Origin of the sequence: Psychrobacter sp. Rd 27.2, assembly GCF_001921755.1 — a bacterium.
GTDB lineage: Bacteria > Pseudomonadota > Gammaproteobacteria > Pseudomonadales > Moraxellaceae > Psychrobacter > Psychrobacter celer.
Window position 1 is genome coordinate 54,881 of record NZ_MRYB01000012.1, and the last position, 41,356, is coordinate 96,236.

General features: G+C 46.5%; 36 protein-coding genes (1 of these 36 only partly in view). 25 read left to right on the forward strand and 11 right to left on the reverse strand.

Annotated features, from left to right (window positions below; translation table 11 throughout):
* Positions 1–856, forward strand: partial view of an NAD(P)H-hydrate dehydratase gene (locus BTV99_RS10415; RefSeq protein ID WP_075102294.1) — the end only. 962 nt of this gene lie to the left of the window's left edge; the window shows 856 of its 1,818 coding nt (coding positions 963–1,818); the start codon falls outside the window, past its left edge; its stop codon occupies positions 854–856.
* A 137-nt stretch (positions 857–993) separates the two neighbouring features.
* Here BTV99_RS10415 and BTV99_RS10420 read toward each other — a convergent pair whose 3' ends face one another.
* Positions 994–1,500: a DUF4124 domain-containing protein gene (locus BTV99_RS10420; protein WP_075102295.1), complete on the reverse strand. Its 507-nt coding sequence runs from the start codon at positions 1,498–1,500 to the stop codon at positions 994–996.
* Between the two features lie 1,021 nt (positions 1,501–2,521).
* Here BTV99_RS10420 and BTV99_RS10425 point away from each other — a divergent pair.
* The 9 genes from BTV99_RS10425 (at position 2,522) to BTV99_RS10470 (ending at position 11,824) form a co-directional block, all read left to right on the forward strand.
* Entirely contained in the window at positions 2,522–4,234 is a 1,713-nt protein-coding gene (locus BTV99_RS10425) for an acetolactate synthase 3 large subunit (RefSeq protein WP_075102332.1), read from the forward strand.
* Positions 4,234–4,731: an acetolactate synthase small subunit gene (ilvN, locus tag BTV99_RS10430; RefSeq protein ID WP_075102296.1), complete on the forward strand. Its 498-nt coding sequence runs from the start codon at positions 4,234–4,236 to the stop codon at positions 4,729–4,731. The genes BTV99_RS10425 and ilvN overlap by 1 nt, the downstream gene beginning before the upstream one ends.
* Before the next feature lie 141 nt (positions 4,732–4,872).
* Positions 4,873–5,889: a ketol-acid reductoisomerase gene (ilvC, locus tag BTV99_RS10435; protein WP_075102297.1), complete on the forward strand. Its 1,017-nt coding sequence runs from the start codon at positions 4,873–4,875 to the stop codon at positions 5,887–5,889.
* A 337-nt stretch (positions 5,890–6,226) separates the two neighbouring features.
* Positions 6,227–6,655, forward strand: coding sequence for a hypothetical protein (locus BTV99_RS10445; protein ID WP_075102299.1), 429 nt, complete (start codon positions 6,227–6,229; stop codon positions 6,653–6,655).
* Between the two features lie 386 nt (positions 6,656–7,041).
* Complete coding sequence (locus BTV99_RS10450; protein ID WP_071003179.1) at positions 7,042–7,254, forward strand: cold-shock protein; 213 nt, start codon at positions 7,042–7,044, stop codon at positions 7,252–7,254.
* Positions 7,255–7,464: 210 nt separating this feature from the next.
* Positions 7,465–8,028, forward strand: a complete 564-nt coding sequence (locus tag BTV99_RS10455) for a DUF421 domain-containing protein (protein WP_075102300.1) — start codon at positions 7,465–7,467, stop codon at positions 8,026–8,028.
* Positions 8,029–8,501: 473 nt separating this feature from the next.
* A complete protein-coding gene (locus BTV99_RS10460; protein ID WP_075102301.1) occupies positions 8,502–9,251 on the forward strand; it encodes an electron transfer flavoprotein subunit beta/FixA family protein in 750 nt (249 codons plus the stop codon).
* 155 nt (positions 9,252–9,406) lie between these two features.
* On the forward strand, positions 9,407–10,339 hold the full coding sequence (locus BTV99_RS10465; protein ID WP_075102302.1) for an electron transfer flavoprotein subunit alpha/FixB family protein: 933 nt from the start codon (positions 9,407–9,409) through the stop codon (positions 10,337–10,339).
* Between the two features lie 276 nt (positions 10,340–10,615).
* The gene (locus tag BTV99_RS10470) at positions 10,616–11,824 is read left to right on the forward strand and encodes a cupin-like domain-containing protein (protein WP_075102303.1); all 1,209 of its coding nucleotides are present in this window, start codon (positions 10,616–10,618) and stop codon (positions 11,822–11,824) included.
* A 128-nt stretch (positions 11,825–11,952) separates the two neighbouring features.
* On the opposite strand, the gene BTV99_RS10475 is transcribed toward BTV99_RS10470, so the two are convergent.
* Both BTV99_RS10475 and BTV99_RS10480 read right to left on the reverse strand, forming a co-directional pair.
* Positions 11,953–12,753: an RNA methyltransferase gene (locus tag BTV99_RS10475; protein WP_075102304.1), complete on the reverse strand. Its 801-nt coding sequence runs from the start codon at positions 12,751–12,753 to the stop codon at positions 11,953–11,955.
* Positions 12,754–12,853: 100 nt separating this feature from the next.
* Positions 12,854–13,837 carry a class 1 fructose-bisphosphatase gene (locus BTV99_RS10480; RefSeq protein ID WP_075102305.1) on the reverse strand — a complete coding sequence of 328 codons (984 nt, stop codon included), beginning with the start codon at positions 13,835–13,837 and terminating at the stop codon, positions 12,854–12,856.
* Between the two features lie 394 nt (positions 13,838–14,231).
* Between BTV99_RS10480 and BTV99_RS10485 the strand changes: the two genes are divergently transcribed.
* The 3 genes from BTV99_RS10485 to BTV99_RS10495 are packed head-to-tail and all read left to right on the forward strand — an operon-like array spanning position 14,232 to position 17,118.
* Positions 14,232–15,305: an aspartate carbamoyltransferase catalytic subunit gene (locus BTV99_RS10485; RefSeq protein ID WP_075102306.1), complete on the forward strand. Its 1,074-nt coding sequence runs from the start codon at positions 14,232–14,234 to the stop codon at positions 15,303–15,305.
* A 60-nt stretch (positions 15,306–15,365) separates the two neighbouring features.
* Positions 15,366–16,577, forward strand: a complete 1,212-nt coding sequence (locus BTV99_RS10490; RefSeq protein WP_372046633.1) for a dihydroorotase — start codon at positions 15,366–15,368, stop codon at positions 16,575–16,577.
* Complete coding sequence (locus BTV99_RS10495; RefSeq protein ID WP_075102307.1) at positions 16,570–17,118, forward strand: DUF2127 domain-containing protein; 549 nt, start codon at positions 16,570–16,572, stop codon at positions 17,116–17,118. The genes BTV99_RS10490 and BTV99_RS10495 overlap by 8 nt, the downstream gene beginning before the upstream one ends.
* Positions 17,119–17,385: 267 nt before the next feature.
* On the opposite strand, the gene BTV99_RS10500 is transcribed toward BTV99_RS10495, so the two are convergent.
* From BTV99_RS10500 to BTV99_RS10520, 4 genes are all read right to left on the reverse strand, one after another.
* On the reverse strand, positions 17,386–18,660 hold the full coding sequence (locus tag BTV99_RS10500; protein ID WP_075102308.1) for a sodium:proton antiporter: 1,275 nt from the start codon (positions 18,658–18,660) through the stop codon (positions 17,386–17,388).
* A 48-nt stretch (positions 18,661–18,708) separates the two neighbouring features.
* Positions 18,709–20,298 (reverse strand): DUF2254 domain-containing protein, encoded by a 1,590-nt coding sequence (locus BTV99_RS10505; RefSeq protein WP_083608620.1) that lies wholly within the window; start codon positions 20,296–20,298, stop codon positions 18,709–18,711.
* Between the two features lie 309 nt (positions 20,299–20,607).
* Positions 20,608–23,649 (reverse strand): M66 family metalloprotease, encoded by a 3,042-nt coding sequence (locus BTV99_RS10510; RefSeq protein ID WP_083608621.1) that lies wholly within the window; start codon positions 23,647–23,649, stop codon positions 20,608–20,610.
* 166 nt (positions 23,650–23,815) lie between these two features.
* Positions 23,816–25,387 (reverse strand): YihY/virulence factor BrkB family protein, encoded by a 1,572-nt coding sequence (locus BTV99_RS10520; RefSeq protein WP_075102312.1) that lies wholly within the window; start codon positions 25,385–25,387, stop codon positions 23,816–23,818.
* Positions 25,388–25,690: 303 nt separating this feature from the next.
* Here BTV99_RS10520 and wrbA point away from each other — a divergent pair, with 303 nt between their 5' ends.
* Positions 25,691–26,308 (forward strand): NAD(P)H:quinone oxidoreductase, encoded by a 618-nt coding sequence (wrbA, locus tag BTV99_RS10525; RefSeq protein WP_075102313.1) that lies wholly within the window; start codon positions 25,691–25,693, stop codon positions 26,306–26,308.
* Positions 26,309–26,400: 92 nt separating this feature from the next.
* Positions 26,401–26,889, forward strand: coding sequence for a hypothetical protein (locus BTV99_RS10530; protein ID WP_075102314.1), 489 nt, complete (start codon positions 26,401–26,403; stop codon positions 26,887–26,889).
* Positions 26,890–27,026: 137 nt separating this feature from the next.
* On the opposite strand, the gene BTV99_RS10535 is transcribed toward BTV99_RS10530, so the two are convergent.
* A complete protein-coding gene (locus BTV99_RS10535; RefSeq protein WP_075102315.1) occupies positions 27,027–27,779 on the reverse strand; it encodes a DUF3108 domain-containing protein in 753 nt (250 codons plus the stop codon).
* 479 nt (positions 27,780–28,258) lie between these two features.
* Between BTV99_RS10535 and BTV99_RS10540 the strand changes: the two genes are divergently transcribed.
* Positions 28,259–28,549, forward strand: a complete 291-nt coding sequence (locus BTV99_RS10540) for a co-chaperone GroES (protein WP_075102316.1) — start codon at positions 28,259–28,261, stop codon at positions 28,547–28,549.
* A gap of 156 nt (positions 28,550–28,705) precedes the next feature.
* Positions 28,706–30,358 carry a chaperonin GroEL gene (gene groL, locus BTV99_RS10545; RefSeq protein ID WP_075102317.1) on the forward strand — a complete coding sequence of 551 codons (1,653 nt, stop codon included), beginning with the start codon at positions 28,706–28,708 and terminating at the stop codon, positions 30,356–30,358.
* A gap of 210 nt (positions 30,359–30,568) precedes the next feature.
* Here groL and yaaA read toward each other — a convergent pair whose 3' ends face one another.
* Complete coding sequence (yaaA, locus tag BTV99_RS10550) at positions 30,569–31,369, reverse strand: peroxide stress protein YaaA (RefSeq protein WP_075102318.1); 801 nt, start codon at positions 31,367–31,369, stop codon at positions 30,569–30,571.
* A gap of 497 nt (positions 31,370–31,866) precedes the next feature.
* Here yaaA and BTV99_RS10555 point away from each other — a divergent pair, with 497 nt between their 5' ends.
* The 6 genes from BTV99_RS10555 (at position 31,867) to BTV99_RS10580 (ending at position 36,458) form a co-directional block, all read left to right on the forward strand.
* Positions 31,867–33,024, forward strand: coding sequence for a Re/Si-specific NAD(P)(+) transhydrogenase subunit alpha (locus BTV99_RS10555; protein WP_075102319.1), 1,158 nt, complete (start codon positions 31,867–31,869; stop codon positions 33,022–33,024).
* 97 nt (positions 33,025–33,121) lie between these two features.
* Complete coding sequence (locus tag BTV99_RS10560) at positions 33,122–33,460, forward strand: proton-translocating transhydrogenase family protein (protein WP_198411588.1); 339 nt, start codon at positions 33,122–33,124, stop codon at positions 33,458–33,460.
* Positions 33,457–34,857, forward strand: a complete 1,401-nt coding sequence (locus tag BTV99_RS10565; RefSeq protein WP_075102321.1) for an NAD(P)(+) transhydrogenase (Re/Si-specific) subunit beta — start codon at positions 33,457–33,459, stop codon at positions 34,855–34,857. The genes BTV99_RS10560 and BTV99_RS10565 overlap by 4 nt, the downstream gene beginning before the upstream one ends.
* A 142-nt stretch (positions 34,858–34,999) precedes the next feature.
* Entirely contained in the window at positions 35,000–35,539 is a 540-nt protein-coding gene (locus BTV99_RS10570; protein WP_075102322.1) for an acyl-CoA thioesterase, read from the forward strand.
* A gap of 149 nt (positions 35,540–35,688) precedes the next feature.
* The gene (iscX, locus tag BTV99_RS10575; RefSeq protein ID WP_071003236.1) at positions 35,689–35,898 is read left to right on the forward strand and encodes a Fe-S cluster assembly protein IscX; all 210 of its coding nucleotides are present in this window, start codon (positions 35,689–35,691) and stop codon (positions 35,896–35,898) included.
* A 65-nt stretch (positions 35,899–35,963) separates the two neighbouring features.
* Entirely contained in the window at positions 35,964–36,458 is a 495-nt protein-coding gene (locus tag BTV99_RS10580; RefSeq protein ID WP_075102323.1) for a GyrI-like domain-containing protein, read from the forward strand.
* Between the two features lie 281 nt (positions 36,459–36,739).
* Here the strand turns inward: BTV99_RS10580 and dapE are convergent, their stop codons facing one another.
* On the reverse strand, positions 36,740–37,942 hold the full coding sequence (dapE, locus tag BTV99_RS10585; protein WP_075102324.1) for a succinyl-diaminopimelate desuccinylase: 1,203 nt from the start codon (positions 37,940–37,942) through the stop codon (positions 36,740–36,742).
* A 114-nt stretch (positions 37,943–38,056) separates the two neighbouring features.
* The gene (locus BTV99_RS10590) at positions 38,057–38,821 is read right to left on the reverse strand and encodes a 2OG-Fe(II) oxygenase (protein WP_075102325.1); all 765 of its coding nucleotides are present in this window, start codon (positions 38,819–38,821) and stop codon (positions 38,057–38,059) included.
* Between the two features lie 131 nt (positions 38,822–38,952).
* Between BTV99_RS10590 and BTV99_RS10595 the strand changes: the two genes are divergently transcribed.
* Together BTV99_RS10595 and pssA are read left to right on the forward strand one after the other, a co-directional pair.
* Positions 38,953–39,837, forward strand: a complete 885-nt coding sequence (locus BTV99_RS10595) for a 23S rRNA (adenine(2030)-N(6))-methyltransferase RlmJ (protein ID WP_075102326.1) — start codon at positions 38,953–38,955, stop codon at positions 39,835–39,837.
* Between the two features lie 100 nt (positions 39,838–39,937).
* Entirely contained in the window at positions 39,938–40,720 is a 783-nt protein-coding gene (gene pssA / locus BTV99_RS10600; protein WP_075102334.1) for a CDP-diacylglycerol--serine O-phosphatidyltransferase, read from the forward strand.
* Positions 40,721–41,356: the final 636 nt, after the last annotated feature.

Consider the following 41,356-nt stretch of genomic DNA (forward strand, 5'->3'; position numbering starts at 1 on the left):
CGGTGGCAACCGTGTGGATGGCTCGCAAGGGATGGGCGGTGCGGCGATACTATCAGCTTCTAGTGCCATGGCGACGGGAGCAGGTAAGATCACTGTGGCATGTCATGAGGCTTTTCATGCAGCCTTGCTGACCTCATTGCCCGATGCTATGACGATAAATCTACATGATGTCGATGGAGTAAGGCAATTGCTGAAGGAGGCTAACGTCATCGCTATCGGTATGGGCTTGGGGCGTGATGATAAAGCCAAAAAATTATTTGTCTGCTATCTAAAAGCTGCCATTACAGAAGAAAAACCAATCGTCATCGACGCTGATGGCTTGTATCATCTGGCGGCTTTGCATAAGGAGCATCACCCGCTTATCGCGGCTTTGCAGCAGCATAGCTTCCATCACTCAGTCTGCCTGACACCGCACAGTGGTGAAGCCGCAAAGCTATTAGGTATGGAGGTCAGTCAAGTAGAGAGCGACAGATTGGCTGCTATTAAACAGTGTGCGACAGATTATGGCGGTGATTGGGTATTAAAGGGGGCAGGATCGTTGGTGCTAGAGCAAAGAGATCAGCAGGCGCAGATCTATGTCTGTGCGACAGGCAATGCGGGTATGGCGACAGCAGGCATGGGCGATGTCTTATCTGGTCTGATCGCTGGACTGTTGGCGCAAAAGGATTTGATAAGAGAATCGCGTAGTCTACAGCAAGCAGTGCTTCTACACGGTATGGCAGGCGATATGTTGATCAACCAAACCGATAAAAAGTCATTATTGATTGGTCAACGAGGGCTACAGGCGCAAGATATGCCGGCGGCCATTCGTCATGTCATGCAGGAAATTACCGTCAGTGATGACAGCTGGTCGTAAGACCAACAGTAACACCGATAACGCTATAAGTAGGGCGTGTCCTCAATTAAGTCGATAGTCATCTAAATGGACGAGAGTTGAAGACACGTCCCAATCAGCTGGTATAAGCGGCAAACCGCCATGCCCAGAGCGGCAGTTTACAAGGCTGTAGAGTTGCCACAATATTGATCGATGGCTTGCTGTACCCGTTCACGCTTTAGCTCAATCTCTCGGCCATCTAAATATTGACGTTTGCCATTAGCATCCATTTCATAGATACGGCCACCGACATTGAGGTTGGTCAAGTTATTTCGTAGTGACTGACAACGCTGTGCATTGGCTTGAGCCTCTTGCTCTTTGATACGAGCCTCTAGCTGTGCCACGCGTTGCTGCTCGGCGGTCTGAGCGTTGCTACTTTGACTGGCATCTGTTTTCCCCGCCATTTCTCCTGCGTTGTTTTGCCGTCCATCGCTGCGAAACTCAATCAACTCGACATTTTTGCCGTTTTGCGGCACATGTTGGCTATATTTCACCTCGCCATGCGCGCCGATAGACTTATACACTTGAATAGCATGACTGGCGCTCATCGACAGCATTAGCATACCTGCCATACTCGCACTGACAAGGAGTTTGGCAGCAGTATATTGTGAAAACGCATATGCCATAGCAGAGTTCCTCTTAAGCGGCAAAATAAAAATATCGATATAAATATAACACTTTAGTATTGGGATGGTACTAAAAATGTACCGAGGTTTGATTCTATCAAATAATTCTTATCAATGTATATTATTTAATAACCAATAGTTAGGGATAGGGGATATAAGTTTTTCTTGACAATAGCTGATAAACCATCGAATATAAGGACAGTTGATTGGTCAGTGAGCGGCTTTTATGATATTGCCGTGGCACTTGAGGACAAGGACCACAGGTTACTTATCGGTAGCTTGCAAGGTTTTGTTTTCTTTGTGATGATGTGTGTTGTGAGGGTGGTCAGGAAGACCACTACAAATCACAATATACATTGTCTCCGGACTTATCTGTCTACAATGACTAAGATAAACTTGTTATTTGAACCCTACTAAGTGTCATGCTTACGTTTGTCTCAAAAACGGCTCGATATGTAATGATAATACGAAATCAATAGTCGGTTATAGGACTTAACGACCTTGTTATACGCCACTAACCATGAGTGCTATCTGATTTGTTTATGATGATTTATGTATCTTGTGTCAACGCCTTTGCATCCGTTAGTCTGACAGATGCTAAGTTTTGAAAACAACGGTTTTGAGAACAGCTGCTTGGTAATCCCCTTCAATAATAAGCTTCTTTTATAGATGCGCTCGCATCTTGTCATCGTAAATCGATAACTTCCTGTCACAAACTGACCTCAATACCTTGCTGTATTTGAGTCTGATGCTGTGTCCAAACAGTATGACTTACGTATGGTGGGCACACATTCTTAATATGGATAAGAGTTGGCGCTTGTTTTATGGTGCTAAAAATCACACCAGCCGGTAATGGTTTTTTATTATAAAACGCCGCGAATTCTCGCCGCAAAAAAAGGTGATGACAGTGACGCAAACCACGCAAAGTCCGAATATGACCGGACATACCCAGACGGGTAATGCCGCAAAAAACTTCGAAGAAAAACAGCAACGTCTTGCAGAGGATAGTGCGCAGCCAGTGATGCTATCTGGTGCTGAGATGTTGGTGCAATCGCTGACCGATGAAGGGGTTGACTATATTTTTGGTTACCCAGGTGGCGCGGTACTTCATATTTATGATGCTTTGTTTCAACAAGACGCCATTGAGCATATTTTGGTACGTCATGAGCAGGCAGCAGGTCATATGGCAGATGCCTATTCACGCGTGACAGGCAAGACAGGGGTAGTACTCGCCACCTCAGGCCCTGGTGCGACCAACACGGTAACGGCCATCGCAACCGCCTTTATGGATTCAGTCCCGATGGTGGTGATTTCAGGTCAGGTGCCAAGCAGCTTGATCGGTGAAGACGCTTTCCAAGAAACAGATATGGTTGGGGTATCACGCCCTATCGTCAAGCACAGCTTTCAGGTGCGCCATGCCAGCGAAATCCCGATGATCGTCAAAAAAGCCTTTTATATCGCCCAGTCTGGACGCCCAGGTCCTGTGGTTATCGATGTGCCAAAAGACATGACGGCTCCTAGTGAAAAGTACGCTTACGAGTATCCTGCTGAGGTATTCTTGCGCTCGTATCAGCCATCACAAAAAGGCCATAGCGGTCAAATCAAAAAAGCGGTTGAGACCCTATTATCAGCACAGCGCCCTGTCGTCTATGCTGGCGGCGGCGTGATTTGGAGTAAAGCCCACGAAGAGCTGACCGATCTTGCTCATCGTTTAAACTTACCTGTGACCAACACCTTGATGGGACTTGGCACCTTCCCAGGTTCTGATCGTCAGTTTTTGGGTATGTTAGGTATGCATGGCACTTATGAGGCTAACATGACTATGCACCACGCGGATGTCATCTTGGCAATTGGCGCACGCTTCGATGACCGCGTGACCAATAACGTCAAAAAATTCTGTCCAAATGCGACGATTATCCATATCGATATCGATCCGGCTTCTATTTCTAAGACGATTAATGCCCATATTCCAATCGTCGGAGATGTCAAAGCGGTCTTGACAGATATGCTAGGTATCATTGGTGATGACAAAGAGCTTGAACAGCACGCCTTGCAAGATTGGTGGTCGCAAATCAACGAGTGGCGTACGCGTCATGGCTTGCGCTACGACACCAGTACCGATGAAGGTATCAAGCCGCAAAGCGTCGTCCAAGCCCTGTGCAAAGTGACAGATGGCAAAGCCATTATCACCAGTGACGTCGGTCAGCATCAGATGTTTGCCGCTTTGTATTATACCTATGATGAGCCGCGTCAATGGCTAAACTCAGGTGGCCTTGGCACCATGGGTGTGGGACTGCCTTATGCAATGGCGGCCAAGCTTGTCAGACCTGAGCGCGATGTGGTGTGCATCACTGGTGAAGGCTCTATTCAGATGAATATCCAAGAGCTATCGACTTGTTTGCAATACAATCTACCTGTCAAAATATTAAACCTAAACAATGCTCAGCTGGGTATGGTTAAGCAGTGGCAAGACATGCTGTATGAAGGCCGTCACGCACAGTCTTATATGAATTCACTACCAGATTTTGTGAAGTTGGCAGAGAGCTACGGTCACGTCGGTATCAAAATCACCGATCCTGCGACAATGGAGGCTCAGCTAGCCGAAGCCATGGCAATCAAAGACAGACTGGTATTTATCGATGTTTATGTCGATCGTCATGAGCATGTATATCCAATGCAAATCGCGGGTCAATCCATGCGTGATATGTGGTTAACAAAAGGGGAGCGCACCTAATGCAACAACAACATCTGATTTCGGTATTGATGGAAAACGAAGCGGGTTCGTTGTCGCGATTGGTCGGCTTGTTTTCCCAGCGTGGCTATAACATCGAGACGCTAAACGTTGCGCCCACTGATGACCCAAGTATCTCGCGTCTGACCGTGACGACCATTACCTCACCTGAGCGAATCGAGCAAATCACGAAACAATTGCATAAATTAATCGAAGTGGTTAAGGTACTGAATCTGACGGATAACGTCCATGTAGAGCGTGAACTGATGCTGATCAAAGTGCGCGCGACTGGCAGCGTACGCGAGGAGATTAAGCGTAGTGCTGATATCTTCCGCGCACAAATCGTGGATGTGACATCCAATTTATATACCATCCAAATCGTCGGTGATAAAGCCAAGCTAGACGGCTTTATCGATGTGATTGGCCGCGAGCGTATTATGGAAGTGGTTCGCTCAGGCGTCATCGGTATCGCACGTGGAGAAAAAACCCTAAGTCTTTAGTCGGCAGTAGTGACTAATACTGTAAACAATGTAGTTTATTATCAACAGCGCGCTCATCTTAGCCCATACTTTATGAGAATGGTTAGAGTAGGAGCGCCTACTATCCATGGCACGCCATGATTGAGGAAAAGGACTCTATTTATGAACGTTTATTATGATAAAGATTGTGATCTATCGATTATCCAAGGCAAAAAAGTAGCCATCATTGGCTACGGCTCACAAGGTCACGCCCACGCGCTGAACCTACAAGACTCAGACGTCGATGTCACCGTGGGCCTACGTGCCAACTCGGGCTCATGGAAAAAAGCTGAAAACGCTGGTCTAAAAGTCGCTGAAGTCGAAGAAGCGGTAAAAGCGGCCGACGTTGTCATGATTTTGACGCCTGATGAGTTTCAAAAGCAGCTGTATAATGACGTGATCGAACCCAACATCAAAGAAGGCGCTACCTTAGCTTTCGCTCACGGTTTTGCCATTCATTACAACCAAGTAGTGCCGCGCGGTGATCTTGATGTCATCATGGTCGCACCAAAAGCGCCAGGTCATACTGTTCGCTCAGAGTTTACCAAAGGCGGCGGTATCCCTGATCTTATCGCGGTTTACCAAGACGCATCCGGTCAAGCCAAGCAGTTGGCGCTATCTTATGCAGCAGGCGTGGGTGGTGGCCGCTCGGGTATTATCGAGACGACGTTTAAAGATGAGACAGAAACCGATCTGTTCGGTGAGCAAGCAGTACTTTGTGGCGGCGCAGTAGAGCTGGTCAAAATGGGCTTTGAGACGCTAACTGAAGCAGGTTACGCGCCAGAAATGGCCTATTTTGAGTGCTTGCATGAGCTAAAGCTTATCGTCGACCTCATGTACGAAGGCGGTATCGCTGACATGAACTACTCGATCAGTAACAACGCTGAATACGGCGAATACGTCACTGGTACAGAGGTCATCAACGAGCAATCACGTGAAGCGATGCGCAATGCCCTAAAACGCATCCAGTCTGGTGAGTACGCGAAGATGTTTATCTCTGAAGGCGCGACCAACTACCCATCAATGACTGCCCGTCGCCGTAACAACGCTGAGCATCAGATCGAAATCACTGGTGCCAAACTGCGCGCTATGATGCCATGGATCGGTGGCAACAAGATCATCGATAAAGACAAAAACTAAACCAAAGCACTAAGCCTACGCTTATAAGTAGCCATATGCGCTATCTTTAGACTGGCTGCGTTAAACAAACCCATGTTATCAATAGATAGCATGGGTTTTTTGTAGGTGGGTATGGGCCAAGAATACATGATATGGGTTGAAAATCAAAAAACGCTGCCCAATATAGGCAGGCATTACGATCTTAATTATGGTAGCTAATAGTGATGATAGTTGGTGCGTATAGCAGTTAGCTGCCACGTATTTTTTGTTGATGGTTGCCGCCATCAGTATTTTGTTTTTTTATCTTTGTCTTATTGTCGCAAAGTGCTTCTTTTTTCTAGAATACAGGTTGTCTGTTGTGCAAATATCTTATCCTGACTGGCTAACGCCGCAATTCGTTTACATTACTCTGAGCGCTGTGGTAGCAGTTTTGATTTGGATAGAAGGGGAGATGCTCAAAAAAACAGACGGCAAACTGCCCAAATCAAAGTTTTTTCAGATCAGCTCATTATTGGATACATCGTGGTTTTTTGTCTCTGTCGTCATGCTTTATGCCATAGACCTAACGCCACTGGCCATTACCGTCCCAGCGGCCTATGGTATCTATACCACCTTTGGCTGGGTCTATGGCACACGCCTGCTCAAACGTAAGGGTATTCCAGACTCACCGCAGGATCTGGTGGTTCCGGCCAAATACATCGCTTATAGCCAGTCGTTTTCATTGATATTTTTTGCGCTTTGTCTATTGGTACTAAGTGCGCCATGGCTCCCGATATCGCAGGGGTAGGGGGCTATTTAGTTATCTCGTTAGAAAGATGATTAGAAGAATAAAAAGATGGCCAAGTAAAAGTAACGTCAATCGTAACGAAAGCAGTTGATGTTATTATTGATAATTCCTTTGTTATCAAATGATTATGTTGCATCAGTACTGCCGGTGATCATTGGTTTTTATTCCTCATAACTCTTTACAAAAATCATCAATTTAAGCTGTTGCCGTTAGGAAAAGCTGTTATAATCGGCTTGTACCCAGAGGATTTAAAGCAATAACTTTGCTTTATTTAACAGGGGCTTGGTGGTTTTTGCCAGTCCGCTGCAACAAAAGTCATTTGGGTATATATCAATTAATCGGTGACGACACCAGTCTCGCCAACAGTTAAAGAGTTAGGAAAATTTATGTCAGATAAAGTTGAAGGCACTGTAAAGTGGTTTAATGAAGCTAAAGGTTTTGGTTTTATCGCTCAAGACAACGGCGGACAAGACGTATTCGCTCACTACAGCGCCATCCAAGGTAGCGGTTTCAAAACTCTAGCCGAAGGCCAAAAAGTGTCGTTCATCTTAGGTGAGGGCAAAAAAGGTCCACAAGCTGAGCAAATCGAAGCACTATAATCTCTTTACTGTTTGGGCACACTGATGTTCAGTACGCTCGATGACAGTTAGAGTGACGATATGCATAAAACTTTTGTTTATAAAAACAATAAAAATACTGTTTAGACTTTAAAAAAAAGCAACCTCTTATCAGGTTGCTTTTTTTGTGGGGTTTGTTTTTATTTTATTTGCGATATAGGATTATTGATAATAGCGATATAAGGTTGATTTATGAAATGGCAGACATGGTTTTCGATCGATTGGCAACAGCTGGTGGGTATATCTTTATCTGCTGTGGGGTTTTATGTGGGCTTGATGCTCTTTACTCGCTTGATGGGGCTGCGCAGTTTTTCAAAGATATCTAGCCACGACTTTGCTATGACGGTTGCTATCGGTAGTATTTTAGCTTCTACAGTGTTGTCTGATTCGCCGTCATTGCTGCAGGGTCTATTTGCTGTGGCGGTGTTATTTGTCATGCAAGGGCTGATTTCTATGATCAGACGTAAGGTTAAACCACTCAAATCGTTGATTGACAATAAAGCCATTATATTGATGGCCCACGGCGAGTATTTTGCAGACAATTTGGCCGAGGCAAATTTGAGTACCAGTGATGTGCAAGAAGTACTACGCAAAAATGGCCTAAAGTCCAAGACAGAAGTGTTTGCGGTGATTATGGAGACGACAGGAGACATGAGCGTTATCAAAAACAATGATGTCACGCCTGATTGGGCGTTGTTTGATGACATACGTGATAGCGAGTTGTTGATGAGACCGAGCCATCATGAGTCAAGCTAAGCTCAGGATGCTTTGAGGTGCAATGACGCACCAAACGCTGGTAAGGTAAGAAGTCATAACAAAGCCTTAAGTAAGCTGTATGCTGGCAATGCTATAACGAAGTGAAGAATAAAGCTTGGGGTCAAAAAAAGAAGAGGACATCAGGGGGAAATTGTGCGTTTATAAACTATTTATTATAGAGTGGTGACAAATTTATGACGCATTATTCACGGCGTTGTCTTGACCTTAGGCCTGTGCTCACGCAAGATACGTAGGTCTAATAATAGCGGCGGGCTTAGCCTTAGTGGATTTTATTAATAAGAAATATGCGACAAATATGCGTTTTGGTATTGTTTCATCTCTCTTAATTAACTACTATCTATTGACGCAGTATAAACCTTGAGTAGTATTTTGAACGACAGTTTGAATAACCATGAACCTTTGGTTCTGAACTGGCAATTTTTTAATTCATAACATTAATAAACGAGGAACGTATGAAAGCATTAGTAGCGGTCAAGCGTGTCATTGATTACAACGTAAAAGTTCGTGTAAAAGCTGATAACTCTGGCGTTGATTTATCAAACACCAAGATGTCAATCAACCCTTTTGATGAGATTGCAGTAGAAGAAGCAGTTCGTCTAAAAGAAGCTGGCGTCATTGACGAGATTATTGTTGCCTCTATTGGTCCTAAAGAGTCACAAGAGCAGATTCGTGCAGCCTTGGCACTGGGCGCAGATCGTGGTGTTTTAGTATTGACTGACGACAAGCCATACCCTCTACAAGTCGCTAAAATCCTAAAAAATATCGCCGAAAGCGAAAGCACCGATATCATTCTTTTGGGTAAACAAGCGATCGATGATGACAACAACCAAACAGGTCAGATGCTCGCAGCATTGATGGGTATCGGTCAGGGCACCTTTGCATCAGAAGTAAAAGTAGAAGGCGATAAAGTAAACGTCACTCGTGAAATTGATGGCGGCTTACAGACAGTTGCGCTTGATTTGCCAGCAGTCATTACCACTGACTTGCGCTTGAATGAGCCACGTTATGCCAAATTGCCAAACATCATGAAAGCGAAGAAAAAACCGCTTGATGAAAAAACGCCAGCTGATTTTGGTGTAGATATGGCATCTAAGCAAGAGATTATCAAAGTCGTACCACCTGCTGAACGCAAAGCTGGTATCACAGTGGGTTCTGTTGATGAGTTGGTCGATAAGCTAAAAAATGAAGCAAAAGTAATCTAATATCTCAATGATTGGATACTTCGCGGCGGCACATTGTGTACAAGGCTACGCCTATAAAGCTGCGTCTATAAAGATAAGTCATAGGGCTATATAGACCACGTTGTACACAAACCACTTCATGAATCGATGATACGAACAAATAAAGGATTAAAACAATGGCAATTTTGGTATATGCAGAACATGACAATGCCAGTCTAAAAAAGGCAACTTTGAACACCATCGCAGCAGCAAAACAAATGGGTGATGACGTTCATGTATTGGTCGCAGGTAGCGGCGCGCAAGCAGTCGCTGATGAAGCAGCAAAAGCTGAAGGCGTGACCAAAGTATTATTGGCAGACAACGCAGCATATGAACACCAACTAGCGGGTAATGTGGCACTATTGGTTGCTGATGTGGCTGGCGATTATAGCCATATCGTCGCTGCAGCGACCACCACTGGCAAAAACTTTATGCCACGTGTTGCCGCATTGCTAGATGTGAGCATGCTCTCTGAAGTCTCAGCAGTCGTAGATGCGCAAACCTTTGAGCGTCCTATCTATGCTGGTAACGCAACCGCTACCGTGAAGACATCAGAAGATAAAGTGGTCGTTACGGTTCGTACCACAGCGTTCGATCCAGTGGCTGCTGAAGGCGGCTCGGCGGCGGTTGAGACTATTGACAGTGTGCAAGAGACAGGCAAAGCAAGCTTTGTCAATGAAGAGATGGCGCAGTCTGACCGTCCTGAGCTGACGTCAGCGAGTATCGTTGTCTCTGGTGGCCGTGCATTGGCAAACGGTGAGAACTTCACCAAATATATCGAGCCATTAGCTGACAAGCTAGGCGCTGCGGTTGGTGCATCACGTGCTGCTGTGGATGCAGGCTATGTACCAAACGATATGCAGGTCGGTCAAACCGGTAAAATCGTTGCGCCGCAGCTATATATCGCAGCTGGTATCTCAGGTGCGATTCAGCATTTGGCCGGTATGAAAGACTCTAAAGTCATCGTGGCGATCAACAATGACCCAGAAGCCCCAATCGCTAGCGTTGCTGATTACTTCTTAGAAGCAGATTTGTTTGAAGCGCTTCCTGAGCTAACCAGCAAAATCTAAGCTTACATGACTAAGCGCTTATCTGTGTTTATACATAGTTAATGGTAAGTTAAAGGCCTTCGGTTTATTGGACCGGAGGCTTTTTTATGAGCGTCTTATCACAGATGCCAGAGACGATAATGTCGTGATGATTGGCTGATAACGTGCTATGTTATACGGCTGAGAGGCAACGACGGCAGTGATGACGCTGTCTATTAATGGCTTTATAAAGCAAAGGATTTATAAAACCCAAGCATCAATCAAGGAATGAGCAATCTAAAGGATTAGGAGATACCAATGAGTACAGCACTAAATACAGCAACAGCTTTGCCCCAAGAGTGGCAAGAGTGGGTGATGACCAATATCATGCGCGGCGTACAAACAGACGCCATCATCGACACCCTAAAAAACCATCGCTTTTCTGATGCTCAGATCAAAGCTGCGTTAAGCGACGAGCCAGAGCGGGCAGCAAATGAGAGCAAGCAGACCATACGCAAGCTGCCAAATAATTGGAAAGAGTGGGTCGCTAGCAACTTGCTTGCAGGAACGAGCAAGACGGGTATAGCTAAGACGCTGGCGCAACAAGGGTTTAGCAGCGCTGAGATTGCGCTAGAAATACAAACCGCGAGCAAAAGCCCTTATCTACGAGCAGCGGCAAAAACCGCTCAGACCCTCAAAAAACGTGAATGGCTACTTGCGACTTGTGACCACCTCGCGCGGTTAGATCCTGGTTATAATCAGCAGCTTGAGGTCATCGATACGCCAGCTTTCGAGGTGTTTGTTAAAAATTACTACAGTAAGCACAAACCCGTCGTGCTCCAAAACGGCATCGAGCATTGGCCAGCGCTCAAAAAATGGAGCCCGCGATACTTTGCTGAGGTCTTGGGCGCGGCTGAGATTCAAGTACAGTTTGACCGCGAAAGTGATGCGTTGTTTGAACGTCATTCTGATAAATACCGCAAATCGATGCGCATGTCTGAATTTGTCGATATGATAGAAAATGATGGTGAAAGCAACAATTATTATATGACTGCCAACAATACACAGCAAAATGTCGATGCCATTAGGCCTGCATTTGCCGATATTGGAGACTTTGGGGACGGCTATCGTCAGCTTTTGGCTGATGATCCAGCCTTTAGCACGTATTTTTGGATGGGACCAAAAGGCACTTTTACGCCGTTACATCATGATTTGACCAATAACATGCTGGTGCAAATCTATGGCCGCAAAAAAGTCACCTTGATTCCAGCGTGGCAGGTGCCGTGGATGTACAACGATTTGCATGTCTATAGTGAAGTGGACTTTCCCAATGTGGATCTAAAAACTCACCCGCTAATGCAGCATGTCACGCCTGTTGAGGTGACGATTGCGGCAGGCGATGCGTTGTTTATTCCGATTGGATGGTGGCACTGCGTGGAAGGATTGGATAAGTCCATTAGTATCAGCTTTACCAATTTCAATGCACCAAACAGCTATGCAGAAGGCTTTAAAAAAGCACAGGGCTGAGCGGCATCATAAAGGTTTTTCGGTTTTGTACCTTTAACGAAAAAGGCCTGATAACTTACTGCGTTATCAGGCCTTTTTATGCGTATCTCGAAAGCTGAGGCACGCGTTTTAGCACAAAGACAGATGCGCTAAAGGGTAGCGTATTTTCGTTGGCGCAATGTCTCATATAGACATAGTGAGCCTGCGATGGCGACGTTGAGGCTTTCTTGACCATTGGGCTGTGGTAGGGCAATGGGCGTGGCGCATTGCATCAGCTCGGCAGACACCCCTTGGCCCTCATGACCCATAATCCAAGCAATAGGCTGGGTCAAATCGTGCTGATAGATAAGCGTATCAGTGTGGGAACTGGTGGCAAATAACGGCGCTTGTACATGATCTAAAATGTCTTGAATACTTAAGCCTTCATAGATATTTAGGGCAAACTGAGCACCCATACCTGCTCGTAAGGTCTTAGGCGACCAAGCCTGCGCCGTCGCGCTGGTGCATAAAATATGAGGGATACCAACGGCCGCCGCTGTGCGTAGCAAGGTGCCCACATTGCCGCTGTCTTGTACGTCATTGAGGATCAAACAATCCTCTGCAAGCATCGGTAAGCTGGGCGTGGGTATGGTAATCAGTGCCATGATATCGATACCCGTACCGAGACTACGAATACTCTCGTACAGCGAGTCTGATAGCGTTGTGATCGGCGTATGACTTGGTAGGCGCGTCAATAGTTGTCCAACCTCAGGATGCGTATGTGCTGATTCAGACAGCAAGATTTGGGCAAATGGATAATCACTACGCAAGGCGGCATCAATTAAATGTACGCCTTCGAGCACGGTCTGGCTGTGTTTTTTGCGCTGGCGGGCTTGCGTCAACAAACCTTTGACCAGCTTGACGGTATTATTCTTATCTGAGGTAATCAGCTCGGTGGGGTTTGCTACCATAATAGATCGCTTAGAGAAAAATATAAGTGGGGCAATCAGGATAAGGCGCGATTAAACAACATAAGCGTTATCCTGATTGCGATAAACCGATGGGTCAATCTTATGAGTGAGCGTGCTGTACGTGCAAGTCTTTGACATAGTTGACTTCGTTTTTACTGCCTAATACCACGGGCACACGCTGGTGAATATCAGTTGGCTCGATGTCTAAAATACGGTTGATGGCATCTGTCGCCGCGCCGCCCGCCCGCTCAATCAGCAAGCTCATCGGATTGGCCTCATACATCAAACGCAGCTTACCTGCTTTGTTAGGGTATTTGGTGTCGAACGGATAAGTAAAGAGACCACCGCGGCATAAAATGCGATGAACATCGCCGACCATTGCAGCGACCCAGCGCGTATTAAAATCACGGCCGCGAACGCCCGTCTTGCCCGCGATAAGCTCATCGATATATTGCTGCATCGGCGCCAGCCAGTAGCGATAGTTGGAAGCATTAATAGCATATTCGCTGGTATCGGCGGCGATTTGCACATGGTCATTGATAAGGATATAGTCGCCACTGTCTGGGTCTAGGCTAAACATAACCACATTATCGTCGATGGTCAGTGCCAGTACCGTAGAGGTACCATATAGCAAGTAACCTGCTGCTAGCTGCTGATTGCCCGCTTGCAAAAAGTCACTGTTTTCGCTGTTTTGACCTTGGCGCTCATACGGTAAGATAGAAAAAATGGTGCCGACCGCCATGTTGATGTCGATGTTTGATGAGCCGTCGAGCGGGTCAAACAACACCAATAAGCTACCATCTGCATTGGCAGGGGTGGCATCATCTAACTCTTCTGAGGCGACGCCTGCGCAGTGAGTGTTTTTTGCTAAGGCGTCCAGCAGTAAGTCATTGGCCAGCACGTCTAGCTTTTTTTGCTCTTCGCCTTGGACGTTCTGATTGCCCGCTTCGCCCAAGATATCGGCGAGCGCGCCTTTTTTGAGCAGCCCAGAGATGGTCTTGCCCACCTCCGTCACGGTGGTGATTACGTTGCTAAGCGCAGGGTCTTTAGCATGCGCGTCTAGATAATTTGCTAAGGTGCTCATAAGGCTTCCTGATAAGTTATATAAAGAGATAAAATAAAAAACGGATCATGATAAAAAGATGTCGTGGCCATCGCTCAACGGCTAAGCAAATTTTGAAATAGCTGATAGCGCGTCTTTGTCCTGACCACAAAATCAGCTACACTATGTGTATTGTTAATGATTTATGGTTTGACTCGGCGGCGTCCTGAAGGCGACAAGATATCTCACCGATAAGACGCTTGTGTCATTAGGGTAAATTGTAGCAAATAAGCGCTAAAAAGTCCCCGTGTCTGCCCATGCCAGCACCAAATGATCAAATAAAAGCCAATAAAGACTGACGGGCTGTGTATTATGGTCGTATCTTATACAGTCCCTCATATAGCCTCATATCAACTCACAATAAAGACGTGCCCTTATGCCAAACTCTATCGATAATCCCTTAACGCAGTCGGTCTCACCCACTGATTATGCCAAGTTTGATCCCAATACCATTCATCAAAGGCTCAATAGCTCATTGAGCCGTCCGCAGCTCAATGCAGACAGTAGTATTCGTCACTTTTTGGGCGTAGAGGGACTCAATAAGGCTCAGCTGCAAGCAATCATCGCCAAAGCAGAGACTTTTTTTGACGAAAATGGGCAACTGATTAACCGTCCTGAGCTTGAAGGCTATACGGTGATGAACTTGTTTTTTGAACCATCGACGCGTACCCGTACAACCTTTGAGGTGGCTGAAAAACGTCTTGGTGCCAATGTGCTCAATATCGATATCGAACGCTCCAGTACCAAAAAGGGCGAGAGCCTACGCGATACGTTGTGGAATCTGCAAGCCATGACCGCAGATATCTTTGTGGTGCGTCATTCGGCCTCGGGTGCAGCGCACTTTATGGCGACAGAGGTGACGCCTGATATCGCTATCATCAATGGTGGGGATGGCTGGCATGCGCATCCGACTCAAGGTATGCTCGATATGTTGACGATTCACCGCGAAGCACCGCGGCCGTTTGAGGCGCTATCAGTAGCCATTATTGGTGATATCAAACACTCTCGGGTAGCTCGCTCGGACATCAGTGCGCTGCAGACCTTAGGCGTAAAAGACATTCGTGTCTGCGCGCCGCGTACCCTGCTGCCCAAAGGTATTGAGCGGTATGGTGTCAAGGTCTATGAAGACATGAATGCGTGCGTCAGTGATTGTGATGTCATCATGGGCTTGAGAATCCAAAATGAGCGTATTGGCTCGCCGCTACTGGCATCATCTAGCGAGTACTACAAACATTATGGCATCACTCCAGAGCGGGTGGCATTGGCCAAGCCTGATGCCCTCGTCATGCACCCAGGGCCGATGAACCGCGGAGTAGAGATTGCCTCAAGCGTGGCTGATGGCGCTCAGTCGGTCATCTTAAAACAGGTGAATAATGGTATTGCGATTCGTATGGCGGTGTTGGCATTGGCCATGGAAGGTCAGCGCGCCCATCAGACGTCTCGCCTATAAAGCCCAAACGACTATTTTACTTTTTTTTATTTTTATTTTATCGATACGGTAATAACGCTCATGTCTACTACACTCAATACAGATGCGCCGATATTTGACCACCTGCCGGCTGCCATCAAACAATCATTACCAAGCACCGTCTATGACAGGCTCGCAAGCTTAGAGGCGGGGCGCGAGATGTGGCTGCTCCCACCATTGGTCGACCTGTGCGCGCGTTTGCGCGAGCCAGGTCAGCAGCAGCATGGCACCTTACAGTCAGAAGGGTCAGCGGCGCGTGGCAATGGGTTTTTGCATGTGGTCATTCCGCCCGACACGACCCCCATTTTAGAAAACGGCTCATTATTAAAAGGCCTACGTGAGCGTGCGCTGAGCGATGGCGGCATTCATTTGCATATTTTAGGCGCATTGACAGCAGGTCTAGAAGGTGAGCGCCCCTCTAACATCGCTGGCCTAAAAAAAGGCGGCTGCATCGCGGTTTCTAATGCGCGCAGACCTTTTAGCAACGATCTGGTGCTGCTACGCACGCTTGAGTACGCGGCCACGTTTGGTATGAAGGTGTTCTTTTATCCCAATGAGCCAAGTCTGGCGGGAGAAGGGGTGGCGCATGAGGGCTATATCGCATCTTATCATGGCTTACAAGGTATCCCGTGGATCGCTGAGACAGTGGCTTTGTCTACGCAGCTGCTGATGGTGGAAGAAACAGGCATTGCCGCCCACTTTAGCCAGCTGTCTTGCAAGTCTTCGATTGAGCTGATGCGCTGGGCAAAAGATAAGGGCTTGCCTGTCACGTGTGATGTGGCCATGCATCAGCTGTATTTGACCGATGATAATTTGGAAGGTTTTAACGCCCAAGCGTATGTGCTGCCACCGCTGCGTAGTAATACCGATCAGCAAGCCATCCGCCGTGGCCTAAAAGACGGGACCATCGATGCCATCTGTAGCCATCATGAGCCACTCAATAGCACCGCCAAAAAAGCCCCGTTTGCTGAGAGCACCCCTGGTATCTCAAACTTTGATACTTTTATGGCGCTGGCTTGTCAGTTGGTACACGATGAGGTCTTAACGCTCGAGCAACTGGTAGATAAAGTCTGTCTCAATCCGGCCAAAATCGCCGGCATCAGTGAGAAATATGAGCACATCGGTGGCGCGGTATTGGTCGATCCTACACTAAAATGGCAAGTCACCAAGGAGTCTATGCTCTCAAACGGCAAAAACACGCCATTCTTTAACCAGCAGTTGCAAGGCCGCGTCGTGGAGACTTTCTTTGGCTAATCTGCCTCGATCAGATGATCGTTTGCCGCCATCTGTCGAGGATAGCTCTTCTCATGCGCCCCACCGATTACACAAGCCGGCGAGCACCGCCAGTGAATCTATCAAAGCGGTGGCCATCTATGAGGTGGTCAAAGGGACGGGGGCTATTCTTGGCGCTGGGGCGTTATGGTCATGGAATGCAAGCCTTGAGTACTGGCTAAGCCATGCAAATGACGCTTGGCAGCAAAGCTTCGGTCAGCTGCTAGCGCCGCAGATCGAAAGTGCGGTGCGCATTGCCCAGCAGGCCAGTAAAAACTGGCCCGTGTTTTTGCTACTGATCGTTGCGTACGCCAGCTTGCGTTTTTTGGAGGCGTATGGCTTGTGGCAAGATAAGACATGGGCGTATTGGTTTGGTGTGCTGGGCTATGGCATATTTATACCTATCGAGATTTACTATTTGCTAGCTCACCCGTTTGATTGGTTTAAGCTTGCGATACTGCTCTCAAATATCGTTATCGTGTTTGTGGTTTATCGCAATATGAAACGAAAGGGGTTGATATAACGATTTTATTTGGCCCATCAACTCAGTAGTACCGTCAAACATAGTCGAGTCCAAATAAATCAGATACATGGCTATCAAGTCGCTCAATGAAACGTTGTTTTTCTTGCGTGCTGTGCCTACGCCGACAGAGATTAGGAAAAACAACGTTTCCTCTCAAGGTATCGTTTTTATATCGGATTGACTGGGCAGCAGGCCGGCATAGCAATAAATGCTTATGCTGGTCTTTTTTTATGGTGATAATAGAGGGCCAAACGACTTTTAAACGAATTATAGCGTGGCGGCCTGTTTATCAGGTGCAATGCTTTTTGCGACCTTACCAACGCTCAAGCCTTGTACCAAGATAGAGAAGATAACCACCGCATACGTGAGCGCCAGTAAAATATCACGCTCTGCGCCCGTTGGTAGCTGCAGCACCAGCGCCACCGAGATGCCGCCGCGCAGTCCGCCCCATGTCAGTACTTTCCACGCCCCAGTTGGCAAGTCAAGCTGCCGCTGAAGGGTCTTGGTGGTCATACCGACAACGATAAAACGGGCAAGCAAGGCAATAACAATCGTCAAACCTGCAGCGATAAACAGATTGCCAGAATATGCAATCATCACCACCTCAAGCCCAATTAAGACAAATAAAATCGCATTGAGAATCTCATCGATCAGCTCCCAAAATAGGTCGATATAGTGTCTTGTTTTGTCACTCATCGCCAGTGCTCGTCCGCGATTACCGACCATCAGCCCCATCATGACCATGGCCAGTGGCCCTGAGAGATGCCAATGACTGGCCAGCGCATAGCCGCCGATCACCCCCGCCAGCGTCAATAGCACCTCTTCTTGATAACTATCAATGCTCTTTAGCATATAGTACAAAATCGCCCCGAGCACCAGACCAAACACAATGCCGCCGCCTGCCTCAACGGCCAAGGTATGGGCCACATAGTTGGCTGTTGGGATATCGCCGCTGGACAAAATACCAAGTAGCAGGACAAAAATAACGACGCCGATACCATCATTAAACAATGACTCGCCTGCGATGACGGTCTCTAAGCTTTTTGGGGCGCCAGCGGATGATAAGATGCCCATCACCGCGATAGGGTCGGTCGGCGAGATTAAAGCGCCAAACAACAAACACCAAAGAAACGGCAAGCCAAATCCAAAGAAGGGCAACATAAGGTAGAGCGCAGTGGCGATTAGCAGGGCCGAAACTAGGGTACCCACGCAGGCGAGAATACCAATGGGCAGTCGATAGCGTTTTAAGTCACCGATATTGACATGCAGCGCCCCTGCAAATAAAAGCATCGAGAGCATACCGTCCAATAGCACCTCGGTAAAATCTAGCTGCTCTAGTAAGCTCACTTCATAATCAATGAGCTGGTCGAACCCCAAAAAACCCAAAAAAATCGCACCGATAGATAGGACAATCGAGATGACCATGACTCCAATGGTCGTGGGCAGACCGATAAAGCGATGATTGACATAGGTCAGCAGGGCAGTAATCGATAAAAAGATAGCGCTGATTTCAAGTATGGTCAGGCTGGTTGCAGATGCCATAAAACAGGTCTCTTAGGAGTGATAAGTAGTAAAAGTAATCAGTACAAATTATTTAGCGTGCGCCTGCAGACTTTGGCGAATGCTGGCGGCAAAGTCGCTGACATAGTGAAAGTGTTGGTGCTGCGAGTTTTTATCAATAATAAAGGCTTTGGCTTGCTGGCACATCGCGCTTACGTCATCGATAAGCTCTTGGTAGCTTAGGTTTTCTTCTCCTGCGCGCTCAATCAGCTGTAGCTCATGCAGCAAGGTCTGCTGCTGTGCTTGATTGATACAGGCATAGTTGAGATTGACCATCGCTTGACACAGCGCCTTTAGAACCATGGCATCAGCTGCGGCATAGCGCCGAATCTCTCCAAGTGAGGTATTGATGAATTCTGATATTTTGGGCGTATAAGTCACCACGGCCAAGATAGCCACGCGCTGCTGCGCCACCACTTGTTTTGGTATGGCAGTATGCGGCGGTTTGTCACGGTGCTCGGCAGGTATATAAAAATGATAGGGGCTGGGCGGCTGACGACGTATCATAATGCTCAGGCAACTGGTGAGCGATTGTACGCAGTTGACGGCTGTTTTTGGGTCATTGATACCAGGTGAGAGGGCGCGCACCGCAATCTCGGTCATCTGCCCCAGACTATAGGCAATATCATTGGAGTGTGCCAGTCGCTGCTCGATACGAATACAACCGGCAAAGCGCTGCCAAAACATACCATCAGGGGCACGTGGTACCACGGCTAACTGCGGCGTTGCGGTTTTTTGCCTATTATTGGGATGGTCTGTCGGACGTTGATAAAAATGCCCAATGACGTTTTTGTCAGTGACATAATCACCGAGGTTACTTTGTAGATGCACCACGCCGCCATACTCTTGAGTCAGGGTGATTAATGACTCCAGATAAATGTGCTGCAGGTAGCCGGATTGCGGCGGATAAATCGGCGTTGCCTGCCACTGGCGAAACTGCTCGACATCGTGCTGCTCGACATCGCACTGATGCTGAATATCACAATAATCGCCATACCAGTAGTGAATATTATTAATGGCATCGTTGCTGGCGTTTTGAATGACGTGCGAGGCCTGAATAGCGTGGACCATATGCTGGACAAAATAGACCAATAAAAGCGCACAGATGATCGCCATGATAATGCCAAAGGTCACCGCCAATTGCGGTACGCCAAAGGCCACATCATACTTATGAATCGACTTGAGTACCAACAAGCTATAGCTAAAGGTGCCAATAAACGCCCCTAAGACAAACTGATTTGGTGTGTCTGTCAAAAAGTTGCGTAATAGCCGTGGGCCAAACTGGGAGGAGGCCATCGAAAGGACAGCGATGGTAATTGAGAACGTCGTACCAGCAACGCCCAATACAGCGCCAGCAATCGAGGTCATGATGGCCCGCGCCGCATCGTCATCACCCGTAAAAGCAAAAGTAATCTCTCGAACGGTCTCGCGGTCAAAATGCTGATCTATCGTCACCAATACTGGCGCCAGTAAGATGCCAGCGATGACGCAAGCAGTTGGAATAAACCAATAAGAGCCGATCAACTCCTGCCACAAGTTTCTTAAACGGTCGGGCAGGTCAGTCAATGTCTGTAACGACCAAAGCTGCGAAAATGCCTTCATCCTCTGCAGTGAAAACATGAGTAGTCGTTTAAAAAAGCCATTTTCAGGGTGTTTGTCCAATGTTCGCGCTCCAAAAATGACTGACGAGATCGTATACAATGAATCTATTTTAAAACAGGTACCGTCCTACAGGGATTCATTGTTCTTGCGTGCTGCGTCTACGCCCTATAGCCGGTTCAAAATAAAATGGTGATAAGTTTAAGCGTGCCGCTAGGGTAATCTTTTGACTATTCATTACCTTATCATATAAATAATAACGATGAAAAACTTAGTCAAAATAAGCCCCTATCATAGGAGCTTATTTTTATCATTATTGTGTATTATCAATTAGCTGATTAGACTATAAAACCAAGTACTTATCGCGTTGCTTACTTTTGCTAGCGTAGAAGGTTGCTGATGATTACTATTGGCGCTTGCCAACTGCATTTGCATGGTGTCTGTCGTCACTGCTTGTTTTTGCATACTATCTACTATCAGTGGTAGATTTTTGCCAGCGCTAGATAATATCAAACTCGAGTTTTGCGTGAGCATCGTCCATCTTTGGTTGCCGCCACCTGTACAGCTATAGCGAATGAGTCGAGCGCGATTATTACTCATATAGCCATTTTCTAAGTCAAAGCATTGATTGCCTTGCTTGATGGCGTTGGCGGATACATCCATTTGCCAAACTTGCGAGCTTGCTTGATCATCACAAGGGGCTAGGTTAATGACATTGCCACCTTGCGGCATTAGGCACTGATCTGGTGCCATTTTATTGTGGATACGACCTTTGCTGTCTTGAATCCATTGCTCAGAGTCATCTCCTGTGCAAGCACTTGGTCCGCTGATAAAGGCATTGAGCTTACCATCTTCTAATGTCTCGACCTTAAGACAGTTGTTACCATTCATGAGTGGGCTGACATTTGCTAAAGGCTGATCATCTTGCAGTTCTAATTCGTTGACAAACTTATGAAAGGCAGTGATGACCTCCGGCCCGCCATCGATTAAATCATCACGATAAACATCGACCCAACGATTTAGGCGATGCATGGTCTGTTGTTGCTGCTCATAACGCTCGAGTACCTGAAAGGCAAGCGGGCTAAGCGCTTGACTGAGTGCATCACGATCATCTTTATAAGAGTGGTAGATCAGCTCACCCTCGGCGTCCAAATTGATAGTCGAGTTGGCCGATTGATCGATAAGTTGTTGTTCTAATAGTGGTAATTCGATTTTTCTTAAGGCGCTAAAGCCATGCTCTTTACCAAAAGTAACGGCTGGCTTAATGGGGTCGCTATAGGGACCAATAGCGGTTGATGATAATAATACCTGTGCTTCGTTGGCTTTTTTACAATACAAATCGACTTTGTTAGGGTTTTCAGAAATCGCTAAATTGACGTGAAATTTATTGGCATTGCTATTGCCCTTCATGCGATGAGGGGCAAGGGCGATGTTATTGACCATATTATTACTATAAGTGACGGTCAGCCAGCAGTTAGCGACGTCAGCTGAAGTATTCGCCGCCGGTAAATCAAAGACGTTACCCCAGTTACCTCGTGCTGCCGGATAGATAATACCCTTTTGGGTGACAGGGTCATAGCCGCCTAAAATAGTATAAACAGGCACGCCTTGCAAACGCGGTCTTAAATAGTTGCCATCGGCGCTGTTGTACCAAACATTATTAGATCGTGGTACTTTTGGTTGTGCGATCTGCATTCTTTGACGCTCAGCATCCCATTTTTTATAGCCCGTCGGTGAGTCACTGGCAAACATATAACGATCAAGTGCTGGCTGGATTTTGGTTTTTGTACTATAGCCGGTGTAATGAGTATAGCGCGAGATGTCACTGTTATTAGAGCCACCAGACATGGCGTCACGACCATAGCTGTATTGACCTAAGAAAGTAGGTGAGTCTTCAGTACCGGCACCGATGTCTTTTCGCCACCATTCAAAGTTACCCCGCATTCTATTTCTAAGGGGCATGTAACCCCAACCACTATCGGCATGGTGCTCTGACCAGAATTTTTTATCACCAACTTTACCTGGATAATGCCCCAATCCATAATGATGGCCAATTTCATGACTAAACTCATTACCGACCGAGTCAATCAAAGTCAGCATACCATTGCCACCGCTCAAGCCATGGTTGAATGTACCGTTGGCGTATTTGCCACGGGCATGGTGTGCATTGACATTTTGGGTGAGCTGCGGCTGCTCTTGGCTTAACATCGATGCGCTAGTGATGCCCCAGTTGGCAAGGTTAATACCGACGCCAAAGGTTGATTTGCCCGTGTTTTCGCGCATATCACCCCTGTATACGCTGCCATCTGAGCTGCTACCTGAAGCTGTATCATAAATAGTACCGTTCGCTACCATCACCCGATCAAGCACGACGTCATCGTATTTAGCGACAGTCATCTTTGCTGCTGGAATGGTCTGGAAATAATCTGCGCCCGCCTTTTCTGGCTGTAGCAGCATATAATGACCATTGTTGTTTACAGTCACTGGGCTCAAAAGACCAAGACGGATATTGGTTAAGACCAGCTCGCCTGGCGCCGCAAAGTCTATTTTATTCTCTAGTAATTCACCGCTACGATTTTGTTCATCGACAATGCGAATCTTAAGGCCGCTTTGTACTTCATTCCAGTTGAGTTTGGTTGACCAAGCGCGCTTACTATAGGCGACCCGTGGTCTATCATCGCTGTTGTTTTGGTCAGACGGTGGGATTTGAGTCGGGTCGTCTAAATTGACCCTGCGTAATAACAGACCATCTTGATAAATCTCAGCAACCAGTTGATTGACTGCTCCCATCTCAAGCGTAGGCGTAACCAGTAATAAGGCCTCTTTTTCTGCAGTTAGGCGTGGCATGTTTTTTGCTTCGTTGCCCTGAGGATCTACCGTATGATTCTGCCCAAATTGAATCATAGCTTGGAAAGAACCTAGTAAATCAGAACGGATCTCTCGTGTTTCACCGGCACCGTCATAGTCAAAGAAGCCTAATTGATAATAATCAGCACGGTCTTTTTGTGGTTCTGGATATTTGATTGGCGTACTCGGCTCAAGCGGTGTTAATGGTTCGCTAGGTTTGATTGGCGTACTCGGCTCAAGCGGCGTTAATGGCTCACTAGGTTTGATTGGCGTACTTGGCTCAAGCGGCGTTAATGGCTCACTAGGTTTAATTGGCGCGCTCGGCTCCAGCGGCGTTAATGGCTCACTAGGTTTGATCGGCGTACTCGGCTCAAGTGGCGTTAATGGCTCACTAGGTTTGATTGGCGTGCTCGGCTCAAGTGGTGTCAGCGGCTCACTTGTATCAGGTGGAACCACCACAGGCGGCTTATCAGATGGTGCAGGCTGTGTGTTGTCATCATTACCTTCACCGCATGCAGATAGCATTATAGAGATGATGCCGATACTTATGGTTTTTAATGGAAACGCTGTGCTATGTGTCAAAAGAATACCCCAACAAATGTGTTGCTGGGAATATAACAGCTATATGAATAAACTGTACTACATTTGTTTTTTTATTTCCAATTAGCTTTCTTTTATATATTTTAGCAAACTAATTTTTATTGTTAGAGCTGTGTTTAGGGTTGTCCGCTTCGGTGATGATTGTGCTTTTGTGTCCCCATCTGCTGGTTTGTGGAGACGGCGGCGTTTCTGGGTCTATAGGAATGATGATTTCATTATCATATGCATCACATTCAACCTTACTGTCCTTGTTATAAGCGGCTGGATCAAAGTGCGGGGTCGCTGTTGTATCAGTTGACTGTCGAGCTAAGCTGTTAGGAGCGGCTTGCGATGTTTTTCTAAATTCAGATTTTTTAAACAAAGGGTGTGGGGTGTTTTTATTCGTGCCTTTATCATCAGGGTTTTTGCGCGGTTGGGCGTTGGTAAAGATAACATTCAACGGCAAATCTAGCTGCTGCTTGGCATAGGCTTCTGTATGCTCAAATCGATCCACTAGGAGGCTGAGCCATGGCTTTTGCTCTTCTACTCTTATCTCATCGAGCTCGTCTTTGATCGGCAAAGGGTAGGGCAAAGTGCGATAAAAATCCCACAATGTCATCTTGCTCAAGTCTTTTTTGAGTACATAATCCTCATCTTCGGTCATGGTGATGAGGTTGCTGTCTTGGAGATAGTTGATATAGGTGTACCATTTGGGTAGCTCTTTGCGGCCCAACACATTGCGCAGGGCTTGCTCACTGACCGCTTCGCCTTTTAGATGATGGGTGTACACAAGGTTTAACATGTCGAGCAAGCTGAGCAGTGGATGGCGCGGGTAGACTTCTTCGGTCTCAAAAATGGTCAAGGTATAGCTGATCTCAACGCCTAACAAAATCAAATTCCAAGACAGGTATATCCATAACAAAAAGATAGGCAAGGCGGCAAAGGCTCCGTAAATGGCCTCATAGCTGGTAAAGTTTGCCATCACTGTACCAAACAGATGCTTCATCAGCTCAAAGATAATCGTCACAAAGACCCCAGCGATGGCTGCATTTTTTGCGGGCACACGGGCTTTGGGAATAAACCAATACATTCCTATAAAGCCGGCCATGGTAATACCAACCGACACCACTTGTACCCAAAACCCCCAATCAATACCGTAGCCTGCTATTTGGCGATTTAAAAAACTCAAGCTTTGTACCGTGCTCGAAGCGATAAACGCCGTACCCAGCACCATAGGCCCCAAGGTGACAATCGTCCAATAGCGCAGCAGACTCTTTATACCACCTGAGCGGCTCTCCACCCGCCAGATTTGATTAAAAGCACGCTCAATGGTGGTCAAGGTCATGATGGTGGTAAAAAACAGCACCATGGCGCCGATGATGGTAAGGTTCGATGATTTTTCAGCGAAGCTATTGATATACTCACTGACTTGCATGCTCGATTGCGGCAATAAGTTGCTATAAATTACCTCGTATATCTGCGCTCTGACGGATGCCAGTGCCGGTACAGAGGACAATATCATGAGCAAAACGGTCAATACAGGCACGATCGATAGCATGGTGGTATACGTAAGGGAGGCAGCTTTTTGTTGGCAGTTGTCTTCAAAAAAGTGCCGCGTCAAAAACCGTAAAAACTGGAACCAGCGCTGATGTAAAAATGGGAGTCTTTTGCTTAAGTTTTCCATAGTGACCGTTTAGCAAGAAGTAGAGAGACAATAGTGTAACAAAGATGCGTCGTTATCATCTGCCGTTTAATTGTGTCAAAATGCACAGCGGCTCAATGCACAGCGGCTCTTTAATAAGGCATCGCGTAACCGTAGCTGGAGTAGGTGATCGTAAAATAGTCGTCAGCTGGTTTGCATGTCGGTGAATGACTGGGGCATAATGAGCACATCATCGCATCGCCTATCGCGGGCGATATCGTTATTGATCGGTAAATAATGACACATAGATAATAATATCAATGATTTTATGAGGAAGGACGGTTAATGAGTCAGGCCAACCCTTACGTTTTGGTGCTTTATTATTCAAATTATGGCACGACAAAGACATTAGCATACGCCATCGCTCAAGGTATCGAAGAGGCTGGGATGACAGCGCGCATCCGTACAGTACCGACCGTCGCGCCTGAGACTACGGCCAGCAAACCTGCGATTCCTGATGAGGGCGATCTGTATTGCACCATGGACGATCTCAAAGACTGTAGCGGCCTTGCACTCGGTAGCCCCACGCACTTTGGCAATATGGCCGCGCCCATGAAGTACTTTTGGGACAGTACGGTCACGCTTTGGCTGGCGGGCAATCTACAAAACAAACCTGCCTCAGTATTTACGGCAACAGGTTCGATGCATGGTGGCCAAGAGTCCACATTGCTCACGATGATGTTGCCATTGATGCATCACGGTATGATCATCGTTGGGGTACCGTATGCTGAGCCTGCACTAAATCGGACGCATCGCGGCGGGACGCCTTATGGTGCCAGTCACGTGAGCGGTGCATTACATGACCAACCTGTAAATGATGATGAGCGCGAGTTAGGTATCGCTCAAGGTCGGCGTTTGGCGATTAGTGCCCGTGCATTGGCACAGGCCAATTGGCAACGATAAACGGCTTTTGTCTTCTACTATCTTTTATCTTCTACTATACTGTCAGTAGCCCCCAACTGTCGCTGCTGTGAATGAGGAAACCTGTATCTCTAATGGCTACCAACCGCTCTGATAGCGACACCCATAGCAACGCGCCAACTGTAGAGTCTGGGCGCGCGGCCACACCGCAAAAACCTATTACGCCCATGCGTCAGCGCTTGATGATGACGTGGCTGATTTGGTTGGTGTATAGACTGCTTGGGTTGCCCATCTTAATCAATGTGTTTAATGCCAGTCACCCTGATATTGTGGGCGGTATCGCATGGCAAGCACTATGGCTTTTGCCAGCTTTTATACTGACGCCATGGATCGTGCGCGGGCGCTCGCCTTATGCATTATTGGTCGGTAGTATGTTTACTCTAGTATATTTGGGCGCAAGTGGAGTGGTGCTGTTTACTCGCGCGTATGGCAGCAGCTGGGCGGAAATAGCGGTATATCTGTTTGATTTTGTATTGTTGTTTGCCATCAACATTTGGTTGTTTATTTTACTAAAACGCCTGCCGTCGATGAATAATGTCGTCAAGAAGCCGCGCTCTCGCTAGATTGGTTTTTACCTCTGCTGTTGGCATAAAAAATCTTAGATAACAAAAAGATTGGATAACAAAAAGCGGCACTCTCATGTAGAGTACCGCTTTTTTTATAAGGCTCGCTCAGCGTCAAGTGAGCGATAAGCTGAAACTTAATTGACCTTAGTCAGCTCTAGATCCATCTTTTTACCATCGTTAATCTGACTGACTTTTACGGGCAGATAATCCAAGCTTGGCGCTAACCAAAAACTGGTTGAGCGGTCATTGTCGTCATGAATACGGTCAACACGGACAGTATCAAAGGTACCGGCTGGTACCGTGACTTTGGTATTGCCCGATTTTTTAAATGGCGTTTTTTCTACCTTGTCTTTTTTGGCCATGTAGTAGTTACCAGAGAACTTACCGTTTAGTAAATCTTGACGAATTTGCACCTCAAGACTTAAGTCATCAAAGGCTTGCTGCGCCATATCCATGGTCATGGTTTTGCCTTTATAAGTACTGGTAACTTTTTTGCTGCTTGGGTTAAAGCTTAGCTTGTGCGTACGGCCGAGACCCAGCAGTTTATAAGTGGTGCTGGCCTGCGTTGGAATGACGTTGTTACCCTTGATGGTAAAGGTACTGCTTTGCGACGCATTGGCAACACCTGCCACCCGTGCTTTGACATTATATTTCCAAGTATTGCCCGATTTGCCTAGCGTACGGGTGGCAGTACCTTTGTATTTGTCTTCTACCGTAAAGCTATAATTGGCACTAGAGGGCTGGACGGTTTTGGCGCTAGCGAGGGTGGGTGCGGTCATACTCAAGGCTCCAATAGCAGCAATGCTCACACCTGTGGTGAAGGCGGACAATACTGTCGATTTGCTGCGGGCGGGGTTGTTAATGTTAGATTTAGATATAAAGCTCATGGATAGTCCTTAATACATTCTGTTTATCACTGTCTGTTTAAAACTGTCTGTTTAAAACTGCTTGAGCAGTGGTAAATTATTGCTATTATTATGATCTCAGAGACTATGATGGTCATACTCTGTTACACTTTCAAGGCAGGCACTCCCAAGTGACGTTTGCCTCTTGTAGCCAATGTTACTAGCCACGCGGTCGCCCTATCTGTACGTAACTTGCTGTAAAACCAGTAAAGCACAGCGCTGCCTACAAAGTTGCCCAATAAGGCTGCCTGACAGCTGATATACGAACAGGATAAAAAATTCTTGTAAATTTTTGGTTTTTACACTTGAACCAAACTCCCCCTGCCCCCACTTTTTGATACAAGCTCAAAGCTTATCTATGAGATGTCACTTTTTGGTTACATTTCTTATAGATACTGGTCTTGAGACCATTAATTCAAATAAACCCTTTAACGTTATAACCAACTTTTGGAGTCATATCGATGAACATTCGTCCTTTACATGACCGTATCGTCGTTCGCCGCGTAGAAGAAGAGCAAAAGACTGCTGGTGGTATCTTGCTACCTGGTTCGGCACAAGAAAAACCATCACAAGGTGAAGTGTTGGCAACAGGCAATGGTCAGATTCGTGACAATGGCGACATTCGCGCGTTAGATGTAAAAGCTGGCGACAAAGTCTTGTTCGGTCAATATGCTGGTCAAACCGTGAAAGTTGACGGCGAAGAACTACTTATTATGAAAGAGTCTGATGTATTGGGTGTGCTAGAAGGCTAGTCCTTTTGAGTATGATTGAGTACTCAGCATATCTTTGACCATAAGCGTTTTTAATGACCTATATTTAATGACGCTCATTTAAAACGTCAAGCTGGTCAATACACTATCGACTCATTTAAATGTATTTTTATATTTATAATAATGGAGTAAATTAACATGGCAAAAGATGTAAAATTCGGTATTGATGCTCGTAAACAAATGATGGACGGTGTCAACGTTTTGGCAAACGCCGTAAAAGTCACGCTAGGCCCTAAAGGTCGCAACGTGGTGATTGACAAGTCTTTTGGCGCACCAACCATCACCAAAGACGGTGTGTCGGTTGCCAAAGAGATCGAGCTTGAAAACAAATTCGAAAACATGGGCGCGCAGTTGGTTCGTGAAGTCGCGAGCCGCACCAACGATGTCGCTGGTGACGGTACCACGACGGCGACCGTATTGGCTCAGTCGATCTTGCAAGAAGGCATGAAGTCTGTCGCTGCTGGCATGAACCCAATGGATCTCAAGCGCGGTATCGACAAAGCGGTACGCGAAGCGGTTAAAGAGATTCATAACCTATCTACCCCAGCTGATGATCACAAAGCAATCGCCCAAGTAGGCTCTATCTCTGCCAACTCAGACACCAAAATCGGTGAGCTGATCTCGCAAGCGATGGAAAAAGTCGGTAAGCAAGGCGTGATCACGGTTGAAGAAGGTTCAAGCTTTGAAGATACCCTAGAAGTGGTCGAAGGTATGCAGTTTGACCGTGGTTATATCAGCCCATACTTTGCCAACAAGCAAGACAGCCTAACTGCTGAATTTGAAAACCCATATATCTTATTGGTTGACAAAAAAATCAGCAACATCCGTGAAATCGTGCCACTACTTGAGCAAGTCATGCAGCAAAGCAAGCCATTGCTAATCATTGCTGAAGACGTAGAAAACGAAGCATTGGCTACGCTAGTGGTTAACAACATGCGTGGCGGCCTAAAAACTTGTGCCGTTAAAGCACCAGGTTTCGGCGATCGTCGTAAAGCCATGCTAGAAGATATCGCAACGCTCACTGGTGGTACAGTCATCTCTGAAGAGATTGGCCTGAGCCTTGAGACGGCGACCCTAGAGCAATTGGGTACTGCGAAAAAAGTCACTGTTGGTAAAGAAAACACCGTCATCGTCGATGGTGCTGGTAACAAAGCCGACATCGAAAACCGTGTTGAATCTATCAACCGTCAGATCGCAGAGTCTACCTCTGACTACGACAAAGAAAAGCTACAAGAGCGTGTGGCCAAACTAGCAGGCGGCGTAGCAGTTATCAAAGTCGGCGCAGCAACTGAAACCGAAATGAAAGAGAAAAAAGACCGTGTTGATGATGCGCTACATGCGACTCGCGCTGCGGTTGAAGAAGGCGTCGTCCCTGGTGGCGGTGTTGCATTAGTCCGTGCGATGAATGCCTTGTCTGACTTAACTGGCGACAACGACGACCAAAACGCAGGTATCAACATCCTACGCCGCGCGATGGAAGCACCACTTCGTCAAATCGTCACCAACTCAGGTGAAGAAGCGTCAGTGGTCGTCAATGAGGTGAAAGGCGGTAGCGGTAACTATGGCTATAACGCTGCGAGTGGCGAGTATGGCGATATGCTAGAGATGGGTATCCTTGACCCTGCCAAAGTATCACGCTCAGCATTAGAAAACGCAGCCTCTGTTGCCGGTCTGATGCTCACGACTGAAGCGATGATTACTGATCTACCAGAAGGTGATGACCCAATGGCTGCTATGGGCGGCGCTGCTGGTGGAATGGGCGGTATGGGTGGAATGGGCGGCATGATGTAATTTTACTTCTGCTACAAAGCGATTTCTTTTTGTCAGACGCGCTCAATGTACAATAGGTGCTATTTCCGCTCGTCTTCCTTGATAAATCGATTTTCGCTGAAAGTATGAATAACATCACGTACCTGTAAAATCTAGTCCAAATAAAACCCCCGATAGGCTGAGCTTATCGGGGGTTTTTTTATGCAAGATAAGTATGTTTTGGCTAAAAGATTACGCATCTGCCTCATTACGTCGAAACGTCCACGTTTTATCATCAGACAGCTCATCGACATAATAATATCCTGCCAAGTCAAACTGCTTTAATTGCTCAGCCTTGGTCAATTTATTGTCAGCAGCATATTTCACCATCAATCCACGGGCTTTTTTGGCATAAAAGCTAATCACTTTATAGTTGCCATTTTTCTCATCTTCAAATCGTGGTGTGATGATTTCTGCTTTTAGGGCCCTTTTCTTGACCGATTTAAAATACTCATTGGAGGCCAGGTTTATCAATACCTTGTCTTCGCTATCAGCCATGCGTGCATTGATAACATCAGTCACTTCCTCGCCCCAAAACTCGTATAAGTTATCTCCGCGCTCATTTTTCAGCTTAGTGCCCATCTCTAAGCGATACGGCTGAATCAAATCTAGTGGTTTCAATACGCCATACAGCCCCGACAAAATACCCAAATGCTCATTGACGTAGATGGCAGTGTCCTTGTCCATACCATACATATCCAGACCCGTATAAACATCGCCATCAAATAGATAAGCGGCAGGCTTGGCGTTTTCGGTGGTAAAAGGTTTGTCATTATCCCATTGCCACTGCTGGTTGCGCGCTGCATTGAGCTGCGCCAAATCGTCAGAGATGCTCATCAGCGCTTGCAAATCAACCGGCTCTTTTGTCTTAAGTATTTTCATTAATGCCTGCGCATGGTCAATCAGCTCAGGCTGGCTATAGTAGTTGCCTAGGTTGACAGGGATGTCGTCTGTCTCGTTTAAAGACTTGGCAGGTGAGAGTAAAAAATACATGGCTAATCCTTATTCTGTGAAGTCAATGACTTATCCATCGCGGTGTCAAGTGCTCTGATTATACCTTATATGCAATTTTAACGTGATTTGACGTCATGGTTGGAGGGATTTTGCTGCTTAATTGACAAGAAAGTAAACATTTGAAAGGTGGTTAAGATGACCAGTAGGCTATATTTAGCAAGGGGTTAGCTTTCGTAGAAAAATAAAAGTTTTTAATATAACAATAAAAGTTATCCAGATGGTGTAAATGCCTAACTTTTAATTTTACTTGTTGGTCACCATTAGGCAATGAAAGTTGGCGGATGATGTCTCTATAATAAAAAGACATGATGGTGATGTAGTCATCATTTATTAAATTGATAGCCTTTGGTCAACATCTTGAACCAACAACGACCAAAGGTTTTTTTGTCCCCTGTGCTTTTTAAATGTGCGTTGAGGGTATTAAAGGTAGTCATTGAGACGTAAATAAAGTCATTAGACGTAAGTAAGGAGACGGTATGAAAATCGGTGTAATCAGTGCAGATATCGCAAGCGAGAGCCGTGTCGCGCTAACCCCAGACGCGGTCAAAAAACTGCGTAAGCTTGGGTTTGAGGTCGTCATCCAGTCAGGTGCAGGGCAGGCAGCCTACTATGCTGATGCGCTGTATCAGGCGGCAGGAGCCGACATTGCCAGCAGCAGCGCCGAGGTGATTGCCCAGTCTCAAATTATTACCACCATTCACGACTTGCCCACCGAAGTGACAGAGCATTTGAGCGCAGGCCAAATCGTCGTCGGGATGCTAGACCCTTACCGCAATACGCAGCTAGACACTTATGCTGCTAAAGGCGTTACGGCCTTTGCGATGGAGCTATTACCGCGCACACTGTCACGTGCCCAAAACATGGATGTGCTGTCGTCACAAGCCAACCTTGCAGGCTACAAAGCAGTGCTGCTGGCCGCCAATGAATACTCGCGCCCATTTCCGATGTTTATGACCTCGGCAGGGACAGTAAAACCCGCTAAAGTGGTGATCTTGGGTGTCGGTGTTGCAGGGTTACAAGCCATCGCGACAGCCAAGCGTTTGGGCGCGGTGGTAGAAGCCAGTGATCTGCGCCCTGCCGCAAAAGAGCAGGTGGAGTCACTGGGCGGTAAGTGGCTGGATGTGCCGATGAGTGACGATGAAGCACAAAAAGCCAAAGCAACGGGCGGCTATGCGTGGACGCCATCAGAACAATATATCAAAGACCAAGCTGCAGTCGTCGACAAAGCATTAAGCAATGCCGATATTGTCATTACCACAGCACAAATCCCTGGTCGCCAAGCTCCGCGCTTAGTCCATCAAGCAACCCTTGCTAAGATGAAAGCCGGCTCGGTGCTGATCGATATGGCAGCTGGCACAGGCGGCAACGTCGAGGGCAGTGCGCCAAATGAGACTGTCACCACAGACAATGGCGTGCGTATCGTTGGCGCGGCCAATATTCCATCACAGCTAGCGGCGCAGTCTTCAGACTTGTATGCCAATAACCTTGTCAACTTTATCACCACCTTAATTGCACCAGCTGCTACAGATGACGCGTCAGCAAACAAACTGGCACTGAACTTAGATATGGAAGATGAGATTCAGGGTGCACTGGCAGTGACCCACGACAACCAAGTGCGCTTGACCAAACGCTAGCCCTTGCTGATCGCCATGCATTTGCCAGACACGAATAAATTTTTAGGAGGATAAGATGATTGCCACCATTTTAGCGGCAGCGCCTGCCGGTGCAGCCATGAGTAGCACACCATTTGTCGCGATTTTTACCGTATTTGTACTCGCTATCTTTGTTGGATATTACGTCGTTTGGGGTGTGACCCCAGCGCTACATACGCCATTGATGGCGGTGACCAACGCCTTATCAAGTATCGTGATCGTCGGTGCGATGCTACAGACCGTCCATATCGACGGCTCGATGTTTACCCCGACCAGTTTGCTTGGTGCTTTTGCGGTATTTTTGGCCAGTATCAATATCTTTGGTGGTTTTGCGGTGACTGAACGTATGCTCGCGATGTTTAAGCCCAAAGCAAAAAAAACGCCAGTAGCAACATCTGAAAATGGAGGTGATGCATGAGCGATTTAACCCAATTTATTGCCACCAATGCAGATTGGTTTTATTTAGTCGGCGCTATCCTCTTTATTTTAACGTTACGCGGATTGTCGAGTCCAAAGACAGCGATTCGTGGCAACCGCTTTGGTATGGCAGCGATGGCAATTGCTGTTATCACCACCTTTTTCTTAGCAGAAGGCCCTGTACTGTGGTTAATCATCGGTGCGATGATCTTAGGTGCCATCGTCGGCATGTGGAAAGCAAAAACCGTCGCGATGACGCAAATGCCAGAAACGGTGGCGTTGATGCACTCATTTGTCGGTTTGGCAGCGGTGGCGATTGCGCTTGCCACGGTACTGCATACCGAGCAGCAGCATGGCGCGGTTGCCCGTGTTGAGCTATTTATCGGGTGCTTTATCGGTGCGATTACTTTTTCTGCCTCTGTCTTTGCTTTTGGTAAGCTTGCGGCAAAAAGCTGGGCAAAAACAGTCACGGGCGGCTGGGTAAAACCTGTTCAAGCCTTGCTATTTATAGCGATGATTGGGTTTGGCGGAGTGTATTTTGTCACGGATTCCTTGCCCGCGTTTTATGCGATGGCAGTGATTGCAGTGATTTTTGGCTGGATGTGGATTGCGCCCATCGGCGGCGGTGATATGCCAGTGGTCGTGTCGCTACTGAACTCATTTTCAGGTTGGGCGGCAGCAGGTATTGGCTTTACGCTGGGCAACTCGATGCTCATTATCGCAGGTTCGCTCGTCGGTTCCTCAGGTGCGATTTTATCTTATATCATGTGTAAAGCCATGAACCGCTCTCTACTAAACGTTTTATTTGGTGGTATGGGCACGTCAGCGGCCGCTGCAGGCGATGATGATGGCGCACCAAAAACATATAAAGCAGGCTCAGCAGAAGACGCAGGGTTCCTTATGTCCAATGCCAGCAATGTGGTCATCGTACCAGGTTACGGTATGGCACAAGGCCGCGCGCAAAACGCGGTAAAAGAATTGTACGAGCTATTAAAAGACGAAGGTGTCAACGTTCGCTTTGCCATTCATCCTGTTGCTGGTCGTATGCCAGGGCACATGAACGTACTATTGGCAGAGGCCGACGTGCCTTATGACGATATCCTAGAGATGGATGAGATTAATTCCGACTTTGCCAGTACCGATGTGGTCTTGGTCATCGGTGCCAACGACGTCGTCAACCCGTCAGCAAAAGACGATCCGACATCTCCTATCTTTGGTATGCCCATTTTAGAAGCCAACAAAGCGCAAACGGTAATGGTCATCAAGCGTTCGATGAGCACCGGCTATGCAGGTCTTGATAACAGCCTCTTCTATATGGACAAAACCATGATGATCTTTGGCGATGCTAAAAAGATGGTCGAAGAGATGGTTCGTAGTATCAATGGCGGCGGTCATTAATCGCTAAAATCAGCTTTTCAGCATAATTTTTGAGTATATTTTCTTAAATAAAAAAGTCACTTAGGTGGCTTTTTTGCGTTAAGGTAAGCCATCTTTCTATTCAGTTAGACTTTATACAAAATCAGAATTAAGAGAGTCATTTATGAACATGTTGATACGTTTTTTTATTATGATCAGTTTGCTAAAACAGCAGCGTGATAAACAGTCAGTAAAACAGCGTCTGAGCGCCGAGATGTTGGCCACACCGATAGTACGTCAGTACCGTGTCTTGCCGCACGATATGGGGTTTCGCGATCATCTGCCCAATTATCGTTATTTGTCCTTTATAGAATTAAACATCACCAAATGGCTGATGACTTGCTGTCATCAAAAGGGGATGAAAAATCTTGGCTGGATTATTGCTATGCAAGAGATGGTCTATCTTAAAGAAATTAAATTTCTTAATAAAATGACAGTAAATAGCGTGCTTGTCGGTTGGGATAAAAAATATGTGTATTTTGAAACGCGGTTTTTTGTCAAACATCAACTGATGGGTATTGGGATGACGAAGTTTGTCTTGACCGATAAAAAAGGTAAGTGCGCGCCGGCGGTATTGGATATGCTCGGCGAGCAGACCAATGACGTCATCGACTCATGGAATGCGCATCAAGTAGCGATAAAGTCTGCGCCAACTGTTCACTAGCTGACCGTAAGACAGTTTGGTGAAACAACATGGCTATAATCGGCTGCCGAAGTTTGGTACGATGTAGGCTGCTAAATCGACAAAAGAACTGACAAGCGATTGCACCACTCAACGTAATATTTTTAACTGACACAAGCTAAGGAGCCACCATGACCCCGCAAAAACTAAAATGGACAGACAGCCTCGATATCGCCATTGAGCTTTATGAGAAGTTTCCAGAGGTCGACCCGCAGTACATTCGTTTTACTGATTTGCACCGCTGGGTGACTGAGCTTGAAGGCTTTGATGATGATCCGCAGCGCTCAAACGAAGGTATTTTAGAAGCCATTCAAATGAATTGGATCGATGAAGCCGATTAAGGCGATTTTCTTCTTTAACAGTACATCCAATAACAATAACAGAGAACAACAGGGCAGGCAGCATCATGACGTCTCAAATTAAAGAGTTAGCCGAAGCGATAGCTTGTAATGGTATTAGCATTCGTACCACCAATCACGCTGAAATTAGCCATGAAACGGCGAAACTGGGCCGCTTATGGCAAAAGTTTTATCAAAATCACATGGGCGACTTGCCTGAAGGTGAAGATATTTATGGCGTTTACCACAATTATGAGAGCGATGATTTGGTCGGCGCTTTTGATGTGGTGGCCAGTTGGGAGGTGACGGGTGAACCTGAGGCCTCAAACGCGCCTAATCCTGCAGGCGGCTTGGTCGCGGTAAACATTCCTGCAGGCAAGTATTTGGTTTTCTCTGAAACAGGCAATATGCCAAATACGGTAATGAATGCATGGGAAAAGGCATGGGAGTACTTTAACGATCCAAACTGTGAACACACTCGCAACTTTGATGTAGACTTTGAGCACTATATCGATGGGAATTTAGAGTACGGCCAAGTCGACCTTTATATAGGTATTAAATAAAGCCGTAACTAGGGCGTGTCCTTATTTTAAAAATGGCGATAAAAATGAGATAAATCGCCGTCAAACAAGGAAAATAGCGCAGATAATATTGAGATATTAGTCAGCTATTTGACACCGTTTGGCCAGATTTAACCATTTTTAGCCCATTTAGAGGGTTGTCGATTGAATTGAAGACACGCCCTAGCTAACAACTTAAATGAGTTTTGAGCCAAAGCCGCCCATAAAAAAGCGCCAGTCATCTAAGACTCGCGCTTTTTTACTTTTCGGTTTTATCTACACAGTTACTCTAATAACAAATTTTCCAAAATCCCTTCATATATCTGCGCCAATTTGCCCAAGTCATCCACTTCTACTTTTTCATCGACCTGATGAATGGTAGCGTTACGGACACCAAGCTCGACCACTTGCGCACCAGTGGGTGCGATAAAGCGTCCATCGGATGTACCGCCTGATGTCGATAGCGTCGTGTCTGTACCTGTGACTGACTTGATCGCATTTTGACAGGCTGAAACCAGTTTTCCTTCAGGGGTCAAAAACGGCTGACCGGATAATTTCCATTGGATATCATAACTGGCTTTGCTATCAGCAAAATGCTTATCAAAGATAGCATGTGTTTTTGCTTTGAGTTCTTCTTCACTGGTTTCGGTCGAGAAGCGAAAGTTAAAGACGACCTCTAAGGTTTCGGGGATGACGTTGGTTGCGCCCGTACCACCATTGATATTTGAGACTTGTAAGGTCGTGGGCGGGAAGTAGTCGTTGCCGTTGTCCCAAGTTGCTGATGTCAGCTCGCTGAGCGCCGCCATCGCTGCATGGATAGGGTTACAGGCCAGATGCGGATAAGCGACGTGACCTTGTTTGCCAGTGACCGTCAACACCGCACCCAACGAGCCGCGGCGTCCGTTTTTGATGATATCGCCTAGCGTATCAGTACTTGACGGCTCACCAACGAGGCAGTAAGTTATTTTTTCTTGACGGGCCTCTAAGGTTTCAATGACTTTCACCGTGCCATTGATAGAGGGGCCTTCTTCATCTGAAGTGATTAAAAAGGCAATCGAGCCATTGTGTTCAGGGTGACTCGCGACGAAACGCTCGGCGGCGATGGTAAAGGCTGCAATGCCCGTTTTCATATCCGCTGCACCGCGCGCCCAAAGAAAGCCGTCTTTTATGGTTGGGGTAAAGGGCGGGTAGGTCCAGTTTTTCTCGTCGCCCGTCGGTACAACATCGGTATGGCCAGCAAAACAAATCACAGGGTCGGCTGTACCACGGCGTGCCCAGAGGTTTTTGACTTCCGCATGCTCGCCGCTCTGCTCTTTATTACCAAAGTACATAAACTCGCAGTCAAAGCCTGCTTTCGCTAGGCGAGACGACAAAATATCTTGACAGCCATCATCATCTGGAGTGACGGAAGGGCGCTCAAGTAAAGCGATGCTTAAGTCCAGTGTTTGCTGCTGATGAGTCATGTTTTGATTGTGAGCGTCAGACATGAAAAAACCTTTTTATTATAAAGTGAGAGGATAAGATTTTGGATTAAAGACTAGGGCGTGTTGCACATTCAACCATGGCACAAGCCGTAGCGGCTTATGATAGATTTATACGTTTTACATACTATCTTCAATAAATGGCACCAAACCATCTCGGCGCATCCATGTTGCGATAGAGTAGCGTTGCCGATGAGCGATTTGTACTTGATGTTGCAGATCGCTATCAAATATGACCAGTCGATTGGCAACAGGCATGACACTGTGATGGCTGCCGTGTTTATCAATGATTTCTAACGCGCCGCCATCGCTGGCTGTCCATTCATCATTAAGATAAAAAACCGCTGAGATAACACGCTCATCGCGGCCTGCAGGATTGTCGCTGTGCCATTGATAACCAAAGCCTGCCGGATAGCAGGCATAGTGTGCTTCACTATGGCGAATACCTGCAAACAAGCTTTGATTGAACAAAGCCGCTAGCGCGTTGATGGACTGCAAGTAATAAAATCCAGCAAAAAAGTTTTTTGTGATCCAGCGGATGCGATCACCGCGTATGTCACTGATGCGAACACCAGCCGTTAGCTCGGCGTCTCGGTATTGGACAAACCCACTCTCTGCCTGCAACGCCAGTAACGCCGTATGCGTAAACACCTCATCGATTACTATCCAACCATCATCGACGAGCTGATCGAGCTGTTTATCGGTCAGTTTATCAGCCCAGCACACCTCAAAGTCTGACATCTGCAAGGCATCTTGGCTCAATGACTTATCGTCTATGTCAGCGCAATTAGGGCTGTATGGGGTGAATCGCGGCGGATTGTCAGGACCTATTGGATGATCGACCACCAGCTTTGTCACATTTAGGTTGCTAATAATCTTAGTCATCTCACCTCGTTATTATCAATCAGCTGGCATTCAAGGCCCTTTTATTAAGAGCATTTACCAAAACCACATTATCTTTTACGCTGCCTATGCTACCATAGATGCAATTTTTCTTACTTTAAACTTTTGAGATTATGAACTATAAACACGCCTACCATGCTGGTAACTTTGCTGATGTGGTAAAACACATTTTATTGGTACAACTGCTTAATCAGCTGAGCCAAAAAAACAAACCCTTTTATGCGCTCGACGCTTACGGTGGTCGCGGTCTTTATTCACTCAGCAGTGAAGAAGCGCGCAAAACTGGTGAAGCCGAGGGTGGCATCAAAGCATTGTTAAAGCTTGATGACACCAAAATGGCACAAGCCCCAGCGGCTGTCAAAGACTATCTGGCAGGCATCAAGCAAGCCAAAGCCACTTATGATAATAAAGTTTACCCGGGTTCGCCATGGTGGATCGCCCATCATATCGAAAAAAACCCAGACACTGGCGTACGCGGCGAAGCGTTTGAGGCCAAAGCTAGCGAGTATGACGCGCTCAACTACCAATTGTACAAACTGCCCATTGGCATTCATCATCGTGATGCGTTTGAAGGCGTCACCGCTGTGATTCCGCCAGCCGAGCGCCGCGGTCTTATTTTTCTCGATCCTCCCTATGAGCAAGAGCATAAAGACTTTACCCGTCTGATCAATTTACTCGTCGCCGCCTATAATAAATGGCCACAAGGCACATATGCACTGTGGTTCCCGATCAAAAACATCGAAGCCGTTGAGCTGTTTTACAAAAAGCTGAAGCGTACCGAGATGAGACGTCAGCTGGTCTGTGAGCTAAATATCTATCCAAATGATGTCGCCGTGGGTCTCAATGGCACAGGTTTACTCGTCATCAATCCGCCATGGCAATTTGATAGTCATGCCCGTGAGATCTTGCGCTTTTTGCAGCCTGCTTTAAAAGTCGCTGATGCGCCAGAGCTGACACCTGATAGTGCCACCAATGTCCGCTGGCTAGTTGGCGAATAAGGATACCGTTATGACGACTGAGCAACCATCTCACCATAGTCTAAATGATAATGCCGCAACTCAGCCGCCTTTTGTTGATGAGCATGAGTTCAATATTCGCATGGCGGATAATGATAATTACGATGGCTTAACGTTTGAGGTGATTGAGACAGAAGTTGCAGAGGGTCAGCCGGTGGTTAGCCGCGGTGTCTATTTGGCCCCCAATTTGATTACCACCTTGTCGTTGTTGTCTGGCTTTTATTCGATTTTGGCCAGTACCCAAGGATCGTTTTACAAAGCCTCTCTGGCTATATTTTTGTCGGGGATTTTAGATGGGGCTGATGGCCGCGTCGCACGTATGCTCAATGCGCAAAGTCCCTTTGGCGAGCAGTATGACTCTCTAGCAGATATGCTGGCCTTTGGGGTTGCGCCTGCTATTTTAGTATATAGTTTTGCGTTGCAGCCGCTAGGCCGCATTGGTATTGGCTGTGCTTTTGTTTTTACCGCTTGCGCCGCTTTTCGTCTAGCGAGGTTTAATGTACAGATAGGCGAAGTTGATAAAAAATACTTTGTCGGTTTGGCCAGTCCATTGGCGGCTATATTGGTCACGTCCGCTGTCATGGTCGCGGTCGATCATAATGAGTGGGTCGGACAGTATGATACCGCTATTATACTCTTGTTTGCGGTGTGGGTTGTTATCTGTGGTCTGCTGATGGTCAGCAATGTCAAATACTATAGCTTTAAAGAGTTTGATAAAAAGAAAGTCCCATTTGTGGTACTTATTATTGGAGTGTTGATCATGAGCATCGTCCTCTATGACATTCCTGTTGGAATCTTAGCCATTGGCATTCTCTATGCGTTATCGGGCATTTTTACGACGATTAAAGCAAAAGCAAAAAGTTAGAGCTGCCTTTAAGCTTTGTATCTAGGGATTTACCGATAGGTAGATCCCCTTTTTATATTTTTAAGCACGATGCTAAGCCCAAGGATATAGACTGAGATAAACAAAAATAATGATGAATAGATATTAATAGTAATAACAATTAGTTAGAAAGAGTCATCGGAGATACAATTAAAGAGTGCGAATTATTTATCAGTTCCCCCTTGACCCCCACCCAAATACGCGTATAATGCCACCCAGTCGAAAGGGAAGGCGGATTAAAGAATGACTCATTTAAAGAATGATTCATCATCTTAAAATCCAAGTCTAACCAACTGATTTAAAATAAACTAAATTAGTTCTTGACTTACCAAATAAAGCGTCTATAATACGCACCTCATCAGGACGAGCTAAGCATTACTAGGGTAAATTACATAGTAACAACGCAGCGAACCTTGAGAAACAAATTAGATAAAAAAGCTTGACAAACCAAATCGTTATGATATGATAGTCGGCTCGCTAGATAGGATAAACCACTAAGGTTTAGCGCTATTTAGCCTTACTTACTATAAGTAAGCGAAATATCTTACTACTGGACGACAGTATAAGACACTATTTAAAAGCACAACTAAAGAACAACTTGTGTGGATTTTTGCTGAT

Bases quoted from the DNA above. Each gene is read 5' to 3' on its own strand.
- BTV99_RS10595 (WP_075102326.1), top strand. From the start codon at position 38,953: ATGAACTATAAACACGCCTACCATGCTGGTAACTTTGCTGATGTGGTA.
- BTV99_RS10520 (WP_075102312.1), bottom strand. From the start codon at position 25,387: ATGGAAAACTTAAGCAAAAGACTCCCATTTTTACATCAGCGCTGGTTC.
- BTV99_RS10425 (WP_075102332.1), top strand. From the start codon at position 2,522: ATGCTATCTGGTGCTGAGATGTTGGTGCAATCGCTGACCGATGAAGGG.
- BTV99_RS10535 (WP_075102315.1), bottom strand. From the start codon at position 27,779: ATGAGCTTTATATCTAAATCTAACATTAACAACCCCGCCCGCAGCAAA.
- BTV99_RS10555 (WP_075102319.1), top strand. From the start codon at position 31,867: ATGAAAATCGGTGTAATCAGTGCAGATATCGCAAGCGAGAGCCGTGTC.
- BTV99_RS10560 (WP_198411588.1), top strand. From the start codon at position 33,122: ATGAGTAGCACACCATTTGTCGCGATTTTTACCGTATTTGTACTCGCT.
- iscX (WP_071003236.1), top strand. From the start codon at position 35,689: ATGACCCCGCAAAAACTAAAATGGACAGACAGCCTCGATATCGCCATT.
- BTV99_RS10530 (WP_075102314.1), top strand. From the start codon at position 26,401: ATGGCTACCAACCGCTCTGATAGCGACACCCATAGCAACGCGCCAACT.
- BTV99_RS10580 (WP_075102323.1), top strand. From the start codon at position 35,964: ATGACGTCTCAAATTAAAGAGTTAGCCGAAGCGATAGCTTGTAATGGT.
- BTV99_RS10470 (WP_075102303.1), top strand. From the start codon at position 10,616: ATGAGTACAGCACTAAATACAGCAACAGCTTTGCCCCAAGAGTGGCAA.
- BTV99_RS10455 (WP_075102300.1), top strand. From the start codon at position 7,465: ATGAAATGGCAGACATGGTTTTCGATCGATTGGCAACAGCTGGTGGGT.
- ilvC (WP_075102297.1), top strand. From the start codon at position 4,873: ATGAACGTTTATTATGATAAAGATTGTGATCTATCGATTATCCAAGGC.
- wrbA (WP_075102313.1), top strand. From the start codon at position 25,691: ATGAGTCAGGCCAACCCTTACGTTTTGGTGCTTTATTATTCAAATTAT.
- BTV99_RS10565 (WP_075102321.1), top strand. From the start codon at position 33,457: ATGAGCGATTTAACCCAATTTATTGCCACCAATGCAGATTGGTTTTAT.
- BTV99_RS10420 (WP_075102295.1), bottom strand. From the start codon at position 1,500: ATGGCATATGCGTTTTCACAATATACTGCTGCCAAACTCCTTGTCAGT.
- BTV99_RS10500 (WP_075102308.1), bottom strand. From the start codon at position 18,660: ATGGCATCTGCAACCAGCCTGACCATACTTGAAATCAGCGCTATCTTT.
- dapE (WP_075102324.1), bottom strand. From the start codon at position 37,942: ATGTCTGACGCTCACAATCAAAACATGACTCATCAGCAGCAAACACTG.
- groL (WP_075102317.1), top strand. From the start codon at position 28,706: ATGGCAAAAGATGTAAAATTCGGTATTGATGCTCGTAAACAAATGATG.
- BTV99_RS10475 (WP_075102304.1), bottom strand. From the start codon at position 12,753: ATGGTAGCAAACCCCACCGAGCTGATTACCTCAGATAAGAATAATACC.
- yaaA (WP_075102318.1), bottom strand. From the start codon at position 31,369: ATGTATTTTTTACTCTCACCTGCCAAGTCTTTAAACGAGACAGACGAC.
- BTV99_RS10490 (WP_372046633.1), top strand. From the start codon at position 15,366: ATGTCTACTACACTCAATACAGATGCGCCGATATTTGACCACCTGCCG.
- BTV99_RS10505 (WP_083608620.1), bottom strand. From the start codon at position 20,298: ATGTTTTCACTGCAGAGGATGAAGGCATTTTCGCAGCTTTGGTCGTTA.
- BTV99_RS10590 (WP_075102325.1), bottom strand. From the start codon at position 38,821: ATGACTAAGATTATTAGCAACCTAAATGTGACAAAGCTGGTGGTCGAT.
- BTV99_RS10450 (WP_071003179.1), top strand. From the start codon at position 7,042: ATGTCAGATAAAGTTGAAGGCACTGTAAAGTGGTTTAATGAAGCTAAA.
- ilvN (WP_075102296.1), top strand. From the start codon at position 4,234: ATGCAACAACAACATCTGATTTCGGTATTGATGGAAAACGAAGCGGGT.
- BTV99_RS10570 (WP_075102322.1), top strand. From the start codon at position 35,000: ATGAACATGTTGATACGTTTTTTTATTATGATCAGTTTGCTAAAACAG.
- BTV99_RS10465 (WP_075102302.1), top strand. From the start codon at position 9,407: ATGGCAATTTTGGTATATGCAGAACATGACAATGCCAGTCTAAAAAAG.
- pssA (WP_075102334.1), top strand. From the start codon at position 39,938: ATGGCGGATAATGATAATTACGATGGCTTAACGTTTGAGGTGATTGAG.
- BTV99_RS10510 (WP_083608621.1), bottom strand. From the start codon at position 23,649: ATGCTATCTGCATGCGGTGAAGGTAATGATGACAACACACAGCCTGCA.
- BTV99_RS10460 (WP_075102301.1), top strand. From the start codon at position 8,502: ATGAAAGCATTAGTAGCGGTCAAGCGTGTCATTGATTACAACGTAAAA.
- BTV99_RS10540 (WP_075102316.1), top strand. From the start codon at position 28,259: ATGAACATTCGTCCTTTACATGACCGTATCGTCGTTCGCCGCGTAGAA.
- BTV99_RS10485 (WP_075102306.1), top strand. From the start codon at position 14,232: ATGCCAAACTCTATCGATAATCCCTTAACGCAGTCGGTCTCACCCACT.
- BTV99_RS10480 (WP_075102305.1), bottom strand. From the start codon at position 13,837: ATGAGCACCTTAGCAAATTATCTAGACGCGCATGCTAAAGACCCTGCG.